The 57,671-nt window shown below is 60.5% G+C and carries 45 protein-coding genes (1 of these 45 running past the window's edge); 15 read left to right on the top strand and 30 right to left on the bottom strand.

Features of this window, described 5'->3' with window-relative positions; all coding sequences use genetic code 11:
* The 6 genes from LQ215_RS15725 to LQ215_RS15700 form a co-directional block, all read right to left on the bottom strand.
* Positions 1-765 carry the 5' portion of an ABC transporter ATP-binding protein gene (locus LQ215_RS15725; RefSeq protein ID WP_230151197.1) on the bottom strand. 291 nt of this gene lie to the left of the window's left edge, so the window shows 765 of its 1,056 coding nt (coding positions 1-765); its start codon is at positions 763-765; its stop codon lies beyond the left edge, outside the window.
* Between the two features lie 15 nt (positions 766-780).
* Positions 781-1,629, bottom strand: a complete 849-nt coding sequence (locus tag LQ215_RS15720; RefSeq protein ID WP_230151195.1) for an ABC transporter permease — start codon at positions 1,627-1,629, stop codon at positions 781-783.
* Positions 1,626-2,534: an ABC transporter permease gene (locus LQ215_RS15715; RefSeq protein ID WP_230151193.1), complete on the bottom strand. Its 909-nt coding sequence runs from the start codon at positions 2,532-2,534 to the stop codon at positions 1,626-1,628. The genes LQ215_RS15720 and LQ215_RS15715 overlap by 4 nt, the downstream gene beginning before the upstream one ends.
* Before the next feature lie 614 nt (positions 2,535-3,148).
* Positions 3,149-4,252 carry an ABC transporter substrate-binding protein gene (locus tag LQ215_RS15710; protein ID WP_230151190.1) on the bottom strand — a complete coding sequence of 368 codons (1,104 nt, stop codon included), beginning with the start codon at positions 4,250-4,252 and terminating at the stop codon, positions 3,149-3,151.
* Positions 4,253-4,468: 216 nt separating this feature from the next.
* A complete protein-coding gene (locus LQ215_RS15705) occupies positions 4,469-5,917 on the bottom strand; it encodes an aldehyde dehydrogenase family protein (protein WP_230151189.1) in 1,449 nt (482 codons plus the stop codon).
* Positions 5,914-7,551: a 5-guanidino-2-oxopentanoate decarboxylase gene (locus LQ215_RS15700; RefSeq protein WP_230151215.1), complete on the bottom strand. Its 1,638-nt coding sequence runs from the start codon at positions 7,549-7,551 to the stop codon at positions 5,914-5,916. The genes LQ215_RS15705 and LQ215_RS15700 overlap by 4 nt, the downstream gene beginning before the upstream one ends.
* A gap of 160 nt (positions 7,552-7,711) precedes the next feature.
* On the opposite strand from LQ215_RS15700, the gene LQ215_RS15695 reads away from it, so the two are divergent.
* Positions 7,712-8,593, top strand: a complete 882-nt coding sequence (locus LQ215_RS15695; protein WP_230151187.1) for a LysR substrate-binding domain-containing protein — start codon at positions 7,712-7,714, stop codon at positions 8,591-8,593.
* 167 nt (positions 8,594-8,760) lie between these two features.
* On the opposite strand, the gene LQ215_RS15690 is transcribed toward LQ215_RS15695, so the two are convergent.
* Complete coding sequence (locus LQ215_RS15690) at positions 8,761-9,780, bottom strand: alpha/beta fold hydrolase (RefSeq protein ID WP_223471468.1); 1,020 nt, start codon at positions 9,778-9,780, stop codon at positions 8,761-8,763.
* A gap of 311 nt (positions 9,781-10,091) precedes the next feature.
* Positions 10,092-12,404, bottom strand: coding sequence for a 5-methyltetrahydropteroyltriglutamate--homocysteine S-methyltransferase (gene metE, locus LQ215_RS15685; protein WP_230151185.1), 2,313 nt, complete (start codon positions 12,402-12,404; stop codon positions 10,092-10,094).
* A gap of 109 nt (positions 12,405-12,513) precedes the next feature.
* Here metE and metR point away from each other — a divergent pair, with 109 nt between their 5' ends.
* Entirely contained in the window at positions 12,514-13,431 is a 918-nt protein-coding gene (gene metR / locus LQ215_RS15680) for a transcriptional regulator MetR (protein ID WP_058546066.1), read from the top strand.
* A gap of 129 nt (positions 13,432-13,560) precedes the next feature.
* Here metR and LQ215_RS15675 read toward each other — a convergent pair whose 3' ends face one another.
* From LQ215_RS15675 to LQ215_RS15650, 6 genes are all read right to left on the bottom strand, one after another.
* Positions 13,561-14,058, bottom strand: coding sequence for a GNAT family N-acetyltransferase (locus tag LQ215_RS15675; protein WP_230151184.1), 498 nt, complete (start codon positions 14,056-14,058; stop codon positions 13,561-13,563).
* The gene (locus LQ215_RS15670; RefSeq protein ID WP_013694135.1) at positions 14,055-14,693 is read right to left on the bottom strand and encodes a LysE family translocator; all 639 of its coding nucleotides are present in this window, start codon (positions 14,691-14,693) and stop codon (positions 14,055-14,057) included. Before LQ215_RS15670 ends, LQ215_RS15675 begins: the two co-directional genes overlap by 4 nt.
* 24 nt (positions 14,694-14,717) lie before the next feature.
* Complete coding sequence (locus tag LQ215_RS15665) at positions 14,718-15,134, bottom strand: NUDIX hydrolase (protein WP_230151182.1); 417 nt, start codon at positions 15,132-15,134, stop codon at positions 14,718-14,720.
* A gap of 469 nt (positions 15,135-15,603) precedes the next feature.
* A complete protein-coding gene (locus LQ215_RS15660) occupies positions 15,604-15,930 on the bottom strand; it encodes a DUF6124 family protein (protein WP_230151180.1) in 327 nt (108 codons plus the stop codon).
* Positions 15,931-16,481: 551 nt separating this feature from the next.
* Positions 16,482-16,670, bottom strand: a complete 189-nt coding sequence (locus tag LQ215_RS15655; protein ID WP_230151218.1) for a nucleoid-structuring protein H-NS — start codon at positions 16,668-16,670, stop codon at positions 16,482-16,484.
* A 132-nt stretch (positions 16,671-16,802) separates the two neighbouring features.
* Entirely contained in the window at positions 16,803-18,170 is a 1,368-nt protein-coding gene (locus LQ215_RS15650) for an HD domain-containing phosphohydrolase (protein WP_230151178.1), read from the bottom strand.
* 227 nt (positions 18,171-18,397) lie between these two features.
* On the opposite strand from LQ215_RS15650, the gene LQ215_RS15645 reads away from it, so the two are divergent.
* The 6 genes from LQ215_RS15645 (at position 18,398) to LQ215_RS15620 (ending at position 28,681) form a co-directional block, all read left to right on the top strand.
* Positions 18,398-20,689 carry a GGDEF/EAL domain-containing response regulator gene (locus LQ215_RS15645; protein ID WP_230151176.1) on the top strand — a complete coding sequence of 764 codons (2,292 nt, stop codon included), beginning with the start codon at positions 18,398-18,400 and terminating at the stop codon, positions 20,687-20,689.
* Positions 20,686-22,560, top strand: coding sequence for an EAL domain-containing response regulator (locus LQ215_RS15640; protein WP_230151174.1), 1,875 nt, complete (start codon positions 20,686-20,688; stop codon positions 22,558-22,560). Before LQ215_RS15645 ends, LQ215_RS15640 begins: the two co-directional genes overlap by 4 nt.
* Before the next feature lie 42 nt (positions 22,561-22,602).
* A complete protein-coding gene (locus LQ215_RS15635; RefSeq protein ID WP_230151172.1) occupies positions 22,603-23,562 on the top strand; it encodes a cytochrome-c peroxidase in 960 nt (319 codons plus the stop codon).
* Positions 23,559-25,361, top strand: coding sequence for a DAHL domain-containing protein (locus tag LQ215_RS15630; RefSeq protein WP_230151170.1), 1,803 nt, complete (start codon positions 23,559-23,561; stop codon positions 25,359-25,361). Before LQ215_RS15635 ends, LQ215_RS15630 begins: the two co-directional genes overlap by 4 nt.
* Complete coding sequence (locus LQ215_RS15625) at positions 25,358-26,755, top strand: ATP-binding protein (protein WP_230151168.1); 1,398 nt, start codon at positions 25,358-25,360, stop codon at positions 26,753-26,755. The genes LQ215_RS15630 and LQ215_RS15625 overlap by 4 nt, the downstream gene beginning before the upstream one ends.
* 306 nt (positions 26,756-27,061) lie before the next feature.
* Positions 27,062-28,681 carry an FMN-binding glutamate synthase family protein gene (locus LQ215_RS15620; protein ID WP_230151166.1) on the top strand — a complete coding sequence of 540 codons (1,620 nt, stop codon included), beginning with the start codon at positions 27,062-27,064 and terminating at the stop codon, positions 28,679-28,681.
* Positions 28,682-28,815: 134 nt separating this feature from the next.
* On the opposite strand, the gene LQ215_RS15615 is transcribed toward LQ215_RS15620, so the two are convergent.
* The 6 genes from LQ215_RS15615 to LQ215_RS15590 all read right to left on the bottom strand — a co-directional run bounded on the left by LQ215_RS15615 (position 28,816) and on the right by LQ215_RS15590 (position 35,930).
* The gene (locus tag LQ215_RS15615; protein WP_230151164.1) at positions 28,816-30,411 is read right to left on the bottom strand and encodes a glucosyltransferase domain-containing protein; all 1,596 of its coding nucleotides are present in this window, start codon (positions 30,409-30,411) and stop codon (positions 28,816-28,818) included.
* Entirely contained in the window at positions 30,401-31,327 is a 927-nt protein-coding gene (locus tag LQ215_RS15610; RefSeq protein WP_230151162.1) for a glycosyltransferase family 2 protein, read from the bottom strand. The genes LQ215_RS15615 and LQ215_RS15610 overlap by 11 nt, the downstream gene beginning before the upstream one ends.
* Positions 31,324-31,698, bottom strand: coding sequence for a GtrA family protein (locus LQ215_RS15605; protein WP_230151160.1), 375 nt, complete (start codon positions 31,696-31,698; stop codon positions 31,324-31,326). Before LQ215_RS15605 ends, LQ215_RS15610 begins: the two co-directional genes overlap by 4 nt.
* 89 nt (positions 31,699-31,787) lie before the next feature.
* On the bottom strand, positions 31,788-33,311 hold the full coding sequence (locus LQ215_RS15600; RefSeq protein WP_230151159.1) for a glucosyltransferase domain-containing protein: 1,524 nt from the start codon (positions 33,309-33,311) through the stop codon (positions 31,788-31,790).
* Between the two features lie 265 nt (positions 33,312-33,576).
* Complete coding sequence (locus tag LQ215_RS15595) at positions 33,577-34,998, bottom strand: amino acid permease (protein WP_230151158.1); 1,422 nt, start codon at positions 34,996-34,998, stop codon at positions 33,577-33,579.
* A gap of 470 nt (positions 34,999-35,468) precedes the next feature.
* Positions 35,469-35,930: an REP-associated tyrosine transposase gene (locus LQ215_RS15590; protein WP_230151156.1), complete on the bottom strand. Its 462-nt coding sequence runs from the start codon at positions 35,928-35,930 to the stop codon at positions 35,469-35,471.
* A 358-nt stretch (positions 35,931-36,288) separates the two neighbouring features.
* Here LQ215_RS15590 and LQ215_RS15585 point away from each other — a divergent pair, with 358 nt between their 5' ends.
* On the top strand, positions 36,289-39,396 hold the full coding sequence (locus tag LQ215_RS15585; protein ID WP_230151155.1) for a transglycosylase domain-containing protein: 3,108 nt from the start codon (positions 36,289-36,291) through the stop codon (positions 39,394-39,396).
* A 21-nt stretch (positions 39,397-39,417) separates the two neighbouring features.
* Here the strand turns inward: LQ215_RS15585 and LQ215_RS15580 are convergent, their stop codons facing one another.
* The 9 genes from LQ215_RS15580 to LQ215_RS15540 form a co-directional block, all read right to left on the bottom strand.
* Positions 39,418-39,903 carry a CS1 type fimbrial major subunit gene (locus tag LQ215_RS15580; RefSeq protein WP_230151154.1) on the bottom strand — a complete coding sequence of 162 codons (486 nt, stop codon included), beginning with the start codon at positions 39,901-39,903 and terminating at the stop codon, positions 39,418-39,420.
* A 253-nt stretch (positions 39,904-40,156) separates the two neighbouring features.
* Positions 40,157-40,540: a CS1 type fimbrial major subunit gene (locus tag LQ215_RS15575; RefSeq protein WP_230151153.1), complete on the bottom strand. Its 384-nt coding sequence runs from the start codon at positions 40,538-40,540 to the stop codon at positions 40,157-40,159.
* A gap of 143 nt (positions 40,541-40,683) precedes the next feature.
* Complete coding sequence (locus tag LQ215_RS15570) at positions 40,684-41,427, bottom strand: molecular chaperone (protein WP_230151152.1); 744 nt, start codon at positions 41,425-41,427, stop codon at positions 40,684-40,686.
* A 60-nt stretch (positions 41,428-41,487) separates the two neighbouring features.
* Positions 41,488-42,735 (bottom strand): hypothetical protein, encoded by a 1,248-nt coding sequence (locus LQ215_RS15565; protein WP_436839582.1) that lies wholly within the window; start codon positions 42,733-42,735, stop codon positions 41,488-41,490.
* A 45-nt stretch (positions 42,736-42,780) separates the two neighbouring features.
* Positions 42,781-44,031: a hypothetical protein gene (locus LQ215_RS15560; RefSeq protein ID WP_230151151.1), complete on the bottom strand. Its 1,251-nt coding sequence runs from the start codon at positions 44,029-44,031 to the stop codon at positions 42,781-42,783.
* A gap of 46 nt (positions 44,032-44,077) precedes the next feature.
* The gene (locus LQ215_RS15555; RefSeq protein ID WP_230151149.1) at positions 44,078-45,313 is read right to left on the bottom strand and encodes a cellulose biosynthesis cyclic di-GMP-binding regulatory protein BcsB; all 1,236 of its coding nucleotides are present in this window, start codon (positions 45,311-45,313) and stop codon (positions 44,078-44,080) included.
* Between the two features lie 60 nt (positions 45,314-45,373).
* The gene (locus tag LQ215_RS15550; protein ID WP_230151147.1) at positions 45,374-46,636 is read right to left on the bottom strand and encodes a hypothetical protein; all 1,263 of its coding nucleotides are present in this window, start codon (positions 46,634-46,636) and stop codon (positions 45,374-45,376) included.
* Positions 46,637-46,785: 149 nt separating this feature from the next.
* Positions 46,786-49,320, bottom strand: coding sequence for a CS1-pili formation C-terminal domain-containing protein (locus tag LQ215_RS15545; protein WP_230151145.1), 2,535 nt, complete (start codon positions 49,318-49,320; stop codon positions 46,786-46,788).
* Between the two features lie 124 nt (positions 49,321-49,444).
* Positions 49,445-49,930: a CS1 type fimbrial major subunit gene (locus LQ215_RS15540; RefSeq protein ID WP_230151143.1), complete on the bottom strand. Its 486-nt coding sequence runs from the start codon at positions 49,928-49,930 to the stop codon at positions 49,445-49,447.
* Between the two features lie 414 nt (positions 49,931-50,344).
* Between LQ215_RS15540 and LQ215_RS15535 the strand changes: the two genes are divergently transcribed.
* The 4 genes from LQ215_RS15535 (at position 50,345) to purT (ending at position 53,652) form a co-directional block, all read left to right on the top strand.
* On the top strand, positions 50,345-50,914 hold the full coding sequence (locus LQ215_RS15535) for a PadR family transcriptional regulator (RefSeq protein ID WP_230151140.1): 570 nt from the start codon (positions 50,345-50,347) through the stop codon (positions 50,912-50,914).
* Complete coding sequence (locus tag LQ215_RS15530; protein WP_230151138.1) at positions 50,911-51,696, top strand: siderophore-interacting protein; 786 nt, start codon at positions 50,911-50,913, stop codon at positions 51,694-51,696. The genes LQ215_RS15535 and LQ215_RS15530 overlap by 4 nt, the downstream gene beginning before the upstream one ends.
* Positions 51,697-51,911: 215 nt before the next feature.
* On the top strand, positions 51,912-52,379 hold the full coding sequence (locus tag LQ215_RS15525) for a preQ0 transporter (protein ID WP_230151136.1): 468 nt from the start codon (positions 51,912-51,914) through the stop codon (positions 52,377-52,379).
* Positions 52,380-52,470: 91 nt separating this feature from the next.
* The gene (gene purT, locus LQ215_RS15520; protein ID WP_230151134.1) at positions 52,471-53,652 is read left to right on the top strand and encodes a formate-dependent phosphoribosylglycinamide formyltransferase; all 1,182 of its coding nucleotides are present in this window, start codon (positions 52,471-52,473) and stop codon (positions 53,650-53,652) included.
* A gap of 239 nt (positions 53,653-53,891) precedes the next feature.
* Here the strand turns inward: purT and LQ215_RS15515 are convergent, their stop codons facing one another.
* Positions 53,892-56,306: a glucose/quinate/shikimate family membrane-bound PQQ-dependent dehydrogenase gene (locus tag LQ215_RS15515; protein WP_230151131.1), complete on the bottom strand. Its 2,415-nt coding sequence runs from the start codon at positions 56,304-56,306 to the stop codon at positions 53,892-53,894.
* Between the two features lie 512 nt (positions 56,307-56,818).
* Here LQ215_RS15515 and LQ215_RS15510 point away from each other — a divergent pair.
* Both LQ215_RS15510 and LQ215_RS15505 read left to right on the top strand, forming a co-directional pair.
* Positions 56,819-57,049 (top strand): VF530 family DNA-binding protein, encoded by a 231-nt coding sequence (locus LQ215_RS15510; RefSeq protein WP_003205228.1) that lies wholly within the window; start codon positions 56,819-56,821, stop codon positions 57,047-57,049.
* A gap of 3 nt (positions 57,050-57,052) precedes the next feature.
* Positions 57,053-57,671: Pr6Pr family membrane protein (locus tag LQ215_RS15505; RefSeq protein ID WP_230151130.1), on the top strand; the 619-nt coding region annotated here is incomplete at its 3' end.

Raw genomic sequence — 57,671 nt, 5'->3', positions numbered from 1 at the left:
CCCGCCCGGCAGCCCGACCCGTCCGTTGCCCAGGGTGGTCGCCGGGAAGATGTTGCCTGAGCCGATGAAGTCGGCGACGAATTCATTGGCCGGGTGCCGGTAGATCTCGATCGGCGTACCGACCTGTTGCACCCGATGTTCCCCCAGCACCACGACGATGTCGGCCATGGTCATGGCTTCGCGTTGATCGTGGGTCACCAAAATAGTGGTGATGTTCAACCGCTGTTGCAGTTGGCGGATTTCCACTTGCATCGACTCACGCAACTTCGCGTCCAGGGCCGACAGCGGTTCGTCCAGCAGGAGGATTTTCGGTCGGGCGGCAATGGCCCGGGCAATCGCCACGCGCTGGCGCTGGCCACCGGACAGTTTCGCCACGGGCCGGTCGATCATCGCCTGGAGCTGGATCAGTTCCAGCAACTCCACCACCCGCGCCTGTTGCTCGGCCTTGCCGACGCCCCGCAGCTTCAGCGGATAGGCGATGTTCTCGCCGACGGTCATGTGGGGGAACAACGCCAGCGATTGAAACACCATGCCGAAGTTGCGCAGGTGCGCCGGGGTGTGGCCGATGTCTTGGCCATCCAGGCGGATTTCGCCGCCACTGAGGCTTTCCAGGCCGGCGATCATGCGCAGCAAGGTGGTCTTGCCGCAGCCCGAAGGCCCGAGGAAACACACCAGTTTGCCCTCGGGCAAATGCAGGTTCACGTCCGTCACCGCGCAGGCCGAGCCGTAATGTTTCTCGACGTTTTCCAGTATCAGTCCAGTCATGTCTTCACCTCGAAATCAAAAGGAAACGCCGCCCTCGCCCACCAGTTTCTCCAACGCCCAGATCAACACGAAGTCGATCAGCACGATGAGCACGGCAAACGAAAAAACGGTGGGGTCCAGCGACGACACGGTGCGGCTGTACATCCAGATCGGCACGGTCATGACATCGATGGTGTAGAGGAAATAGGTCACGGTGAATTCGTTGAACGAGACAATGAACGCCAGCAGCATCCCGGCGAGAATCCCCGACTTCATCAACGGCACCACCACATCGACGATGGCCCGCCGTGGTGTCGCCCCAAGCATGCGCGCGGCTTCTTCGACTTCACTGCCGATGCCGAGCATGGCGGCGGTGCAGTTTTTCACCACAAACGGCAAGGCGAGGATCACGTGGGCAATGACCAGCCGCGAGGTGGTCATCTGGAATGGCAGGCTGTCGAACACCAGCAGCAGCGCCAACCCCAGCACCACCATGGGAAACACCAGCGGCAGCGACATCAGTTGCAACGCCACGGCCTTGCCACGGAACTCGCAACGGGTCAGCGCGTAGGCCGCCGGCACCGCGATCAACGTGGCGAAAATCATCGTCAGGCAGGCCACCCACAAACTGGTGCCCAGGGCCTGGCCCAGGCTCAGCACATCGCTGGCATCCGGCGACACGAAGGTGTGCCAGGCGGCCCGATACCATTGCAGGCTGTAGCTGCTCGGCGGAAAGTCCAGGTTCGCCGCGCCACTGAAGGACATGACGATCATGGTCAGGATCGGCAGCACCGCCAGCAACAGGATGAAACCCGACAGCAGCCCCACTGCGCGCCCGGTTTCACCGGGCAACAGCGCCTGGCGCTTTTTGCTCAACACGCTCATTGGGAAGCCTCCAGCATCCGCCGACGACGGCCGGTGAAATATTCGGACAGGGTCATGATCATCAGCGTGGTGACAATCAGCACCACCCCGGCGGCGGACGCGGCGGGCCAGTTCATCAATGGGGCAATCTGGTCGTGGACCATCACCGCCAACATCGGCACCCGCCGCCCGCCCAACAGCAGCGGCACGACAAAACTGCTGGCGTTGTAGGCAAACACCAGCGTCGCGCCGGTGATGATCCCTGGCAGGCTCATGGGCAGCACCACTTGGCGAAACACCTGCAAGCGACTGGCGCCGAGGGTGGCAGCGGCCTCTTCATAACTGCGTGCCACGCCACGCATGGCGCTGGCGATGGGCAGCACGGCCAATGGAAAGGCCGTCTGGACCAGGCCCATCAACACACCGTTTTGGTTGTAAAGCAGCATGATCGGCCGCTTGATCAGGCCCAGGCCCATGAGCGCCTGGTTGAGCATGCCGGCAGGACCGAGGATCACCAGCCAGCCGTAGCTTTGCAGCAGCAGGTTGACCAACAGCGGCAACAGCACCGCCGCCAGGAACACCCGCCGCAACAACGGCGAGGCCAGGCGCGACATGGTGTAGGCCACAGGGATCGCCAGCAGCACGGCGATCACTGCGCTGATCAACGCAAGGCGCAAGGTCAGCAGCAGGGACTTGAGGTAATAAGGCTCCAGCAACTGCCCGTAGCTGGCGAGGCTGAACCCACTCCACTCCGCGCCCTTGGTGCCGACGCTCATGCGCAGCACCAACAGGCTGGCAGCGATCAGCACACCGAGAAACAGCATCGACGGCGACAGGAACAGCCAGGCTCGGCGGGTGGGTGACATACCCCGGGTGGCGCGCATGGGCGCAACACCCTGGGGCTGGGTTAACGGTAGGTGTTCCATGGCAAGATCTCGTCAGTGGAAAACGACAGAACAAACACAATCTCAAAACAACCACTTCCCTGTGGGAGCGAGCCTGCTCGCGAAGACGGCGGCACAGTCAGCATCTCCATCAACTGAACCACCGCTATCGCGAGCAAGCTCGCTCCCACACTGGGCCCTTGGTGCATGCAAAAACTCATGAACACCCCAGATCCTTGTGGGAGCTAGCTTGCTCGCGAAGGCGACAGCACAGTCAGCATCTCCATCAACTGAACCACCGCTATCGCGAGCAAGCTCGCTCCCACACTGGGCCCTTGGTGCATGCAAAAACTCATGAACACCCCAGATCCTTGTGGGAGCGAGCTTGCTCGCGAAGGCGGCGGCACAGCCAACATCTCCATCTACTGAACCACCGCTATCGCGAGCAGGCTCGCTCCCACACTGGGCCCTTGGTGCATGCAAAAACTCATGAACACCCCAGATCCTTGTGGGAGCGAGCCTGCTCGCGAAGGCGACAGCACAGTCAGCATCTCCATCAACTGAACCACCGCTATCGCGAGCAAGCTCGCTCCCACACTGGTTCTCGGGTGGTCACAGAGGCCGCATTGCTAGGCAGCCGGTGTCTGGCATGCGTTTCAGGAAGAGAAGATTTCCGTGTACCGGCGAATCCATTGGTCATGCACCGTCGCCAGGAAGGCGTTGTCGTGCATGATCGCTTTGTCGGCGATTTGCTCCGGGGTGAGGATGTAGGGACTCTTGCGTGCTTCGCTGGAGATGATGGCCTTGGCGTTGACCGGGCCGTTGTAGATGTCTTCGGCCATCTTGCCCTGCACCAGCGGGTCGAGGGAGTGGTCGATGAAGGCGTAGGCCAGGTCGGTGTCGCCCGGGCGGTTTTTCGGCATGACCGAGAGCATCAGGTCGGTGTAGAAACCTTCCTTCATGCCGAATGTTGCCCCCAGGCCGTAGGCCGGGTCGCGGATCTGCTTGGGGAAAAACGCCGGCGCGTACAAGCCACCCATGTCCAGGGAGCCGGTGCGAAACAACTCGGCGATCTGGTTCGGGTTTTCCCCCAGGGTCACCACCCGGTCCTTGAGCTCGGCGAGCTTCTTGAAGCCGGGTTCGATGTTGTGTTCGTCACCACCGGCCAGCTTGGCGGCGATGATGATCAGGTCCATGGCCTCGGTCCAGTTCGGCGGCGGCAGGAAAATGTTCGGCGCCAGGTCCGCATCCCAAAGCGCGGCGTAACTGTCCGGCGCCTGACTCAAAGTCCGGGTGCTGTAGACCAGGCTGTTGCACCACAGCAAATAACCGATGCCATGGCCGCCGGCACCCGTGCGGTATTGCGCCGGCACGTCGGCCAGGTTGGGAATGCGGTTGAGGTCGGGCTTTTCCAGCAGTCCGGCGGCGGCCAGGCCCTCGGCGCCGACGCCGGCCAGGGTGATGATGTCGTACTGCGGCCGGTCGCCACCGGCCTTGAGCTTGGCGACCATTTCCGAGGTACTGCCGGTGCGGTCGGCAATGACCTTGGCCCCGGTCTTGGCCTCGAAGGTGGCCGCGATGTTGCGCAACGCCGCCAGCCCGGTGTCATCGGACCAGGTGAGCAGGCGCAGGGTCTTGCCGACGAACCGCGTATCGCTGGCCCGGGCGCTGATGAAGGGCACGCTCATGGCGGCCGCCGCTACCGAAACCACACTTGCAGTCTTGATGAATTGACGTCTGTTCAGATCATGCTCGCCCATGGAGGACTCCCTTTATTCTTTTAAGTATGAGGTGGGTAAAAACCGTTGCGCCCGCACCGTTCGACGTCGAGCAAAGCCCCGTACAACAAGGGCTTCACCGCCACCTGCGGCCATCCTGAGGTTGTGCAAAATCCCTGACTATCGAAAAAAACTCATTGGAGCCATGTTCCTGGCGCATGCCTTTTTTCGAGGCATGCGTGACCTGATAACGTGCTATCAGACGGCCCGGATCACATGCTTGATTTCCTGAAACGCGGCCAATCCCCAAGGCCCCAATTCGCGACCGAGGCTGCTCTGCTTGTAGCCACCCCACGCCGCCTGGGGAAAAATCACCTGGGGTGCGTTGATCCACACCAGCCCCGCCTGCAAAGCGTTGGCAACCTCTTCGGCAGCCGTCGTATCACGGCTGACCACGCTGGCCACCAGGCCGAAACGACTGTCGTTGGTCAAGGCGACGGCCTGCGCCGGGGTGCTGAAACGGCGTACACACAACACCGGCCCGAAGATCTCTTCGCACCACAACGCACTGTCCAAGGGCACGTCGGTGAAGATTGTCGGCTGTAAAAAAAAGCCCCGTGGCAGATGCGCGGGCCGCTGCCCACCGCATACCAGCGTCGCTCCGGCGCTCAAGCCACGGTCGATGTGTCCCAGCACTCGTTGGTACTGCGCCTGGTTGACCAGCGCGCCCATCTCCACATCCGGGTCGAACGGGTCGGCCACGCGGATCGCCTCGGCGCGGGTCTTGAGCCGTTGCAGGAATTCATCGGCCAGTTCATCGGCGACCAGCACACAACTGGTGGCCGAACACATCTGTCCGGCATTGAAGAAACCACCGCCACAGGCCAGCTCCACCGCCAGGTCCAGGTCGGCATCGGCCAGCACCAGCAAGGACGATTTACCGCCCAGTTCCAGGCTCACGCCCTTCACTGTTTCCGCCGCCCGCTGCATCACTTGCACCCCCACCGCATTGCTGCCGGTGAAGGAAATCTTTGCCACACGCGGGTCCGCCGCCAAGGGCGCCCCCACTGCCAGGCCCGTGCCGCAGACCAGGTTGAACACGCCGTCGGGCAACCCGCAGCCGGCGATGATCAAGGCCAGTTCCAGCTCCGGCAACGGCGTGACCTCCGAGGGCTTGAGCACCACGCAGCAGCCGGCCGCCAACGCCGGGGCAAGTTTCCAGGCGGTGGTGACCATCGGGAAATTCCACGGCACGATCAGGCCGACCACGCCGCAGGGTTCGCGGCGCAGGCGTGCGCTGAAATCAGCACTGGGCAACGCCAGCGGACTGTCTTGCCGGGCGTCCAGGCCTTCGGCCAACTCGGCGTAATACTCGAAGGTGGCGACCACATCGTCGACATCGATGGCCGCTTCGAACAGCGGTTTGCCATTGTTGCTCGATTGCAGGTGCATCAACCGTTCACGAGCATCCCGCACGCCAGCGGCAATCCGGCGCAGGATCGCGCCACGCTCGGCGCCGCTGGTGCTCGACCAGCGCATGAAGGCCTGGGTCGCGGCGTTCAACGCCTGGTCGACGGCGCGTTCATCGCCGCCATAAACGGTGGTCAGTAGCGCTTCGGTCGCCGGGTTGATCACCCGCAGCGGTTGATCGCCGGCCAACCACTCACCGTTGATGTACAGCCCGTCCTGTGTCGTAGGGAAATTCATTTCGACACCTGCGCCATCCAGGTTGCCTGGTCGATTTCGATCAGCGTCGGGCCCTGCCGGTCGCAAGCGGCGAGCAACGCGGCGTGCAGTTGCGCCACGCCGTCGATGGCTTGCGCAGCGCAGCCCAAGGCCTTGGCGACGCCGATGAAATCCGGGGTGTAGATGTCCACGCCCACCGGTTCGATGGCGCGGTCGACCATGTATTTCTTGATCTCTTCGTAGCCCTGGTTATTCCACAGCAGCACGATCACCGGCGTGCGCGCCTCCACGGCGCTGGCCAGTTCCGGCAGGGTGAACTGCAACCCGCCATCGCCAATCAAACACACCACCGGCGGGCGACCGTGGCCCCGGTCCTTGCCACCGAGCCAGGCACCAATGGCCGCCGGCAAGGCGTAGCCGAGGGTGCCGTAGCCGGTGGATGAATTGAACCAGCGGCGTGGCTGCTCCGGGTTGAAGGTCTGGTTGCCGGTGTACACCGGTTGGGTCGAATCGCCGACGAACACCGCCTCAGGTAGCGCTTGCAAGACGGTGTCGAGAAACAAGGTCTGGGCGCGGGTCGCCGCGTCCCAACTGCCTTGAAGATCCGCGCGCAACCGGGCCACACGTGTCGCGCCCCAATCGTCACGGCGCTCGGCCAAGGGGGGCTGGCTCAAGGCGTCGAGCACGGCCCGGGCAGCGACACGGGCGTCGGCCACCAGCGCCAGGTGCGGCGGGTAGTTGCGCACGGTCTGGTCCGGGTCGATGTCGATGCGCAGCAGTGCACCGGGAATCTCGAAGCCGCCGGCGAAGGTAATGTCGTAGTCGGTCTCGGCCAGTTCGGTGCCGATGGCCAGCACCACATCCGCCTCGGCCACCAACGCGCGAGTGGCGACCAGGCTCTGGGTGGAGCCAATCAACAACGGATGGCGGGACGGCAACAGGCCCTTGGCATTGATGGTCAACGCCACTGGCGCGCCGAGACGTTCGGCCAATTCAGTCATTTCGGCCGCCGCGTCGAGGGCACCGCCACCGGCCAGGATCAACGGCCGCTTGGCCGATGCCAGCGTTGCCGCCATTTGCGCCACGGCACTCGGCGCAGCACCGGCGCGGTTGATGTTCACCGGCACGCTGGCGAGCAAGGCATCGGCGTCTTCGACCAGCACGTCCAATGGAATTTCGATGTGCACCGGCCGCGGACGCCCAGCCTGGAACACGGCGAACGCCCGGGCCAGCACGCCGGGCAATTCAGCGGCGGACATCAGCGTGTGGGAAAACGCCGCCACCCCGCCCACCAGCGCGCTCTGGTTCGGCAGTTCATGCAACTTGCCGCGCCCGCCGCCCAACTGGTTGCGCGACTGCACGCTGGAGATCACCAGCATCGGGATCGAATCGGCGTAGGCCTGGCCCATGGCGGTGCTGATGTTGGTCATGCCCGGGCCGGTGATGATGAAACACACGCCGGGCTTGCCGCTGACCCGGGCGTAACCATCGGCCATGAAACCTGCGCCCTGTTCATGGCGCGGGGTCACATGGCGGATGCTGGAACGGGCCAGCCCGCGGTACAACTCGACGGTGTGCACACCAGGAATGCCGAACACCTGCTCCACGCCATAGGCCTGGAGTAACTTGACCAATACTTCGCCGCACGTTGCCATTGCCATTGCCTTTTTCTTATCGTGAAAAGGGTCGCGCACAGCCTGCGGCGGGACCCTTTTTTGTCTTGGGAATGGCGTTATTGGAACGGTCCGAGCCTAGCGACAACAATGGATAAAAAGTCATACTAGCCATGTCCTCAGGTCATGGCTTGGATCCGAAATGAAACGACTTCCCCCGCTGCCGGCGCTGCACACGTTTCTGATCACGGCCCAATGCTGCAACTTCACCCGGGCCGCCGAGCAACTGCACATCACCCAAGGCGCGGTGAGCCGGCAGATCGCCGGGCTGGAAGATCATTTGGGTTATGCGCTGTTCCAGCGCCAGGCACGTGGCCTGAGCCTGACTGCCGAAGGCCAGGCGTGGCTGCCCCGGGTGCAGCAGGTGTTCAGGCTGATCGGCGAGGCGGTCGAGCAGGTCGGCGAAAAACGCCAGACCCTGCAACTCAAGGCCCCGACCTGCGTGATGCGCTGGCTGCTGCCGCGCCTGTTGCAATGGCAGAAGGAGCGGCCGGACGTGCCGGTGGAGTTGACCACCACGGTCAGGCACGGCGTGGATTTCCAGCGCGAAGCCTTCGACGCCGCGGTGGTCTATGGCCCACCACCCGACGCCTCGCTGGCGTGCGTGCACCTGTTCGATGAACAGCTGACGCCCGTCTGCTCCCGCCCGCTCCTGGAAGGCCCGGTGCCGCTGCGTGAACCCGCCGATCTGCAACAACACCTGCTGCTGCACCCTACCCGTGACGAGCGCGACTGGAACGCCTGGCTGGCGGCGGCCGATGTGCACTTGAGCAATGTCAGCAAGGGCCAGCATTTCGAAACCCTGGACCTGGCGATGTCCATGGCTTCCCAAGGCACGGGCGTGGCGATTGGCGACTGGTCGCTGATCGGCGACGACCTGAGCGCCGGCCGGCTGGTGATGCCGTTCGAACTGAAGGTCAAGACCGGCCTGGGTTATCACCTGGTGCATCCGCACAAACCCCAGGTGTCGGGGCCGTTGCAGGAATTGATGGGGTGGTTGGTGGAGCAGGCACGGGCGCGTTGAATGCCTCGCAAGGCGCTTTTGTGGCGAGGGAGCTTGCTCCCGCTGGAGCGCGAAGCGGTCCCAAAATGTTTCAACCTGAAAATAGGATCAAGGCATGAAATGTTGGGCTGCTGCGCAGCCCAGCGGGAGCAAGCTCCCTCGCCACAAAAGCCAGGCAGGTCGGTGTATCAGAGCAGATTAGGCGCCTGCACCGGTTCGATCTGCGCCCAGTGCGACGTGTCTTCGCGGTGCTGCTGCAGATACGGCAACACGGCTCCGAGCAACGGCGCCTTGAAGGCCTCCTGGAAACGATGGGCCAGGCCCGGGATCAGCTTCAACTGGCTGCCTTGGATGTGCGCCGCCAGATGCACGCCATGCATCACCGGCAGCAACGGGTCGGCGGTGCCATGGACCACCAGGGTCGGCACCCGCAGTTGATTGAGCAGTGCCACCCGGCTCGGCTCGGCCATGATCGCCATGATCTGGCGCTTCACCCCTTCGGGGTTGAAGGCCCGGTCATAGGCCACGGCGGCCTGATGCAGCAAGGCCTGGCGATCATCCACCACCATCGGGCTGCCCAATGCGGCCAGCAGATCGGCCTGCTGCTGCAGGGCCGCTTCGCGATTCGGCGCACTGCGCCGCGACAGCAACTGCACCAGCGCGGCGCTGGGTGCGGGCAAGCCTTCGGCACCGGAACTGGTCATGATCAGGGTCAGGCTTTCGACCCGCTGCGGCGCCATGGCGGCCATATGCTGGGCGATCATCCCGCCCATGCTCACGCCCAACACATGGAAGCTTTGCACCTGCAAGGCGTCCATCAGCCCCAGCCCATCATCGGCCATGTCGGTCAAGGTATAAGGCGCGGCCACGGGCAAGCCGAGTTTGTAGCGCAGGGCTTCGAAGGTCAGGTTGGCGCTGCCGGGGGCCTGGCGCCAGGTGGACAGGCCGACGTCGCGGTTGTCGTAGCGAATCACCCGGAAACCCTGCTCGCACAGGGCGACCACCACTTCGTCCGGCCAATGGATCAACTGCCCACCCAGGCCCATCACCAGCAACAGCGCCGGATCCGAGGCACGGCCAACGCTCTGGTAGGCCAGGCTCACCTGATCCAGATCGACCCGTTGGGTCGCGACATTGATGTCACACCGAGAAGCCGCCATCGACGGCAGGCCGAAAAACAACGCGGCCAGGAAAATGAATACACGCATGAACAAACACCGAAACGCAGAACCCCAGTAGAGCGCGAGTCTGATGAAGTTTGTTCAAGCGCGCTGCCACAGTTGCGTGACAGTTTGATGAAGATTGCCGAATGGTTAGTTGAAGCCATGTAGACAACCCTGTGGCGAGGGAGCTTGCTCCCGCTGGACCGCGAAGCGGTCCCAAAACGCTTCAACCTCGAAATGTGATCAAGGCATGGAATTTTGGGGCTGCTTCGCAACCCAGCGGGAGCAAGCTCCCTCGCCACAAAAAGCTCCCCTGGCCGCAGGTTGAGGGCATGCCTATAGGAGTGTCCGGAGCTTCAGGCCAGCTGGCTACGCAACTGCCGCGCCGCCGCCACCATGTTCACCAGTGCCGCTTCCGCTTCCGGCCAGCCCCGGGTTTTCAGCCCGCAGTCGGGGTTGATCCACAGCCGCTCCGCGGCGATCCGTTTTACCGCCTTGCTCATCAGCGCAACCATCTCGGCCGTGTCCGGCACCCGTGGGGAGTGGATGTCATAGACGCCCGGGCCGATGTCGTTCGGGTAGTCGAAGGCCTCGAAAGCCTCCAGCAATTCCATGTCCGAACGCGAGGTCTCGATGGTGATGACATCGGCGTCCATGTCGGCGATGGCCTTGATCACGTCATTGAATTCGCTGTAGCACATGTGGGTATGGATCTGGGTTTCATCAGCCACCCCCGAGGCGCACAAACGGAACGCGTCCACCGCCCAATCCAGGTACTCCTGCCATTGCCCGCGACGCAGCGGCAACCCTTCGCGGAACGCCGCCTCGTCGATCTGCACAATCCTGATCCCGGCCTTTTCCAGGTCCAGCACTTCATCGCGCAGGACCAGGGCCAGTTGTCGGGCCTGGACCTGGCGCGACACGTCTTCGCGGGGGAACGACCACATCAGCATGGTCACGGGACCGGTGAGCATGCCTTTCATGGCTTTGTCCGTCAGGCTTTGCGCGTAGCGGATCCAGTCGACGGTCATGGCGCTCGGCCGGCTGATGTCGCCATAGATGATCGCCGGTTTCACGCAGCGCGAACCGTAGCTCTGCACCCAACCGAAACGGGTAAAGACGTAGCCGTCCAGTTGCTCGGCGAAGTATTCCACCATGTCGTTGCGCTCGGCTTCACCGTGCACCAGCACGTCCAGGCCCAGGCGTTCCTGGATCTGCACAGCGTGGCGGATCTCGGTGTGCATGGCGTCCTGATAGTCAGTGGCCGACAGCTTGCCTTGCTTGTAGGCCTGGCGTGCCAGGCGAATCGCCGGGGTCTGCGGGAAGGAGCCGATGGTGGTGGTGGGAAAAGCCGGCAGTTTCAGACGGGCGCGCTGGCGCTCGATGCGTTTGGCAAATGGCGAACGCCGCTGGCTGTCCTGTGGCCCGATTGCCGCCAGGCGCGCCTGGACCGCGGGTTTGTGAATGCGTGCCGAGCTGGCGCGACTGGCCTGCACCTCGCGGCTGTCGGCCAAGGCCTGTTGCACAGCGGGCGCCTGTGGATCGTTCAGGGCATCGCGCAGCACCGCCACTTCACCGCACTTCTGCACGGCAAAGGCGAGCCAGCTCTTGAGTTCCGGATCGAGGCGGTCTTCGCGCTCCAGGTCCACCGGGCTGTGCAGCAGCGAGCATGAGGTGCTGACCCAGAGGTTGTCGCCAAAGCGCTCCTGGGCCGGTTGCAACTGCGCCAGCGCCTGTTCCAGTTCGCAGCGCCAGACGTTGCGGCCATTGACCAGGCCCACCGAAAGAATCTTGTAGGTCGGCAGCCGGTCCAGCACTTGGCCCAGTTGTTCCGGGTCACGTACCGCGTCGATGTGCAAGCCATCCACCGGCAGGCTCACCGCCAGGCCGAGGTTGTCTTGCAGGCCACTGAAATAGGTGGCCACGAGCTTTTTCAACGGCGAGTACTGGAGGATGTGATAAGCCCGCTCGAACGCGCTCTTCCAGGCTTGAGGCAGGTCGAGGGTAAGGATCGGTTCGTCGATCTGTACCCACTCCACACCTTGGGCCTTGAGGCGGTTGAGGATTTCACCGTAGACCGGCAGCAAGCGCTCCAGCAGGTCGAGCTTGTCGAACGCCGCGCCCTTGGCCTTGCCCAGCCACAAGTAGGTCAACGGGCCGATGATCACCGGTTTGACCTGATGCCCCAAGGCATGGGCCTCGTCCACTTCATCGAACAACTGTTCCCAGCTCAGGGCGAAGGTCTGGTCGACGGAAAACTCCGGGACCAGGTAGTGGTAGTTGGTGTCGAACCACTTGGTCAGCTCCTGGGCGTATTGCGCCTGGCCGTGGTTGGCAACGCAGCAACTGGCCGTGGCGCCACGGGCCATGGCGAACAGGGTGTCGAGGGTCGGCCGGCCCTGGGCATTCAAGGTACTGTGGAAACGCTGTGGCACGGCGCCCAGGGTCAAGGAGTGGCTGAGCACTTGGTCGTACCAGGCAAAGTCCCCGACGGGCAGCAGGTCGATGCCGGCGTCTTTCTGCAATTGCCAATGCCGGGCCCGCAGTTCGCGACCCACCGCCTGCAACGCGGCCGGAGCGAGGTCGCCCTTCCAGTAGGCTTCGAGGGCTTTTTTCAGTTCGCGGTCGGCGCCGATGCGCGGAAAACCGAGGGTGTGGGCCAGGGCCATGGTATGCGTCCTCCTGTAAAAGATGGCGCCATTGTCGACAGCTGACCCTGCATGAGACAAACTCAACCTTTTCGTGTTGATCACAAGTTTTACTCATGGAGCAACTCCGGTGCTTGAACTCCGTCACCTCAAGACCCTGCACGCCCTGCGCGAAGCCGACAGCCTGGTCGAAGCCGCCGAACGCCTGCACCTGACCCAGTCCGCCCTCTCCCACCAGTTCAAGGAACTTGAAGAGCGCCTGGGCATGCAGCTGTTCGTGCGCAAGACCAAGCCGGTACGGTTTACCAGCGCCGGCCTGCGCCTGTTGCAACTGGCCGATGCCGCCCTGCCCTTGCTGCGCGGCGCCGAGCGGGACATCGCCCGCTTGGCGGGCGGCACCGCCGGACGGCTGCACATGGCCATCGAGTGCCATAGCTGCTTCCAGTGGTTGATGCCGACCATCGACCAGTTCCGCGATGCCTGGCCGGAAGTCGAACTGGACCTGGCCTCGGGCTTCGCCTTCGCGCCATTGCCAGCCCTGGCCCGGGGCGACCTCGACCTGGTGGTGACCTCCGACCCACTGGAACTGGCCGGCATCACCTACGTGCCGCTGTTCACCTACGAAGCGATGCTCGCCGTGGCCAACCAGCATCGACTGGCGGGCAAGCCCTACATCGTGCCCGAGGACCTGATCAGCGAAACCCTGATCACCTACCCGGTGGAGCGCGATCGGCTGGACATCTTCACTCGCTTCCTGGAGCCGGCCGACATCGAACCGGCCCAGGTGCGCACCTCTGAACTGACGGTGATGATGATGCAACTGGTGGCCAGCGGCCGCGGCGTCTGCGGCATGCCGCACTGGGCGCTGCATGAATACAGCTCGCGGGGTTACGTGAAGGCCAAGCGGCTGGGAGAGAAAGGCTTGTTTGCCACGCTGTACGCGGCGGTGCGCACCGACATGCTCGACGCGCCGTACATGCGCGACTTTTTGCTGACGGCCAAGGACACGTCGTTTTCCACACTCGACGGCGTCAGTGCCGTGCGCTGACTGCTTTTTGTGGCGAGGGAGCTTGCTCGCGCTGGGCTGCGCAGCAGACCCGTTTTGTGGCCGCTTCGCGCCCAAGCGGGAGCAAGCTCCCTCGCCACAAAAGCTTCATCACTCAAATCAGTGATCAGCTCAAAGTTCAAGCCACATATGGATTTTGTCGTGGTATTCGTCGCCCACGCAGATCGCCATCGGCTCAAGGCCATACAGGACGAAGCCGCAACGCTGATAGAGCTTGAGCGCCGGGTCGTTGCCGGCGGTGACGGTCAGTTGCACCAGGCGCAGGAAGGGATGACGCCGGGCTTCGGCGAGGGCAGCTTGGACCAGTTGGTAGCCGAGCCCCCGATGGCGCTGTTCATCGGCGACGTACATGCCGAACAGCAGCGCCTTGTGCCGGGCTTTTTCCCGGGGCTCCAGGGCCAGGCCGACGATGCCGACCAACTCCTGCTCGACAAACGCCCCCAGCAGTACATCGAGCCGGCTGCCCAGGCGTGACTCCCACCAGTTGATAGGCAGCTTCGCCCGTTCGCTGACGCTGGAGGTGAAGGCTTGCGGATGCAGTGCATACGCCTGGAGCATCAGTTGGCGATACGCCTGAGCATCGCCGGTCCTCAACCGTCGGATGTTCATGCCGAACGCCGTTGCTCAAACATCAGGCGCAATGCCAGCGCACCGAGGACAAACCCCATGAAGTAGCGCTGCGCCGCCAACCAGGTCGGGTTGTGGACGAACCACGAGGCAATGCCGGCAGCGAACAGGGCGATCAACAGGTTGACGCTGAAACTGACGCTGATCTGGGTCAGCCCGAGGATGATGCTTTGGGTGAACAGCGAACCGTGTTCCGGGCTGATGAACTGCGGGAACACCGACAGGTAGAACACCGCGATCTTGGGGTTCAGCGCGCTGGTGAGAAAGCCCATGGTGATCAACTTGCGCGTCGAGTCCGCCGGCAACTGCTGGGCCTCGAAGGGCGAACGCGCGCCCGGCTTCACGGCCTGCCAGGCGAGCCACAACAGGTACAACGCACCGGCCCACTTCAACACCTCATAGGCCACCGGCACCGCCAGGAATACCGCCGTCAACCCGGCGGCCGCGGCGAACATGTGCACGAAAAACCCCGCCACCACCCCCAGCAGGGAGGTGACGCCGGCCTTGCGGCCCTGGCAGATCGAACGAGAGATCAGGTAGATCATGTTCGGGCCGGGCGTCAGCACCATCAGCAACGCGGCGGCGGCGAAAATCAACAGGTCCGGCAATGGAATCATGGGCATCGGTCCTTGAGGCGTGGATCAGCAGGTAGCGAGAAATGTCGTTCGATAAAACGGCAGGATCACCTCGCCTGTCAACGGTGCCAGCAAAAGATTGCTGTCGCCGGCCGGGTCGATCCAGCACACCTCTTCAATTTCGGCAGCCGGCGAAACCGCAGCGTCGATGCTCAGCAAAAACACCTCGGCCTGCACGACAAACCCCGGCTCGTTGGCCGCCGGCGCGCTGAACACGCCCAGGTGGCGGGCCTGGGTCGGGTCGATCCGCAAGCCAAGCTCTTCTTCCAGCTCGCGGGCCAGCGCCTGCACCGGTTGTTCATGGGCCTCGATTTTGCCGCCCGGCTGCATGAAGGCCCGGGTGCCGCGCTTGCGCACCAGCAGGGTTCGCCCGTCCGGCCCGAGCAACAGGGCGGCGGCGATGCGGATGAGGGAAGTGGTCATGGGTGATCGAAGCCTTGGCCGGGGAAATGCCGGGGAGATTACAGCGCGTAGGGGTGGGAGCAAAGCCTGGTGGTGGACTAAAAATCAACACAGTGTCCTGTGGGAGGCTGATGCTGTTCACTTAAGGTGTGTATATCCGTTTCTTCGGTCACGGCGACTTAGGGTTCCGCCCTTACGGCGGGTCACTTTCGAAAAGCGCGAAAGTAACCAAAGCGCTTCAGCCCCACCACTTGGTGCCTCGCTTAGGCTCGGCATGCCCTCACTCCGGCATTGCTCCGTGGGCCCGCCGCGAAGGGCCATCCATGGCCCAGCGCGGCTAACCCGGCATCCATGCCGGGTTGCCCACTGCGCAATGCCTGCGTTCGGCCATCGTGGTTAACGGGGCCCCGAGATCAACGTCCACCGCGAGGCGGCCTAGTAGCCGACCTGGCTCTTGCGGTCGTACACCTCATCAGATCTGTGGGAACTATCAGATCTGTGGGAGCAAAGCTTGCTCGCGAGGCGGCCTTACAGCCGTCCTGGCTCTCCCGGTCGTACTCCGGTCCAATTGTGGAAGCGAGCCTTTAATGTCTAAGGCAAGGTCGCTGACCATGGCATCGGCTGAGGCCAAAGTTTCGCTGAGGTTGGCCAGCAGGCTTTCGGTGTCGACACCGTCCACGACGGTGAACAGTTGACCTGAGGGCTTTTTCTTTTTGGCTTGAGGCTTGGGGTCGAGATAATGGTCGATGGCGCGCTTGGCGGCTTCATCGAGTTCTTGGGGATCGGTTTCGGGGGGATTGGGTGTGGCTTTGAACATGATGCGTATCCTTCGTTTGCGTAGTGGAACCGCCATCTCCCGTTTCCAGGCGAGAGGGTGGCAGCTATGCGCGGGCTGGAAACCAAGGTCGAAGGAAACCCGGCAGACTTGAAAGTCTCCCGCGCACAGCCGCCGGCCCGGCCGCTGAATTTGCAGCGACGGGAAAAGACTAGCGACAGCCCTTCCCACCCGGCAACCGCCAGAGTTCGTCGGAAAAATCTGCTGCAACCCGGAGGATTGTCCGACCATTCCCACAATCCTGGTCGGCTGTCAGGCCGCCATCGCGAGCAAGCTCGCTCCCACACAGGTTTTTGGTCGTTTATAAGATCCGTGTCCACCGCCGATCCCTGTGGGAGCCGAGCTTGCTCGCGATAGCGATGGGTCTGCTTGCATCCATGTTGAATGTGCCGCCGTCTTCGCGAGCAAGCTCGCTCCCACAGTTGGATCGAAGTACAGCCGCCTGAGACAGGTCGGCTGTCAGGCCGCCTTCGCGAGCAAGCTTTGCTCCCACAGATCTGACAGGTGTACGACCAGGCGAACCAGGTCGGCTATCAGGCCGCCTCGCTTTTGCTTTTGATCTGGGGTGCCCCGTTAACCACGCTGGCCGAACGCAGGCATTGCGCAGTGGGCATCCCGGCATGGATGCCGGGATAGCCGCGCTGGGCCATGGATGGCCCTTCGCGGCGGGCCCACGGAGCAATGCCGGAGTGAGGGCACACCGAGCCTAGGCGAGGTGCCAAGTGGTGGGGCAAGAGCGTTTTGCTTACTTTTGCGCTTTTCAAAAGTGAGCCGCCGTCAGGGCGGAACCCTAAGCCGCCGTTACCGCAGAAACGGATATGTACCCAATCCATCCAATCCAATCCAGAACCCAGTCACCCCAAGATCGGCTTCGGCACCGAAGGGTCGGCCTCTTCTTCGGGAATCTTGACGAACACGCTGTACCGGGCCCCTTCCATTGACTCGAAGGCGATGAGTTTTTCCACCAACGGACCGCTCATCACCTTGCCGGCATTGAGCAGCAGCATGCCGTTGTCGGCGTTGAGGTTGCGCGCCAGGATCATGCCCGCGACCAATTCCCGGGTAGTCACGACCTTCACCGTCGGGTCCGACAAAGTCACGTCTTCCAGGTATTCGGCACACGCCTTGATGAAATCCTCGACCATTTCCGGGTCGTAGAGCTTGCCAGCGTACTTGCGGATGTAGACCAGCGCCTCGTCGCTGTTCATCTGCCGCTCCAGAATCAACCCGCGCTGCAGCTCGATAAAGTCCACCGCCAGCTTCAACAGCCGCGAACCGAACGGAATGGCCTCGCCCCTGAGGTGATCGGGGAAGCCGCTGCCGTCCCAACGCTCCTGGTGATGAAGAATGATGCGCGCCGCGTCCTTCATCGGGTCCAGGGTCATCAGCAGCGATTCGCTCTGCTTCGGATAGGCGCGGTACAGCTCCAGCTCGGTGTGGTGCAGCATGTCCGCCGGCGTGACCATCATATTATCGGTCCAGCTCAGCTTGCCGATGTTGTAGAGCGCCGCGGCCATGGTCAGGTCGCGGTCGGTGGACTCATCGAGGAAATTCAGCCGGCTGTAGACCCTGATCAACTCGATGATCTGCCGGTTGGTCTGCTTGGCCTTGGGCAGGCGCAGGTTGGCAATCAGCGAAAACACTTCGGTGCTGGTCACATAACTGCGCTTGAGCTCGTCATAGGCCAAATCGAGCATATCGGCGGTCTGCTGCAGCTCGGAGGTGCGCGACGCCACGCGTTTTTCCAGGGTGGCGTTAAGGGTCTTGAGTTGCTGGTTCTGCTCGCGGTTCAGCGCTTCGAGGCGCTGGCGTTCGCTTTCGGAATGCTGGTGCGCCAAGGCCTGGCGCAAGGCCTGCACCAATTCCTCATCGTTCCAGGGCTTGCTGAGGTAGCGATAGAGCTGACCCTCGTTGATGGCCTTGGTCATCATGTCCACATCGGCATAACCGGTGAGCAGAATGCGCAAGGTCGATGGGTACAGCTTGCGGATCTCGGCCAGCAGCGTGGCGCCATCCATGTTTGGCATGCGCGCGTCGGTCATCACCAGGTCGACCGGCCGCTCCTTGAGAATTTCCAGGGCCTTGGCGCCACTGTCGGCCAGCAGGATCTCATACGGCTGGCTGCGCAATAGCCGACGCAGGCTATTGAGGATCGACTCTTCGTCATCGACCAACAGCACTGTTGGCTTTCTTACCGAAACATCCGGCGATTGATCTTCCATTTGAAACCCCCTCCTATTCACCACGACCGTTCTACCTTACCCCCGAAATACAGGCTAGTAGATTGAGAACATTTAGACACATTCGCCATCAAGGGCCGAGCGCATCCCGATCAGACGACTATGCTGTATCCCATGAAGGGCCAAGTAACGGCCGAAGACTCATGCCAGCGACAGGGATATCAGATGTTTCCAGGGTTCTATAGTCAGCATCAAAACGGTGCACGGCCATGAGCCTGCCGTTGGATAAAACCAATCGGCGGATCCTGATCGTCGACGACACGCCAACCATCCATGAGGATTTTCGCAAGATCCTCAGCCCCCAGGCGACCACCAATGACAGCCTGAGCAGCGCCGAAGAAGCCCTGTTCGGCTCGCCTGTGGCGGTATCCAGCACGAGTTTCGTGCTCGATTCGGCGTTCCAGGGCATGGAAGCCTTGAACAAGGTCGAAACGGCACTGGCCCAGGGCCAACCCTTCGCCATGGCGTTCATCGACATGCGCATGCCACCGGGCTGGGACGGCCTGGAAACCATCGAACGGCTATGGCGCGCCGACCCCAAGCTGCAAGTGGCCCTGTGCACAGCCTACTCGGACTATTCCTGGGAAGACATCGCCGAGCGCCTGGACCTGGGCGACCGGCTGTTGATCCTGAAAAAACCCTTCGACGCCATCGAGATCCGCCAGATGGCCAGCACCCTGACCGTCAAATGGCAGATGACCGAGGACGCGGCACTGAAAATGGACATGCTCGAGCGCGCGGTCGAGGAGCGCACCCGGGAACTGGCCGACGCCAACATCATCGTGCAGAACAGCCCGACCATTCTCTATCGCCTGCGGGGCGAGCCGCCGTTCGCATTGATGTACATCTCCCACAACATCACCAAGTTCGGCCATTGCGCAGCGCACCTGACCAACTCGCCGGACTGGGCGCAAACCCTGATCCACCCCGACGACCAGGACAAGGTCCATGAGGCCATGGTCCGCGTCCTCGGCCGCGACACCGCAGGGGCGTCCATCGAGTTCCGCATGCGCACCGGCGACGACACCTACCGCTGGGTAGAGAACCGCTACATCCCGGTGCGCAACGAGCAAGGCCTGTTGCTGGAAATAGAAGGCATCATCCTCGACATCACCGAGCGCAGGCTGGCCGAAGAGAAAATCGCCCTGCTGGCCCGCACCGACGGCCTGACCGGGCTGGCCAACCGCGCCACCATGATCGAGCGCCTGCACCAGGCCTTCGCCGCCGCTCGTCGGGGCGCGGCACCGTTTGCGATGTTCTACCTGGACCTGGACCACTTCAAGCGGATCAACGACACCTTGGGCCACCCCATCGGCGACCTGCTGTTGCAGGAAGTCGCGCAGCGGATCAAGGGCTGCACCCGGGAAAACGACGTGGTCGCACGCCTGGGCGGTGACGAGTTCGCGATCCTGCAACTGGACGTCCATGAAGCGACCCATTGCGCCGCACTGGCGGGCAAGATCCGCGATGCCCTCGTGGCGCCGTATGCCCTGGACGGCAACGACGTGCGGATCTCGGTGAGCATCGGCATCGCCCTGTACAGCCCGCAGAGCCTGAGTGCCGACAGCCTGATGGCGCAGTCCGACATGGCCCTGTACCGCTCCAAGGAAAAGGGCCGCAACCAGTACCATTTCCACAATGAAGAAATTAACCAGGAAGTCACCGACCGGGTCGCCCTCGCCAACGACTTGCGCCAGGCCATCGAGAACAACGAGCTGCATCTGCACTACCTGCCGGAAGTCGACCTCGGCAGCGGCAAGATCCTTGGCATGGGCGTGCAAGTGCGCTGGAACCACCCCCAACGTGGCTGGCTGGAACCGTCGGCCTTCATGCCCGCCGCCGAGAAAACCGGGATCATCATTGGCCTCGGGCATTGGGTGCTGGACCAGGCCTGCCAACAAATGCGCCAGTGGCGCGACCAGGGCATGGCGCCGCCGGTGATCGCCATCGACCTGTCCCTGACCCAGCTCAAGACCGGCCCGGAACTGATCTACGACGTGCTGCGCACCACCGCGCGCTGGGAACTGGCGCCCTGGGACCTGCGTTTCGACGTCACCGAAGCCACCCTGGCCCAGACCAAGTGGACCCACAACGACGTGCTGCCGCGCCTCTGCGAATTGGGCGTGCAGATTGCCATCGATGACTTCGGCACCGAGTATTCCTCGTTCGATTACCTCAAGACCTACCGGGTCAATCACCTCAAGCTCGCCCAGCGTTTCCTCGACAGCGCCAACGCCGACCCCGAGAACGCCACGACGTTGCGGGCGATCATCAACTTCGCCCGGGACGTGGGCATCGGGATCATTGCCGAGGGCGTCGAGACCCAGGAGCAGCGCACCACATTGATGTCCAGCGGCGGGGAGATGCAGGCCCAGGGGCATTACTTCAGCACCGTGGTCGACAGTGGCCAGGCCGCCGAACTGCTCAAGGTCGGCACCATCGTCCCCGTGACAGACCATTGGACCCGACCGGCCAGCCAGCTATCGGAGAGCAATCGATGAACCCCATGTCGGTACCTGCCAACCGGCGAATCCTGGTGGTGGACGACACGCCGGCGATCCACCAGGACTTTCGCAAGATCCTCAGCCCCAGCGCCGGCAGCGATGACTCGCTGGACGACACCGAGAGCCTGCTGTTCGGTACCCCACAGGTCAATCGGCTGCAATTCCAGATCGACTCGGCCTACCAGGGCGAGGAAGCGCTGGAACTGGTCAAGCGCGCCCAGGCCGAAGGCCAGCCCTATGCGCTGGTGTTTGCTGACATGCGCATGCCACCGGGTTGGGACGGCCTGCAAACCATCGAGCGGCTGTGGGAGGCCGACCCGCGCCTGCAAATCGCCCTGTGCACGGCGTTTTCGGATTACTCCTGGGAAACCATGTCCGAACGGATCGAGTTCGACGATCAGTTGCTGATCCTCAAGAAACCCTTCGACACCCTGGAAATCCGCCAGATGGCCAGCGCCATGACCTGGAAATGGCAACTGGCCCAGGATGCGGCGAGGAAGATGCGCAGCCTGGAACGCACGATCGAGGAACGCGTCCAGGAATTGCTCAAGGTGTCCCACCTGCTGCAATACGACGTGCTCACCGAGCTGCCCAACAGCATGTTGCTCGGCGATCGGCTGACCCAGGCCATGGCCCAGTGCCGCCGGCACGACCGGCAACTGGCGGTGATGTTCATCGGCTTGGACCGCTTCAAGCGCATCAATAACGCACTGGGCCATCCGGTGGGCGATGAAATGCTCAAGCGAGTGGCCCGGGCACTGGCGACCGAGGTGCGGGAATCCGACTCGGTGTTTCGCTACGGTTCCGATGAATTCGTGGTGGTACTGGGAGATATCGTCGACCCGCAACAGACCAAAGGCGTGGCCGACAAACTGCTGGTGGCCATCAGTTCCCCGCAACCCATCGACGGCCATGACCTGAGCGTCACCGCGAGCCTGGGCATCAGCGTGTACCCCACCGACGGTTTCGACGCCGTGGCGCTGATCAAGAAAGCCGAGACAGCGATGCGCAACGTCAAGGAAACCGGCCCCAACGACTACCGGTTTTTCACCGAAGACATGAACCGCCGGGCCCGGCAGCAGCAGACCATCGAATCCGGCCTGCGCCTGGGCCTGCAACGCAAGGAATTCGTGCTGCATTACCAACCCAAGCTCGACCTCAAGAGCGGCAAGGTGGTCGGGGTCGAGGCGCTGGTGCGCTGGGACAGGCCGGATCATGGCCTGGTCTATCCCTCGGATTTCATTCCGGTGGCCGAGGACAGCGGCCTGATCGTTCCGCTGAGCCAATGGGTGCTTCAGGAAGCCTGCCAGCAGGCCTGCCGTTGGCAAGCCCAGGGCATGCGCCCGCTGTACCTGTCGGTGAACGTCTCGGCCATCGATTTTCGCCAGCGCGGCTTTGTCGAAGGCATCGCCCGCACCCTCAAGGAAACCGGCCTGGCTCCGACACAGTTAGAACTGGAGATCACCGAAAGCGTCCTGATGCAGAACGTCGATACCACGGTCGCCGTCCTCAAGGCCATCAAGCAACTGGGGATACGCCTGGCAATCGACGACTTCGGCACCGGTTATTCGAGCCTGAGCTACCTGCAGAAATTTCCGGTGGATGTGTTGAAGATCGACCAGTCGTTCGTCGGCGACCTGAGCATCGACAGCAACGACGCCAAGCTGGTGAGCACCATCATCAGCCTGGGCAAGAGCCTGAACCTGCACATCATTGCCGAAGGTGTGGAAACCCTCGAGCAGTTGGAATTTCTCAAGCAGCACCAATGCGAGGAGGTCCAGGGTTATTACTTCAGCAAGGCCGTCGAACCGCAGGCCTTCGCCGACTGGATGACCGAGTGGGAAAAACGCCAGAACCCGTTTTCATGAACACCTGAGTGTTATCAACCAAAGTTTCAAGGAAAGCATCCCATGGCGTTACATGGACTGATTCTGGCTCTCGGCCTGCTCGTGGGATCAAGCGTGACCGCTCACGCCGAGCCACTGGACGAACCCCTCAAACCCCTGCCCCCGGTTCCGGCCCTGGACCCCAAGCGCATCCAACTGGGGCTGCGGCTGTTCAATGACCCGCGACTGTCGGTCAACAACACCCTGTCCTGCGCCAGTTGCCATCGCCTGGACAAGGGCGGCGCCGATGACAAGCCGTTTTCCTCAGGCTTCGACGGCAAGCCGGTGGAGCTCAATACGCCCACCGTGTTCAATGCTGGCCTGAACTTCCACCAGTTCTGGGATGGCCGCGCCGATACGCTGGAAGAGCAGGTGCATATCGTGGTGACCAGTCCCACGGAGATGGGCAATACCTGGGAAGTTGTGGTCAAGCGCATCGCCGATGACCCCGGCTATACCAAGGCCTTCGAGGAGGCTTACCCCGACGGCGTGACCAAGCCCAACATCCAGGGCGCACTGGCCGATTACGAGCGCACCTTGCAGACGCCCAATTCGCGCTTCGACCAATACCTGCTGGGCGATACTGACATCCTCACGCCCCGGGAGAAGTTCGGTTACCAGCGCTTCAAGGAATACGGCTGCATCGCTTGCCATCAAGGCGTGAACATCGGCGGCAACATGTTCCAGAAATTCGGGGTCATGGGTGACTACATCGGCGACCGGGGCACCCCCACCCGCGCCGATGAAGGGCGCTTCAACATCACCGGCGATGAAGACGACCGCCAGGTCTTCAAGGTGCCCAGCCTGCGCAACGTAGCCGTCACCGCCCCGTATTTCCATGATGGGTCGGCGCCAACCCTGGAACGTGCGGTGGAGGTCATGTTCAAGTACCAACTGGGTCGCGAGCCGCTCAAGAACGATACGGCCCTGATCGTCGAGTTCCTCAAGACCCTGACCGGCGAATCGGAGGGCAAGCCCCTATGACCATTCTCCGGCGCCTCGGCCTTGCGTTCATCGGCCTGTTGCTGACTTCCATCCTGCTGTTCATGTACATCAATTCAGGAGCCCAGCAGGCCGCCTCGTACATTGAGTCCCGGGACCTGATCCGCCTGCTCAAGCAGCAAGACGCCATCTGGGACAACGAAGTGCTCAAGTCGCGGATCGCCCTGACCCACAACTACGACCCCCTGGTCACGCCCCTGCAGGAAATGACGGGCCTGTGGCAGCGTCTCGACGCCATCGAATCGGAGCCTGGGCGCCATCAGCCGTCACTCTGGCAAGCCCAGCGCGAGGAGTACCTCAAGGCGATCAAGGAAAAAACCCGCCTGGTGGAACAGTTCAAATCCCACAATGCGGTACTGCGCAACTCCATGGCCTTCCTGCCCGCCGCCGAAGACGACATCCAGGCCCAGTTCGCCCGGCTGTCCGACACTGACCGGCTGCAACTGCAAAACGTCGCCATCGACACCTACGACCTGTTGCTCAGCAGCATGGAGTTCGCCCAGCTCAGCACCCCCGAGGTAGCCGCCGAAGTGCTGCTGGGGCTGAACCGGCTGGATGTCAACAAGGAGCGCATGCCCCAGGGGCTTCAAGGCCCCGTTGAAATCCTGAGCCGGCACATCGCGCTGATCCTGCGCGAACAACCGCGGGTCAATGAGCTGTTGCAGGGCATCGAAGCGATCCCCGTTGCCAGTCGCCTGGACACCATTACCGGCTTGTTGGAGAAAGACCAGAGCCAAGCCGCGGCCAAGTACGAGCGTAACCACATCTACCTGCTGGTATTCGCCACGTTCCTGGTATTGATCCTGATCTGGCTGGCGATCCGGCTGGTGCGCAGCTTCGCCGAGATCAAAAGGGTCAACAACGCCCTGCAAAGCGCCAACGATGAGCTGGAACAGCGGGTCGAAGAACGGACCCGCCAGCTCAAGGACACCCAGAGCGAGTTGATGGACACCGCTCGCCAGGCCGGCATGGCGGAAATCGCGACCAACGTGCTGCACAACGTCGGCAACGTCCTCAACAGCGTGAACATCTCCGCCGACCTGGTCAGCCGCAAACTGCGCAGCAGCAAGGCCCTGGGGCTGGGCAAGGCGATGCAACTGATCAACGAACACGCCGATGACCTCGGACACTTCTTCACCGAAGACGCCAAAGGCAAACTGCTGCCTGGCTACCTCAACCAACTGGTCGAAGCCATCGCCGTCGAGCAGCAAAGTCTTACCGACGAACTGGCCCAGTTGAGCAAAAGCGTGGACCACATCAAGGACATCGTGTCCACGCAGCAATCCTATGCCGGGGCCAACAGCCTGCTGGAACCCTTGGTGGTCAGCGAACTGCTCGAAGACGCCCTGCGCATGAACTCGGGCGCCCTGACCCGTCACCATGTTACGGTGATCAGGGAGTACGGCGATGTGCCGCGGATCATGGGCGACAAGCACCGCTTGCTGTTGATCCTGATCAACCTGATCAGTAATGCCAAATACGCCATGGCGGGGGTTTCCAATCATGCGCGAAACATGACCCTGAAGGCCGCCGTCATCGATGGCCAGACCCTGCAAATCAGCGTCAAGGACGAAGGCGAAGGTATCCCGGAGGAAAACATGACGCGCATCTTCGCCCACGGTTTTACCACGCGTAAGGAAGGCCATGGCTTTGGCCTGCACAGCTGCGCATTGGCGGCCATTGAAATGGAAGGCCGCCTCACCGCCCACAGTGAGGGGCCAGGCAGGGGAGCGACATTCCAACTGCAGTTGCCCCTGAAACTTGCAGAAGGTGAGCCATGAACAGCATGAGTAACCGCCGCATCCTGTTGATCGACGATACACCCGCCATTCATGAAGATTTCCGCAAGATCCTCACCCCGGAGGATGACAGCAGCACAGACTTGCAGGACATGGAAAGCGCGCTGTTCGGCGATGCGCCAAAACCTGCCGCCACCGTGTTCGAACTCGACTCGGCCTATGGCGGGCAGGAAGGCCTGGACAAATTGCTGGAGGCATCGGCAAAAGGGCGTCCTTATGCCCTGGCCTTCGTCGACATGCGCATGCCCGAAGGTTGGGATGGTGCCAAGACCATCGAAGAGCTCTGGAAGCGCGACCCATTGCTGCAAGTGGTGGTATGCACCGCCTATTCGGATTATTCCTGGGATGAACTGCTGGACCGCCTGAACGGACATGACCGCTTGCTGATCCTGAAAAAGCCGTTCGACAACATCGAAGTCCAGCAGATGGCCAACACCCTGACCACGAAATGGGAAATGACCTCCCGTGCGCAACTGAAAATGAGCAAGCTCGAAGACCTGGTGGAACAACGCACCCAGGCGTTCAAGCAGGCCAGCGAACTGCTGCAAATGGAGATCGACGAACGCAAGATGCTGGAAACCCAACTGGTGCAATCGGAAAAGCTCGCCTCGCTGGGCCAGTTGGCGGCCGGCGTGGCCCACGAAATCAACAACCCGATCGGCTTCATTTCTTCCAACCTGGGGGCCTTGGACGGCTATTTCGGCAAACTCCAGGAAATGCTCAGCGCCTACGGCAGTGCCGAAGGGGCCATCGCCTCGCCGGAGCTGGTGGTGCAATTGCGCAAGCTGCGCGAACAGGTGGAGCTGGACTTTCTCGTCGAAGACATCCCGTTGCTGATCAAGGAGTCCAAGGATGGCATCGGCCGGGTCGGGCAGATCGTCAAGGACCTGAAAGACTTCTCCCGCGTTGACTCGAGCCAGGAATGGCAGATGGCCAATTTGCAGCAGGGCATGGATTCGACGTTGAACATCGTCGCCAATGAAATCAAGTACAAGGCCGACGTGGTCAAGGAGTACACGCCGTTGCCGGAGGTGGAATGCCTGCCCTCGCAGATCAACCAGGTGATCATGAACCTGATCGTCAACGCCGCCCAGGCCATCGGCCCCGAGCGCGGCACCATCACCCTGCGCAACGGCGTCGGTGATGAAACCGTCTGGATCGAAGTCGCCGACAACGGCTCGGGCATCCCCCCTGAAACCCTGCAGAAAATCTTCGACCCGTTCTTCACCACCAAACCCGTCGGCCAGGGCACGGGGCTCGGGCTGTCGTTGTCCTACGGCATCGTAAAAAAACACCACGGCGAGATCACGGTTAGCAGTGAAGTCGGCGTCGGCACCACCTTCCGCGTGGAATTGCCGGTGCGGCAGATGAAGTAGGCGGGCTGAGCCACTCCCACAGGTTTTTCTGACGGTCATAGACTGATTACTCCAGCCAATACACAACCCCTGTGGCGAGGGAGCTTGCTCCCGCTCGGCGGCGCAGCCGTCGTAAAACCGGCGGATGCGGTCTGCCTGGCCCATCGCAGTGATCCAACTGGGGCCGCTTCGCAGCCCAGCGGGAGCAAGCTCCCTCGCCACAACTGCCCGCGCTTCGCCGCTAATTCAATTGTGGAAGCTTGCGCCCTCGCCACACGCAGCATTCCAAGCTAATGTCTCGCCAATCGCTCCCCCCAAGGAAACCGTATGAGCCTGTCTCTGCTGAGTCGTTACGCCTTCTTTGCCGGCTGTGTCATCTTCACCCTCGCCAGCCTGCCGTTCCTGCAACACGACTGGCTTTGGCCGATCACACTGGTGACCGGGCTGTTGAGCCTGCTGGGGCTGTTCGATTTGCTGCAAAGCCGCCACGCCGTACGGCGCAACTATCCGATCCTGGGCAATATCCGCTACCTGGTCGAAGGCATCCGCCCGGAGATCCGCCAGTACCTGCTTGAATCCGACAGCGATGCCCTGCCCTTTTCCCGGGCCCAACGCTCGCTGGTGTATTCCCGGGCCAAGAACGAAAGCGCCGACAAGCCGTTCGGCACCCTGATCGACGTCTACCAGACCGGCTTCGAATTCATCGGCCATTCCATGCGCCCGGCCCCGTTGAGCGATCCCAGCGGTTTTCGCGTGACGGTCGGCGGCCCGCAGTGCACCCAGCCGTACTCGGCGTCAGTGTTCAACATCTCGGCCATGAGCTTCGGTTCCCTGAGCGCCAACGCCATCCGGGCGTTGAACCAAGGGGCCAAGTTGGGCAACTTCGCCCACGACACCGGTGAAGGCAGCATCAGCCCCTACCACCGCGAACACGGTGGCGACCTGACCTGGGAACTGGGCAGCGGCTATTTCGGCTGTCGCACCCCCGATGGGCGCTTCGACCCGGAGCGCTTCGCCGCCCAGGCGCAGAACCCGCAAGTGCGGATGATTGAAATCAAGATGAGCCAGGGCGCCAAACCCGGCCATGGCGGGATCCTGCCCAAGCACAAGGTCACCCGGGAAATCGCCGAAACCCGTGGCATCCTCATGGGCGAGGATTGTATTTCGCCGTCATGCCACAGCGCGTTTTCCACGCCGATCGAACTGATGCAGTTCGTCCAGCAACTGCGTGAGCTGTCCGGCGGCAAACCGGTGGGCTTCAAGTTCTGCCTGGGGCATCCGTGGGAATTCATGGGCATCGCCAAGGCCATGCTGGAAACCGGGATCCTGCCCGACTTCATCGTGGTCGACGGCAAGGAAGGCGGCACGGGCGCGGCGCCAGTGGAGTTCACCGACCACATCGGCGTGCCGCTGCGCGAGGGCCTGCTGTTCGTGCACAACACCCTGGTGGGCCTGAACCTGCGGGACAAGATCAAGCTCGGCGCCAGCGGCAAGATCGTCAGCGCCTTCGACATCGCCAGTGTCCTGGCCATCGGCGCCGACTGGGCCAACGCCGCGCGCGGCTTCATGTTCGCCATCGGCTGCATCCAATCGCAAAGCTGCCACACCAACAAATGCCCCACCGGCGTCGCCACCCAGGACACCCTGCGCCAGCGCGCCCTGGTCGTCCCGGATAAAGCCCAGCGGGTCTACAACTTCCACCGCAACACCCTCAAGGCCCTGGCCGAAATGCTCGCCGCCGCGGGGCTTGAGCATCCTGCGCAATTGCAGCCTAAGCATTTGGTGCGGCGGATGTCGGCCACTGAGGTGAAGTTGTTCTCCCAACTACACGTCTTCTTGAAGCCGGGGGAGTTGCTGACGGGTGAGGTCAATGGCGCATTCTATTCGCGGATGTGGCAGATGGCGCGGGCGGACAGTTTTGAAGCGCAGGAAATAGCAGCGGCTTAACTTGCGAACACGCACCTGCTCTTGTGGCGAGGAAGGATGCTCCCTCGCCACAGAGTTCTACTGTGCGTCTGCTAACGCGGATCAATGCGGTCCAGCGCTCGGTTTTCGAGCAACCACCCTGTTTGATGAAGTTATCACCGTGGTTTTTCTACGTAGCTTTCAGGATCCGTTATATCTTTCATGACAATAAAATTACCTGCCTCAGTGACATAAAAAGAATAGAATTTTCTATCCACTACCCGCACATATATTTTACCATCGGACGTAGCGGCATCAAACGCTGCTCTCTTCCCATCAACTACATTATTGATACCCTGCCGAGTTAAAAAATGAGGATGCAACAATGCATTATCGTCACTTAAAATAAATCGCAATGTCGGCATATAACTCATCGCGTGATAGCCCTTTGGCAGCCAATTACCAGTAGAAGGAGCCCCAATATAGTAAAGCACCTCGCCCCCCCAGAAACCTTTTGTCCTGTTGATGTCGTAAGCAACAAAAGTAGCCATCGCAGTTTCAAGTTCTTTTTTTGCGATAATGACTTGCCCATACGCATAACAAAAAGAAAACATACACAATACAGGAATGATAAGAAGCAACCTTAACACTTTCCAAGTGCGCCCCAAAAATTCCCAACTCAAGATAAATAAAAAAACCAATACCGTCGAAAAACCCATATAGTTCCGGGCATTTTGGGGCTGCTCCACTAGAAACAGCATAGTACCAGGGACACAAACAATCATCGCTGGGACCACACAAACAAGCAGCATCAGAATCGGGACAATTTTTTTCCACCCTCCTTCCAACGAAAAAACTGTCTTAATAACCACCCCCAATCCAGCGCCTGCCGACAACACCAAAAATAACACTAAGTAAAGATTCCCCGCCGTTACAAGCTGAGAAATATTTTCCAACGAATACTCCATCCTGGCGATCACAATTTCCGGCCATGCATGATCAGACAAAATGAGACCACCTCGAGGATTAGAAATCATCTGAAAGGTAGTCAAATAATACAAGCCCCCACCCAGCATGAGTTGTAATCCGCGTTGTGCAAGTACATGTAAAGTTTCGTTCGCAGCTCTTCCGCTTCGTACATTCCATACGAATTCAATCAAACATAGGCCTACGAACACACTTATGGACAGTTGGTAGAGACTTAAGGTAGCGGTCACAAGCAATACCGCTAGTAGCCGTCGAAATGTACCTCGTTCGAAAGTACAAGTCATTGCATAGATCGCAGCTACTACGGCAAGCATCATTCCCGGACCATCGTACTGATAAGTTATATTTCCAATAAAAAATGGGCTACATAAAATTGGGAGCACAACCAAGCAGGCTGTGAAATCGGGTTTGGGAAAGTATAGAAATGTCAAACGACTCATGGCCAAAGCCAGTGCTAACGTGGCAACCAACAGAGGGAACGGAAATATGTTCAATGTTGCATTATTGAACGTTAGAAATTTCACAAAAATCTCAATAAAAATCCTGCCAGCATTCCGCCAGTCATCACCTGCCAACAAGAGCAACCGCCAATTATCATCTACGTAAGCGTAATCTGCACTAATGAATGGCAAAATATAAATAAAAGATGCGATCGTAAAAAAAGCCAGCACCTCTTTTCCTGTCATTACCTTTTCGGCCCACAGTACTCTGTACCGAAATACCGAAAACAAAATACTCAGCACAGGCTCTCTAATGTTATTCCTGTATTTCCATCTATTTGCCACGGATCACCTCCCTAATGACATACCTTGGCCGATGCTTCGTCTCCAGATAGATCCGTCCGATGTACTCACCCAACACCCCAATACCAATCAGCTGCACGCCTCCAAGGAATAGGATCGCGGTCATAAGTGATGGATAACCAGGCAAATCGGTTCCATTGAGCAACTTGTCCAGAATCAGGCAGGTGGCATACAACAGCGAAATCAACGAGATGCAACCGCCGACATAAGTCCACAACCGCAACGGCACGGTGCTGAACGAAGTGATGCCTTCGAGCGCCAGATTCCACAGTTTCCAGCCGTTGAATTTGCTGCAGCCAGCGGCACGACCTGCGCGATCGTATTCAATAATGACGGTATTGAAACCGGCCCACGACAGCACGCCTTTCATGAAGAGCTGGTACTCGGGAAGGGTCTTGATAACCTCCACGACCTTGCGATCCATCAGTCGAAAATCGCCCACGTTCCGCTCGATATGAGGCGAGGCTATCCGATCGAGAAGGCGATAGAACAGCGCAGCGCATCCACGCTTGAGATAACTATCGGATGAGCGATCACGACGCTTCGCCAGCACAACCTCGGCGCCCTTCTCCCACTCGGCAATCAGCCTCGGAATAACGTCGACGGGGTCTTGCAGGTCCACATCCATCGGGATCACTACATTGCCACTGGCATGCTCAATCCCGGCAAACAATGCCGACTCCTTGCCAAAATTTCGAGAAAGGTCGATCAACACAACCAAGTTGTCGGCCAGCGCAATGTCGCGAGCCAAAAAACCAGTCTGGTCAGCGCTGCCATCGTTGATAAACACGATCTCTACGCTGTAGCCGACCAGCACCGGATGCTGGCGAACGCTTTTGTAGAACAGTTCGAGGGTTTGCTCTTCATTGAAAACCGGCACAACCAGCGAGATTTTCATGTGCGGTGCCCGCGAAACACCACAAACCGTGAAAATAGAAAACCAATCACCAAACTCACCAACGAAAAAGCCGTTACGGTCAGCAAACCGTGGAGTTGCCAGCGATCCCCCAAATACCCCACGATGAAACTGAGCGCACCCATGACACAGAGAAAAAGGACATAGCGCGGCACCGAGCGTTTGGCCTCGAAGGTATAGAGCGCATTGACATAAAAAGAAAATGAAGCCGCCACGCAAAACGCAACAAAATTACTCGTCGACTGATCGAGGCCGGCCCCCACGCGCAGGACGAAAAAGATCTGCCAATGGATCAGCGTATTGGCCACACCCACCAGTGCGTAGGTAACAAAACCTTTCCATATCGCGTTCATTCCATTCCCTACCGGGTTGGTGCTTCAGGCGATACTTAATCTAGGGGCCCATCGATACGCGGTCTACTGTAAGAACTAACAGGTGCTTATCACTCCAAGCGGTGCTCATTGCAGCGCGGCGATCCAAATCTAGACGGTTCCTTCATGACGATGAAGCCATAATCGCCGAGCAGATAAATCCGGTAATGCTGGTTGTCCACGATGGGCGTATATCCCAAGTAACCGACATGGGTCGCGTTGCGCCGCTCGCGTTCGATCACCACGTGAGTGATGCTCATGAAGCGTGGGCTTTCCGGAAGGATGAAGTAGTCGATGTTAAGCAGATAATGCAGAACCGGCAGCTGTTCGAACGAGCCGCAGGCACTGGCCAGCCAGTGGGAGGAATAGGTCCGCGACATATAGATCCGCTTGGCTTCGTACAGCTCTCGGCGCGAAGTAATGTCGTAGCTCAAACTGTAGAGCGCACCGTTGGCGAAGGTTTTTTCCAAGGTCAGGACTCGACCGTAGGCGAAAGACAACGAAAGCGTCGCCAGAAGCGGAATGACCAGCAACACCGGCAGTCGGCGATGGATCGGAACAAGGGCTTGGTACGCAAAATAAGACAGCGACATCACTAGCACCCCGAAGCCCATCAAGGTGCGGGCGCCTTCATTGAAGTCGCGAAAAAACACGGTGATGCCAGGCACCAGAAAAACCAACAAACAAAGCGCCAGTAAACAGATCAAACCCAAGACGATTGTTTTCCACCGTGGCTCTTCACGGGTCCCTATCCGGCACCCCAAGCGTAAGGCACCGATCAGCGAACACAATGCCAGGACGGCAAATACCCAGGCGTACCCACCGTGGAACAACAGCGCAATCTTTTCCAAGACCGTGCCGATATTGAAACCAATCTGGCGGAGTGGATCAGCTTTCCAGTTCAGCAATGCAGTCCGCGTCGTCTCTATGGACGAGAGCGTGATGACGCAGTAGATCAGAATGGCCAAGCCAAGCTGAGCAAGCCTGCCACCCAACATTGCCCACCACTGTCGCCATGGCAGCGGTTTGCATGCAGCCCTGAACAGGTCCAAGCAAATCAACCCCAGGAATACATTGAAACTGATCTGGTAAAGCCCGAACGCCAACACCAACAAGGCCACCGGCACCCACCACTGGCGCATGGGCGAGGCGCTGCGAAAAGTCGTTGCACCAATAACCGCCACCAGACTCAGCGCCATACCGGGCCCATCGTATTGATACGACAGGTTCTGCAACAGGAAGGGGTTGTACCAGAGAGGCAAGGACACGAAGCAGCAGGCTAGCGTCGGCTCGGGAAAATAGTGGTAGGTCAGGCGGGTCAGGGCCAGGGACATCGCCAATACAGCAAGCAACAAAGGCGCCGGGAAAATGTCCGGCGCGGCGCTGGTGAAAGAAAGCGCTTGGTACAACAGATCAGTAAACCAGCGCCCTTGGCTAGCCCAGCCATTGCCAGCTACCAGTGTCCGCCAGCTATCGTCGGTATACCGAAAATCAACGAGAATCAGCGGCAGAACATACAGTAGGGTCGCCACCAGAAAAAAGAACATGATCTGGCGGCGATTGAGTTCGCGGTAAAAAATCAGCGAAACGTTCATACGCAACGCCCTCGAAACGCTACCAACCGGAGCGATATCAAGCTGGATATCTGCCAATGAATATTCTATTGACCCGCCCAATCATCGATTAGCTGAGAAAATCACCCTTATCGTTTTCACGGGCGCTGCTGGCCCGGTCGGCGTTTGGCTGGTGCCACTCAATTTAGGTTCCTCGCAGCACGACGTCTACTGTAAGAACTAACAGGCCACTCTAAAAAAAAGCCCCGATCATCCGACCGGGGCTTTCCTATACATCGCCATCCACTTACGAAACCGAACGCACCGAACCCTCTACATCACCCGTCGGCTGCAACTTGAAGGTATAAAACAACCCCGTCAGCAACACCAGGAACGCCGGGCCCACGTACAAGGCCACGCGGGTATCCGGGAAGTACGCCATCAGCCCCACCACCAATACCAAAAAGGCCAACGCCAGGTACGAGCTGACCGGGTACAGCCACATGCGGTATTTCAACGCCGCACGCTCGGAAGCGCTGAGGCTTTTGCGGAACTTGAGCTGGGCCAGCAGGATCATCACCCAGGTCCAGATCGCGCCGAACGTGGCAATCGACGTCACCCAGACGAAGACTTTCTCCGGCACCAGGTAATTGAGCAGCACGCCTAGCAGCAACGCGGCGATGGACAACAGCAATGCGCGACGCGGTACGCCATTGGCCGAGGTCTTGGCGAAACCGGCCGGGGCCTGGCCATTCTGCGCCAGGCTGTAGAGCATCCGCCCGGTGCTGAAGATCCCGCCGTTGCAGGACGACAGCGCGGCGGTGATCACCACGAAGTTGATGATGCCGGCGGCGGTCTTGATGCCCAGGCGCTCGAAGGTCATCACGAACGGGCTGCCCTGGGTGCCGATCTCGTTCCACGGGTAGATCGACAGGATCACGAACAGCGCGCCCACGTAGAACAGCAGGATCCGCCAGAACACCGAGCCGATGGCGTTGGGGATAGTTTTCTGTGGATTCTTCGCCTCACCGGCCGTCAGGCCGATCATCTCCACACCCAGGTAGGCGAACATCACCATTTGCAGGGACATCAACACGCCCTGCACGCCGTTGGGCATGAAGCCGCCGTGGGTCCAGAGGTTGGAAATACCCAGGGCCACGCCGTCGTTGCCGAAGCCAAAGGCGATGATGCCGACGCCGCCGATGACCATGGCGATGATGGTGACGATCTTGATCAGGGCGAACCAGAATTCGAACTCACCGAAGGCCTTGACCGCGATCAGATTGATCGAGCCCATGCTGACCAGCGCCGCCAGGGCCCAGATCCAACGAGGCACGTCAGGGAACCAGACGCCCATGTACACCGCCACCGCGGTGATTTCCGCCACGCAGGTCACCAGCCACAGGAACCAGTAGTTCCAACCGGTCAGGAAGCCTGCAAGCGGGCCGAGGTAATCCTGGGCATAGCGGCTGAACGAACCGGCCACCGGGTTATGCACGGCCATCTCGCCGAGGGCGCGCATGATCACCAGGATCGCCAGGCCGCCAAGGATGTAGGACAGCATGATCGCCGGACCGGCCATTTCAATGGCCTTGGCCGAACCGAGGAACAGCCCGACACCGATGCAGGCGCCGAGCGCCATCAGGCGGATATGCCGCTCACCGAGTTCACGTTTGAGCGGACCACCCTGGGTGGTCTCGCCATGGGGCAGATGATTGCCGACAGGCATAGGGATACAACCTCGTCTTGTTATTGGATTAGCCCACCGAGTGTCCAAGGCCACAGGTCGATAGGCCTGTCGCCTTGCCGAAACCGGGTCTGTCTTGTGGGCAGACCGTCCTGTGGAACGACAACCTCAGGATCAGCGGGCCATGCAGTATAAAAAGCCAGGGATAGAGAGTTTCACTGTAAAACCTGGAAAATTCAGGGATAAGCCTGCGCCGAAAGTGGATTTTGGAGAGACGTTGTCTGGGATTGCAGGTCATACAGAAACGGCGCCGAGTATTGCACAGCAATGGTGCAGCGTCATGTTTTGGCATGGGCCGATGGCTCTAGCGCAAGGCTTTCAGCTACCACCTCCCCTTGTGGCGAGGGAGCTTGCTCCCGCTGGGTGGCGAAGCCGCCCTCGCTTTTCGGCTTTTAAAGCGGGCGACTGCTGCGCAGCCGAGCGGGAGCAAGCTCCCTCGCCACAAAAAGCAGCTAGAGCCATACCGTGTCCCAGAGCGGGTAATCGCCAATGCGCTCCACCAACCCTGCACGAAGCGGATTGGCAATGATGTAGCGGGCGGAAGGCTGAAGGTCCTCGTTGTCGCGGATCGCGCGGTCATGGAAGCCGCTTTGCCAGAAGGCGCCTTTTCTGTTCATTGCTCGATTGATTGTGAGGGTGCTGCGGGACTTGACTGCCTGCATCACATGCGTGAGCTGAGCTTGCTCTAGCTGCACCAGCCAATGCAGGTGGTCCGGCATCACAACCCAGGCTAGCGAATTGATTTGGCCTCGCTCATGAGCCAGGCGCATTTCTGCCACCAATAAGCGGCCCAGTTGCAAGTCATTGAAGATCGGTGTGCGTTGGTGAACGACCGCAGTGACGAGGTAACCTCGCCCCGACTCCGAAGAGCGTCCATGACGCAAGCGATGAGAATTTGGGCGTGAAGGATGCATTCCTTGGCTTCCTATGGTTGGGGATCTACTTACGGTAGCTTCGCCCGCGACGATCCGACGCGATAATGGTCGAGCGACTTTTCCGAAAACAATGTAGTACCCGTGGCGAGGGAGCTTGCTCCCGCTGGGTGGCGCAGCCGCCCTCGCTTTTCACCTTGGAAAACGCTACAGCCATGCAACCGTTGCGTCTGCTGCGCAGCCGAGCGGGAGCAAGCTCCCTCGCCACAAAAGCTCCTTGGCCAATGGCATCTCACAAGTGCTCATGTATGGGCTTGCCGACAATTTCCCCTCCCCCACGCCAACCACCGTCTAAGCTTCAAGCAAGTCCGATCAATCTGCGTGAATGGATCAGTCGACTATGGGCGCTTTGTGGCAAACCGATTCGAATGAACCTGTGGTCCCGGCTGAACGTATGGAAGAAGCGCCTTTACCTCAAAAAAAACGCCGCGCACGGCATGGCTGGCGGGCATTCTGGTTGTTGCTGCTGATTATCGTCGTGGTGGTCGGCCTGGCGGTGGCCAAGGAAATGCGCACCTCGCGGTTTCAAGCCCGGGAGCTCAGCAAGTACGCCGCGTCCCTGAGCTATGCGGTGCAGCCGGGGCCCAGCGATGCCATCGTCTACCCGGGCGCGGGCCCGTTCGACCGGCGCTTGGGCTACAGCGCGCTGGGGGAATTCCTGCCGCGCCTGCTCAAGCGCGACTACGTGATCCAGGCCCAGGCACGGTTCTCGCCGGCCTTGATGGGCTATGTCGAGAAAGGCCTGTTCGTGCCCTATAAGGAAAAGATCCAGGCCGGCCTGACCATCACCGACTGCCGCGCCGCGCCGGTCTATCAGTTCAAGTACCCGCAGCAACTGTATGCGAACTTCGAAGCGATCCCGCCCGTGGTGGTGCAGAGCCTGTTGTTTATCGAAAACCGCTTTCTGCTCGACCCCAAGCAACCTTTGGCCAACCCGGCAGTGGACTGGCCGCGTTTCGGCATGGCAGCCTGGTCGCAAGTCGCCAAGCTGTTGAGCCTGCCGGGGCAGTCCGCCGGGGGCAGCACGCTGGCGACTCAACTGGAAAAATACCGGCACTCGCCCGAGGGCCTCACCGTGTCGGGCGCGGAGAAAATCCGCCAGATGATCTCCGCCAGCGTGCGGGCTTATCAGGCCGGTCCGCAAACCCTCGAGGCGCGGCAGCGGATCATCCGCGACTACCTCAACAGCGTGCCGCTCTCCGCCGTGCCCGGGCATGGTGAAGTCCATGGCATGGCTGAAGGCTTGCGGGTCTGGTACGGCGCCGATTTCAAGCGGGCCAATGAACAGCTGTTCAGTACCGCCACCGCCCCCAAGAGCCTGGCGGAAAAAGGCCTGGCCCTGCGGGAAATGCTGTCGTTGATGATCGCCCAGCGGCGCCCCTCCCATTACCTGTCCAAAGGCCACGATGAACTGGCGCGCCTGACCGACAGCCACATCCGGCTATTGGCACAGAACGGCGTGATCGATGCGGGACTGTCCGAGGCGGCCCTGGCGAGCAAGGTCAGTTATCGCGACTGGGTCCAGGACCCGACCGTCCAGCCCAACGAAACCAACAAAGGCATCAGCGCCGCCCGCAGTCGCCTCGCCGCCCTGCTCAATCGTCCGCTGTACGACCTCGATCGCCTCGACCTGTCCGCCACCAGCACCTTGCAAAGCGACTTGCAGGCCCAGGCCACCGACTACCTCAAGCGCTTGGCCGACCCGGCCTTCGCGACCGAGATCGGCCTGATGGGCGAACGCCTGCTGACCCCCACCAGCACCACCCAGGTGCGCTACAGCTTCACCCTGCTGGAACTGACCCCCGATGGCTCGCGCGTGCGGGTGCAGACCGACAGCACCGACCAGCCCTTCGACATCAACGAAGGCAGCAAACTGGAACTAGGCTCCACCGCCAAGTTGCGAGTGCTCACCACGTATCTGCAGATCATCGCCGAGCTGCACGAGCGCTATGCCCAGCAAACCCCGGCGGCGTTGAAGAAAGTCGACATCGCCGAACAAGATCGCCTTTCCAGCTGGGCGGTGGACTACCTGATCCAGAACACCGACCGCAGCCTGCCGAAAATGCTCGAGGCCGCGCTGGACCGCACCTATTCAGCCAGCCCCGGCGAGGCATTTTTTACGGGCGGCGGGCTGCACACTTTCCACAACTTCCGTAACGAGGACAACGGTCGCATCCCCACGCTGCGCGACGCCCTGCGTGAATCGATCAACCTGCCGTTCATCCGCCTGATGCGCGACCTGGTGCGCTACGCCACCTATGCCGGCCCCAATAACAGTTCCGAACTGCTCAAGGACGACAAGGACCCGCGCCGCCAGGAATACCTGGCCCAGTTCGCAGACCGCGAAGGCACGTCGTTCCTGCTCAGGTTCTGGAAGAAGTATCAGAAAAAGGACACCGGCCAGCGCCTCGAAACCTTCCTCGACGGCATGCGCCCTACCGCGATCCGCCTGGCCGCCGTGCACCGTTATTTTTTTCCCAACGACAGCCAGGCGAACTTCAACCGCTTCGTGCGTGCGCACTTGAAGTCGACCAAGAGCGCCGAAAAACTCACCGACGAACGCCTGGAACGGCTCTACCAGAGCTACGGCCCTGGCGCCTATGACCTGCCGGACCAAGGCTTCATCGCCAAGGTCCACCCGCTGGACCTGTGGTTGATGGGTTACCTGCTGAACAACCCCGACGCCAAGTTCAGCCAGATCGTCAAGGCCAGTGAGTTCGAGCGCCAGGAAGTCTACAGCTGGCTGTTCAAGAGCCGGCACAAGAGCGCCCGCGACAGTCGCATCCGCACCATGCTGGAGATCGAAGCTTTCCTGGATATCCACCAGCGCTGGCAACAAGTCGGCTACCCCTTCGACCACCTGGTGCCGTCGCTGGCCACCGCCATCGGCAGCTCCGGCGACCGCCCTGCTGCGCTGGCGGAACTGGTGGGCACCATCCTCAACGATGGCATTCGCCAACCCGCGCTGCGCGTCGACAGCCTGGACTTTGCCGTCGGTACCCCCTACGAGACACGGCTGGTGAGCGATCCGGATAACGGCAAGCGCGTGATGCCGGTGGAAGTGGCCCGGGCCTTGCGCGGTGCGCTGTCCCAGGTGGTGGATGCCGGCACCGCGAAACGCGTTGCCGGCAGTTTCAAACTGGCCGATGGCACACCGTTGGCCATGGGTGGCAAAACCGGCACCGGTGACAACCGCATCGAAGCCATCGGCTCCGGCGGGCGGGTGATCAGTTCCAAGTCGATCAACCGCACCGCCACCTTCGTCTTCTACATCGGCGACAGCCATTTCGGCACCCTGACCGCCTACGTGCCAGGTGCGTCGGCGCAGAACTTCAAATTCACCTCGGCCTTGCCGGTGCAGGTGCTCAAGGGCATGGCACCGTTCCTTTCGCCCTACCTGCAACCGGGCACCCAGACCCAGTGCAAGCCGTTGGTGGCGAGCCAGTGAATCATGGCCTGGGGCTGCTTGTTACATGGCCCGGGGCACAGCGTCGAACATGACGATGAAATCACCGGTGTAAACACCTGGGATACGTTCGACGGCCATGGAGTCAGGCCTGATGAGCATCTCCACCTGAGTGCCTGGAGTGGACGTGACGTCATCCACTACTTCCTGAGGCGTGCCGTTTAGACGTACGTTGTTGAACATGACACGCAGCGGAATGTTATCCCTGCCGTTGCTCAGCCAAGCCTGGTTGCCGTCGATGTAGGCATGGACCGAGCCTTCGGTATTCTTCACATCGAACGTCTGGCGCACCGAACTCAACCGATTGGTCGCGGGATCGTAATGCATGACCTCGTCCCGACCGAAGTCCGGATTGCGCGGCTGGACATGGAACTGCTGGGTCGGAATGTCCGCCCGGATATGGATGGATGAACGTGCGTCATCGGCCGCGAATGCCCAGGAAGGGCTCAAGACCGCAAGGCCAGTAACGCATAGCATTTTTCTAAACATGCTTGGTACCTTTTCTGATTGATGAAACGAAGTGAATACCGCCTTTTGGCGATGGGGCATGCTCCCGCAGGGCTGCGCCTGGAGGAGCGTGTAGGGGCGTGTAGGAGCTGTCGAGTGCAACGAGGCTGCGATCTTGTCCCAGCCACTTGAGTCTCAAGCGAAAGATCAAGATCAAAAGATCGCAGGCTTCGCCAGCTCCTACAGGACCGTGCGGGGGCAATCTCTGGCCACGGGACGCTCGTACCATTGGTCCTCACGGCGCTACCGCATCGAACACCATGTGCACGGTGCCGTAGTAATCCCCGGGTTGGTATTCATCACCGGGCCTGATGGCGGCGATTTCCAGGGGTACCTGACGTCCGGGCCTGGCCTCGACGGCCGAAACCACTTGTGTCGAGTCAAGGGTCAATTCAACGTCGTTGAACTTCACCCGCAAGTCGATACGATCACGTCCATTGAATAGATAGGCCTCTTGTGCCAGGCGCGCGCCGATGGAGCCGTTGCTGTTCTTCACCTCGTAGGTCGCCCGGAGCGGCCTGAGGTCGTTTGTAATGCTGTTGTACGGCAAGCGTTGTTCACGTTGGACCAATTGCGGATCAAGGGGCAGCACATAGAACTCGGCTGTCGGAATGGTCACGTGGAGTTCGAAGGTCTCGCGTTCAATCGCCCCCCAAGCCGGGCTCCAGAGCCATGCAAGAACAGTCAATACGAGAGGGCGTAACAGTGTCTGGGACATTTTGATTACCTGTAGCGTCAATGACGGTTCGGCGACGGCAACCGTCAACCCTTGATCTCGACGGCTTTGCTCTGGCCGCCCTCGATCAGCGTGAAGCGATATTCACGCCCCGATTCCTTGTCGAAGGAAAATGTGCGACCGGCCATGATGTGGTGCTTGGTGGTTGGCCGGCAGTCGTGTTCCGCCTTCGCTGAACAGTCCTTGAACTCATCGATGATCACCACGCTGTTGCCGTTGTTACGCATCGAGTAACGCCCGGCGCTGTCATCGATTACCGTCTCGAAACGGCTGTCCTTGGGGCGCACGAAAAACACCGTGCCGTAACCCGCCAAGACCTTGACCCCCGCCGCCACGCGTTCCTTCTTGTACTCTTCGCGCTCCTGTGCGCTGATGGCAAAATCGTCCTCAGCTTCAGGCACCACCGGCACGAAACGCACCCGGAAGTAACGCTCCTTGTCGCGGTTGCCCATGAACAGCAAGCGCGTGCCCTGCATGCCGTTGGCCGGCACGATCAGCCGCGCAGGACTGGCCATCAGACCGTCCTTGGCCATGGCACTGGCCTGGTTCTGCAGCGGCACTTCCTGATAGGTGCCATCCTCGTTGTAGACAATTTCCAAGATGTTGACCTTGACGAATGCCGTGGAGGTGCCGCCGTTGAACACCCGCTTCATGTAGGTGCTTTTGTCGCCGTCCAGGTAGTCGTAGACCACCCCGACACCGATTTGCGGTCCGGCCTGGGCCATGCCGCAAAACAGATAGAACCCAATCCATGCCCATAGATGTTTCATCGCTTCTTTAACCTCATGCATTAAACGTAAATCACTGAATATGTCTGGCCTCGAGGGCCCTCAGACTTCCGAATCCCAGATCACCGTGACGCTGCCGGCATAGGCCCTGGCGCCGCTGCCCAACATTTCTTCGACGCTGTCGCGGGCCACCTCAAAATGCAGGGTGCCCAACCGGCGGTCGACGTAAAAACCCGGCAGGAACAGCTCGGTGCCGCTGCCATCACGCAATAAGCGGCGGCGGTTGACCGCTTGCCCGGCGGCGTCGGCCAGCCCGTTGGGCAGGGTCACGCTGACATCCACCGGCACGGCATGACCGCTACCGGTTTCGGCAATCGCACAGGTATTGCCGCTGACGGTCTGGCATTCGAGCGCCATCTTGAAACGTGTCGAGGCCGAGATATGGAAGCGTTGGTCACGAAACAGCCGCGTCGGTTTTGTCCCGCTGTTCAGCCAGGCTCGCCAGCCTTCCGGGGGCACCAGTTCGACGCGGTTGCCGCCGGGGGGCACTTCGACCTTGAGGTTGTGCTCGACATCGAGTTTCAGATTGAGGGTGATCACCGAGTCACTGGGGAGCATGACGTCGCCCATGTCGAAGTCCTGGCCCGGTCCAACCCCATAGCTCACTGAACCTGTGTATCGGCCGGACGACATCCTCAAGGGGTTGGGTGTGCGCAGTTCGTAGGCAAATTCCATGGGGCGGTAGGACATGCTGGGGATCAAGAATCTGGACTGTTTGGCGCACACCGCCTCGCTCGGCGTCTTCCAGAAAAAGTTATAGATATGCTCGTTCATGGTCCCGAAAGTGGTGGACCGACAGGGCGACGGCGCATGTATCCAGGCGGAGCCGCCCCATAACTTGCTATGGGCGGTCGCGAGACCGACCTCCCCACCCACCAGGTCGATTACGCTGACAGGAAGTTGGTAGCCAGAACCTATGCCGGATATGCGTACTTGAACGATTTCAGTTTCACCCGTGCCGGTATGGGTCACCTGTGCCGGACGCCAAGTGGTAGGCACATCGAACATTGCCCCTTGCCGGACACTCCCATGATCGGCCTGGATGGGACCGGTCGACTCGAAGGTAATGGGCAGTTGGATGCTGGACATTTTTTCCGCGTCGCATACCGCCGGATACATTGCGCAAAAACCCGAAACCGGAGTGATGTTGCGAAAGGTATTTTCGTTAGGCCTCGAGGGATCGGGTCTGAAGATAGCGCTGATATCATTGCTCACGGCATTGGCCGTCGATGCACAGGTCAACACCACCACCGATACCATGCCTTGCACTGCCACTGGTAACCGCTTCATTTTTACCTCTCCCTTATCGACTCGGACTGCCCAAGCCACTCCTTTTTAAACTTGCGAATCCCAGATCACCGTGACATTGCCGGTATAGGCCTTGGCGCCGCTGTCGAGCATTTCCTCGACGCTGGCGCGGGCCACTTCAAAGTGCAGGGTTCCCGACCGGCGATCGACATAAAGACCCGGCTGGAACAGTTCGGTACCACTGCCGTCACGCAGTAACCGGCGACGGTTGACCGGTTGCCCGGCGGCGTCGGTCAAGCCATCGGGCAGGGTCACGCTGACGTCCACCGGCACGGCATGGCCGGTGCCGGTTTCAGAAATCGCGCAGGTATTGCCGCTGATGATTTGGCATTCGAGCGCCATCTTGAAACGGGAAGAAGCGGATATATGGAAGCGCTGGTCGCGAAACAGTCGTGTGGGTTTGCGGCCGCTGTTCAGCCAGGATTGCCAGCCCTCTTCGGGGACCAGTTCGACACGGTTGCCACCGGGCGGGACTTCAACTTTTAGGGTGTGCTCGACGTCGAGTTTGAAGTTGAGCGTGAGCGCCGAATCGTTGGGGAACATGACGTCCCCCATATCAATGTCCTGTCCCGGCCCAACGCTATAAGTCAGCGACCCGGTGTATTGGCCGGACGACATATTCAACGGATTGGGAGTGCGCAGTTCATAGGCGAAATCCAAGTGGGTATAGGCCATACGAGGAATCAGGTAACGAGCTGTCTTGGCACACACACCTTCAACCGGAGTCTTCCAGAAAAACTCGTAATCCGAAGACGTGAAGTATGCAGCACCGCTGTATCGACAGGGCGCAGGGGCATATACCCAAGTATGCGCAGCGCCGCCCCATAACCTCTCATGAGCAACGCGGACAGTCACGCCGCCACCGACCACATCGACCACGCCACCAGGAATTCGGTATCTCGAACCGAGACCGGAGAAGCGCACTTCAACGACTTCAGTTTCACCCGTACTAGCATTGGTCATCTGTACCGTGCGCCAGTTGGCAGGCACTTTAAACATCGCACCTTGCCGAACATCTCCATGATTGGCTTGAATAGGACTGGTCGAATTGAAGGTAAAGGGCAACCGAATGCTGAACATTTTTGTCGCCCTGCATTCCGACGGATATGTTGCGCAATAGCCACTGCTCGGGGTGGTATTGAGAAACATATTCTCTTGAGGTTTCGAAGGATCAGGCCTGAATACTGCGGTAATTTCCCGAGTCATGGCATTGGCAGCAGGCGCGCAGGCCAGTAACAACACGGCAGCGCAATGCCCGATCATTAATAGGTGTTTCATTTATTCTGCCTCATACATCAAATGGGCGCCGATAGACCGACAGCCTTCAAACTTCCGAATCCCAGATCACCGTGATGCCGCCGGAGTAGGTGTCAGCCGCGCGATCAAGCATCGAGTAGAAACTGCCCCTGCGAATCTGGAAATGCAGCGTTGCGAGCTTGCGATCGATGTAGCTGACCGGGAAAAATCGAACTGGGTTGGTAAAGCCTGCAACAGGCACCGAGCGGTGGTTGACAGGTTGCCCGGTCTCGCTGGTCAACCCATCGGGCAGCGTCACATAGACATCCACCGGGAAGTAAATGCCGGAGCCAGGGGCCGTTACACCGCAAAAGATGCCGGCTATGTGCTGGCATTCAAGCCGCATGGAGAAAGGTGACGACGTCGAGATATGGAACGAGTGGTCGCGAAACAGCCCGGTCGGTTTGCTTCCGTTGTTCACCCAGGCTTGCCAGCCCTCTCGGGGCTCCAATTCAACCCGGTTTCCTCCCGGTGGAATTTCAACCTTGAGAACATGTTCGACATCCAATGTGAAATTCAACGTGAGCGCCGAATCATCCGGCAGCATGACGTCGCCGAAGTCGAAATCCTGGCCCGGACCGACGCCGAATGTCAGCGACCCCCGGTACTGGCCGCCCGCCATTTTCAAAGGATTGGGCGTACGCAGCTCATAGGCAAAGCTCAAGTCCTGATATCGAATCTGAGGGATCAGATATCGGGCCGGTTTGGCACAGGCGTCTTCTACTGGCGTCCGCCAGAAAAACCACGCGTGCGATATGCTGGCCCCCAGACGTATACAGGGCGAAGGGGCATTCCACCAAGTCGAGCCGAATATCATGTTATGAGCGGTTTCGTCACTTACACCGCCACCGACAATCTCAACGGCGTTGGGAGTGAGTCCGACGGCCCCCCCTATTCCAACTACACGCATTTCAAGCGTTTCAGTATGGCCCGTGCCTGAATGTGTAACCTGTACCGTACGCCAGTTGGCGGGTGCTTTAAGCATCGCACCCTGCCGGGCGTCCTCATGATTGGCCTGGATAGGCCCCCCTGTAACGCGAAGGCCCATACCTAGGCTGGATATGCCCGCTGACCGACATAGCGCAACGAACTGCGCGCAATAACCGCTATTTGGAGTGGTATTGACGAACGTATTCTGCTGCGGCTTCGAGCTATCAGCTCTGAATTCGGCGGTGACATCCAGCGTCGCGGCATCGACAGCCGGCAGGCCGACAAGCCAAACCGCTAAAGCCGAACCGCTTGCCAGTTTCTTCAAAAACTCCATCTCAATCTCCTGTGCCCAAGCCAATCGCGCCCGAAACATGCGCCTTGAAAACCAGACGCATCAAATTTCCGAATCCCAGATCACCGTGACATTGCCGGTGTACGCCTTGGCGTCGTTGTCCAGCATCTCTTCGACACTGGCGCGGGGCACTTCAAAGTGCAGGGTTCCCGACCGGCGATCGATATAAACGCCCGGCTGGAACAGTTCGGTACCGCTGCCGTCACGCAGTAACCGGCGACGGTTGACCGGTTGCCCGGCGGCGTCGGTCAAGCCATTGGGCAGGGTCACGCTGACGTCCACCGGCACCACATGGCCGGTGCTGGTTTCAGAAATCGCGCAGGTATTGCCGCTGATGATTTGGCATTCGAGCGCCATCTTGAAACGGGAAGAGGCGGAGATATGGAAGCGCTGGTCGCGAAATAATCGTGTGGGTTTGCGTCCGCTGTTCAACCAGGATTGCCAGCCCTCCTGGGGGACCAGTTCGACGCGGTTGCCGCCGGGGGGTATTTCGACCTTGAGGGTGTGTTGGACTTCAAGATTGAAATTGAGCGTCAACTGTGAATCATTCGCCACCATGACATCGCCCATGTCGAAGTCCTGCCCCGGGCCGATACCGTAGGTCAAAGAGCCCTTGTAATGCCCCGTCGACATCTTCAAAGGATTGGGGGTGCGCACGTCGAAGGCGAAGTTCACGTGGGTGTATCCGAATGCCGGAATAAGATATTTTGCTTGTTTCGCGCAAAGGACATCTTGTTGCGGCAGTAACCAGAAAAACTCATAACCGTAGTCGCTAAAGAGACTAACGGGCGTGTTTGTGCAGGGTTGAGGCGCTTTACCCCAAATTCCACCCGTCCATAGCTTTTCATGAGCCTGGAAGAGGCTCACGCCTCCCCCGACCAGGTCGACGGCTTTATCGCTGAGTCGAAATTTAGCACCTACGCCGGCAATCCGGACTGAAACATCTTCACTTTCGCCAGTGACCATATGAACAACCTGAATCGTTCGCCAACTGCCAGGCACCTTGAACATGGCGCCTTGTCGCGTGTCAGGGTGATTGGCCTGAATGGCGCTGGATGAGTCGAACGTCACGGGAATCATAAAACTGGACAAGCCATCGACGGCACACAGCTCAGGCCAGTTAAAACAAAACCCGGAAATCGGCGTGGTCACCACGAATTGATTGTCCGTGGGCTTCGCGGGATCGGCTCGGAACACCGCGTCGATGTCCCTGGAAGCTGCACTGGCCGTGGACACGCCAACGAAAAACCAGGCAAACAATCCTGCCGAAGCCACACTGCGTCCTACCGCCGATAAACGTTTCATCAGTAAAGCCTCATGAATCAAAGCGGACCACCGCAACCAAGTGCTGGGAAATCCATCTGTGGGAGCAAGGCTTGCCCGCGATGCAGACAAACGGGTCTTCAGATGAACGGCGTTATCGTTCATCGCGAGCAAGCTTTGCGCCCACGGCATCACGAGCGCTGTTTCGCACGACCCGCCTCGACAATGGTCGTGTCGGCCAGGGTGTCCGGCGTGCAGCGCAAATCACCGATCATCAACACATCGCCTTCGCGGTCGGCGCTGTCCGGGTCGAGGCGGAACCGGCAAAACAATTCGCTGCCATAGCGCACTTCCAGGGTTGGTGAGCCGGCGTTCATTTCCATCGAGAAAAATCCGTCCGCCTCGCTGACGCCGCGACTGGCGTGGTTGATCACGTGATGGCCCCTGAGCGGCTCGCCCTGCTCATCCAGCAAGCGACCAAGCACGGTCACGGTTCTCATCACACGCACCTGGCGATAGTCCACCCCGCCTTTGTTCAAGTGATAACGGCTGCGCGAAGGCTCGATGTTTGCCGCCGGCGGGTGCACGCCGTCGAAGTCGAACGTCACCATGCTGTTTTTATAGGCGGTGATCGGCACGAAGTTGCGGCCCGGATGCAACAGGGTGCTGCCGCCGGTCAAGTCGTCGGCACGCAGGGCGACCATGTCCAGGTCGGTTTCCACGTCGACGATCATGCCCGCGCCGCGCCCATGGGGCAGGCCGGTAAAGGCGGCTTTCTGGCCGCCCACGGCCACGGTGCTGCTCAAGTTCAGGCCGCCGGTGAGGTTGTCGTTGTAGGAAGAGCGCTGGACGAAACCGTCGCCATACAGTGAGTCGGTCTGGAAACTGGCAAGACCCGACAGGCCCACGCCATAGGTGTCGGCCAGCGCCGTGGCGGAGACGCTTTGCAGCACATGATCTTCCAGGGTCCGGCGATAGGTCAGCGAGCCATTGTGGTCCCGGTCGCCATCTCGCGAGGTGCGGGTGCCGATGCTGCCCGACCAGTATTCGCCGGGCCCACCCAGGGCGACATTGAGGGTCAGGTCAATACCGCGATTGCGCCGGTCGGCGGTACTGGACGTGCCGGGGCGGTCGAATACCGACAACCGCCAGTTGGCATCGCTGCCTCGCAGCTTGCCGCGCTGGGTCCAGCCCAGGTCCAGGCCGGTACCCTGGACATTGCCTTCGCTGTAGGCCAACCGTGCGTTGACGGACGTCTTGTTGCTCAAGCGATGGTTGACCGACAGCGACGAGTTGCTGGTGCGGCCGATAAATACGTTGCGCTGGCGAACACGGGTGCCGTCCGGCAGGGTTTCATAGGTTTTGCGGGTGTCCAGCCAACTGCGATTGTGGCTGGCCACCACGCTGCCTTGCCCGTAGCTATACAGGCCTTGCAAGTCCATGCCGGTGCCGTACTGCTGGGTCTGATAGACATTGGCGTATAGGCTGGTGCTGGTCCCCAGCGTCCAGTCCACCGAAGTGCCCACTTGCAGCTTGTCTTGCACCTGGCGCGCTGAGCCGCCCAGGATCACCCGTGGATGCAGCAGGTAGTTGAGGCCAAGCCCCGCCGTCGTGAAACCCGAAGGCTGGTCTTCCCAATTGCTCCACAGCCGGGTTTCGCGTCCGGCGAACACGTTGTAGCGCCAGCGGTCTTCGGGACTGTTCCAATTGTTGGGCTTGTAGACCAGCTCCTGGCTGGTGGCGGTGGTTTGTCCGTCTTCGACCAGCCGGACTTCCACTTCATAGATCCCCCCCGGTAAGGGCCGGGTATCCAGACTCTGCAAGCCGGCGCTGACTGCCTGGGTGTTGATCAGCAGACCGTTGCGATAAATCTCCACCGAAGCCTGGCGGCTCGCGGTGACATAAATGGGGTAGACACTGGGTTTGGGGTTGTCGATCGCCAGGCTGTCGGAACTGCCGTACATCACCCCGAGCGCGGTGTCCGGATTGGCACCGAACGAACGGATCTGGCGGTTCAAGCCATCGGAGCTGGGTGTGAAGTAGCCCAGGCGAAAGAAGTTACCTTCCATCTCACGCTGGGTATATAGCTCATGGACAGCGTGGTACAGCTTGTCATCCGGCCCGCCAAGACGCGAAAGCTGAAGGTCCAGCGACTGGCTCCAGTTGCCCACGCTGGAAATGGCGTTGAGCCCATAACGGCCACCGGTGTCCTGTTCCTGGCCACCGTTGATATTCAATTGGTTGTTGAAAATCAGGCCGAAGCTGCCAACTTCCGGTTGATCGTAATAACGCTTGGTTTCGGTCGATCGTTCCACATCTCGGGTCAGGATCGATACCAATGAATTTTCGAGACTGTAGTGCACGGCCAGCAGCCCTGACGGACAGCTGCCTTCACAGGCGCCCAGCACTTGTCCCTGTTTGAGATGCTGCGCCCATTGCTCGCGATCGCCAGTTGCTATCGGGCTATCCTGCGTGTCGGTGAATTCGAGCAGGGTTATACGATCATCCCGCGACAAGACCACCATGGCTTCGCCGAGGTACTGTTGGTTGAGTTCAATACGAACCGCCAGCGGCACATCGAAGAAGTGCGATTCAAACTCCGCTGGCAGGCCCTTGGCCTGGGACAGCAGGCTTCTCGGTGTGGTACCGGGGGCGGTCGGCGCGGCCAATGCGTTCGCGCATAACAACAGCGCGAGCGCACCCGCGATGGGTGTCATCGGGAACATCAACGGACTCTCATATTCAACGAGCTAACGGGTCGTCTCAGGTGCAGGCCGACCGGCTGGGGAGAACCGGCCGGCCTGCAAGAATGCCCGGGGTATGGTGAAGCTCACCGGGCATCAAACGGGATCACGGGCGCGGCACGGCGTCGAAGATCACGGTCATGTCGGCGGTGTATTGGCCATTCTGGGTATCCAGAGGACGGGCCGCGATGATGCTCATGTCGGCCTGGGTACCTGGAGTCGACGCTGCATCGTCTACCACTTCCTGAGGCGTGGCGGTCAGGGTGACGCCATTGAACGCGGTGGTCAGGGCAATGGAGTCACGGCCGTTGTACAGCGCCGCCGGGCCACCCTCGATGTAGGCGTGGACCGAACCCTCGGTGTTCTTCACGTCGAAGGTCTGGCGCAACGAAGTCAAGGTGCCGCTGACCGTGTTGTAGCTCATGACTTCATCCTTACCGAAGTTCGGGTCGCGTGGCTGCACGTGGAACTGCTGGGTCGGGATGTTCGCGGTGATGTGGATAGCGGAGCGTGCATCATCGAGCGCGAATGCTTGCGAAGTACCCAGGGCAGCTGCAGTCAGGGAAGCTGCGGTTACGAATTGTTTGAGCATGTTTTTACACCTGTTCGTATCAATAAAGAGAGAAAGATTGAGGCAGCAAGTCACTAATAACCGGCCTGTCCCTCAACGCCGAGCATGATCGGCTCTCTTTAATAAAAAAAAAGCAGGCGTTTTCCCATAACCGTGTAGTAAATCCAGCATACGAAACTGAGAAAAAGACTCAACTTTTTGAAAAACGAAAGTTCAGCTGTAAGAAACAGCCCACATTGCAACTATTCAGCAATTAAACAGGTCGACGTCCGGGCCAGACGCTCCGTCTATATAGGGCTTCAGGTAAGGTTTCATTGCGAAAACTTAGCCGCCGACAATAAAGATATATCTTAAAAAGATAGATGTGCAAGAAAAGATATATCTCAGAACAAAGATATATCTCGGCGCTTTCTCATGCAGAACGGAGAACAACATATGGCAGGTCCTTATTCCCATTCCAAACGCGAACATGATGACTTCAAACGACAGCCAGCAGGCCGTGAACGTAACAGCCGAGGCCCACGGGTTTTCGCCGCCGGTGACCTGAAACTGCTGTTGTTGGCCCTGATCGCCGAACAACCCTGCCACGGCTATGACCTGATTCGACGGATCGAGGGCATGTTCGACGGCGCCTACAGCCCCAGCCCCGGCGTGATCTACCCGACCTTGTCCTTCCTGGAAATGAGCGCAATGGTCAGCTGCGGCGTCGAAGACGGAAAAAAATGCTACAGCGTGACCGATGCCGGACGTCTATCACTTGAGGACCAGGCCCAGGCCCTGGATGAGGTGCGCACGCGCATTGAAACCAGCAAGCGCACGTTGCGCGGCCATGATCGGCCCCCGGAAATCCATGAAGCGGTGTATAACCTGCGCCATGCGCTGCAAAAGCACCCTGGCCACTGGAGCCCGGAAGAAATCCGGCGAGTGCGCAACCTGCTCAACGACACCGCCAAAGCCATCAGCGACGGCCCCGACCGTCCCCCTGCCTCGGAGTCAAGCCAATGACCGAAGTCGATCCAAACGCCATTCACCGCGTCACCCACGAGATCAAACGCCGTCGCCTGCAAGTGTTGCGGGTAGAGGACCTGACCCCACGCATGCGCCGCATCACCGTCGGCGGGCCGGAACTGGCCGGGTTCGTCAGCCTGGGCAGCGACGATCACGTGAAGCTGCTGTTCCCGCAGAACGCCGAGGAACACGCGGCCCTGGCAAACTTCAACCCCGGTGCCGGCAAGGCCCAGGGCCCGATGCCCGAGATGCGCGACTACACCCCGCGCCGCTACGACCTGGACACCCTGGAGCTGGACATCGATTTCGTGCTCCACGGCGACGGCCCTGCCGCGACCTGGGCGGCCCAGGCAACGCCCGGGCAATACCTCCACATCGCCGGGCCACGGGGCTCGATGATCGTGCCGGACATCTTCGACAGTTACCTGCTGATCGGCGACGAAACCGCCCTGCCCGCCATCGCCCGCCGCCTTGAAGGCCTGGCGCCCAACCGACGTGCCCTGGTGGTGGTGGAAGTGGAAAACGGCGCCGAGCAGCAGATTCTCCAGAGCCCGGCGCAGGTGCACGTGATCTGGGTGCTGCGCGAAGGCCGCCAGGACAACCTGCTGCGCACCGTGCGACAGCTGGAAATGCCCGGCGGCAAGCTGTACGCCTGGGTCGCCACCGAAAGCAAGGTGTCGCGACAGATTCGCAAGGTGTTGCTGGAGGACAAAGGGTTGGACCAGGACTTTGTGAAGGCGGTGGGGTATTGGAAAGCGGATGCCAGCGACGAAGAATGAGGGACTGGCGGCTGTAGGAGCTGTCGAGTGCAACGAGGCTGCGATCTTGTCCCAGACAGTTGAGTCGCAAGCAAAAGCTCAGGATCAAAAGATCGTCCGAACGCGGCCCGAGCCTTCGCCAGCTCCTACAGGGCCCAGAGGGAGTAAGCTCCCTCGCCACAGGCGATTATCGCTGTCCTTTAATACCTTATCCGTCATCACCAGGTACCCGCCCCATGCTTTTCCTGCTCGCCTACATCAGCAGCGTCGTGCTGATCAACTTCGCGTTTTCCGCCGCACCGCACCTGGACATCATCTGGTCGGCCTGGGGCGGGCTGGTGTTTGTGCTGCGGGACATGGTGCAGACCCGTTTCGGTCACGGTGCCATCGTGGCGATGCTGGTGGCGCTGGTGTTGTCCTACGTCACCTCCGACCCGACCATTGCATTGGCGAGCGCCACGGCATTCGCCGTGTCCGAATGCATCGACTGGCTGGTGTTCACGGTCACCAAGCGCCCACTGCATGATCGGTTGTGGATCAGTTCGGCCCTGAGCATTCCCTTGGACACGTTCATTTTCTTCGGCCTGATCGACGCCCTGACGCCCGCCGTGGTGATCACCGCCCTGCTCTCGAAATTCGCCGGGGTCACCGCCGTCTGGCTGATCATGGCCTGGCGTCTGCGCAAACAGGCCGTCACTGGCTGACGCTGTTCATGTAAAATGCCGCGCTTTCTCCCATGGGAAGCTCGCCCGGCGCGCAACCCGCGATGATCCGCTCCTGTTTGAGGACCTTCAGATGACCCGTATCGGAACCCCATTGTCGCCCACCGCGACCCGCGTTTTGTTGTGTGGCAGCGGTGAGCTGGGCAAGGAAGTGGTAATCGAACTGCAGCGCCTGGGCGTCGAGGTGATTGCCGTGGATCGCTACGCCAACGCGCCGGCCATGCAAGTGGCCCACCGCAGCCATGTGATCAACATGCTCGACGGCGCGGCCCTGCGCGCGGTGATCGAGGCCGAGAAACCGCACTATATCGTGCCGGAAATCGAAGCCATCGCCACCGCCACCCTGGTGGAGCTGGAAGCCGAAGGCTTCACCGTGATCCCCACCGCCCGCGCCGCGCAACTGACCATGAACCGTGAAGGCATTCGGCGCCTGGCCGCCGAAGAACTGGGCCTGCCCACATCACCGTATTTCTTCGCCGACACCGTCGAAGATTACCGCAAGGCCGTCGAGACCTTGGGTTTCCCCTGCGTGGTCAAGCCGGTGATGAGTTCTTCGGGCAAGGGCCAGAGCCTGCTGCGCAGTGCCGACGACGTGCAGAAAGCCTGGGACTATGCCCAGGAAGGCGGCCGTGCCGGCAAGGGCCGAGTGATCATCGAAGGGTTCATCGATTTCGACTACGAAATCACCCTGCTCACCGTGCGTCACGTCGGTGGCACTACCTTCTGTGCGCCGGTCGGGCACCGTCAGGAAAAGGGCGACTACCAGGAATCCTGGCAGCCACAAGCCATGAGCCCGGTGGCCCTGGCTGAATCCGAGCGCGTCGCCAAGGCAGTGACCGAGGCCCTGGGTGGTCGCGGCCTGTTTGGCGTCGAACTGTTCATCAAGGGTGACCAGGTGTGGTTCAGCGAAGTCTCGCCGCGCCCACACGACACCGGCCTGGTAACGCTGATCTCCCAGGACCTGTCGCAGTTCGCCCTGCATGCCCGCGCCATTCTCGGCTTGCCGATCCCGCTGATCCGCCAGTTCGGCCCTTCGGCCTCGGCGGTGATCCTGGTGGAAGGCCAATCGACCCAGACCGCTTTCGCCAACCTGGGCGCAGCCCTGAGCGAACCGGACACCGCCCTGCGCCTGTTCGGCAAGCCGGAAGTCAACGGCCAGCGCCGCCTGGGCGTGGCCCTGGCCCGCGACGAATCCATCGAAGCCGCCCGCGCCAAGGCGACCCGGGCTTCGCAGGCGGTCAAGATCGAGTTGTAAAAATCCAAGGCTGAGCACAAGCCCCTGTGGCGAGGGAGCTTGCTCCCGCTGGATGCGTCAGCATCCGCTGCGGTGTGATGGCTGGCAAAGCAGGGGGCCGCTTCGCAGCCCAGCGGGAGCAAGCTCCCTCGCCACAAAAGCTCAGAAGCTCAAAGACCTGCGTTCACATAGACTCAGCGCTGCTACAAAAAAGGCGACACCCGCAAGGGTGTCGCCTTTTTCATGGGCGCAGCTCGGGCTTACTCCGGCAGCTTGTAGGCAATTACATAATCGCCCTGCTTGGTGCCCAGGGAACCGTGGCCACCGGCAACAACCAGCACATATTGCTTGCCGTCCTTGCCGGTATAGGTCATCGGCGTGGTCTGGGCGCCGGCTGGCAGGCGGCCTTCCCACAGTTGCTTGCCGTTCTTCACGTCATAGGCACGCAGGTACTGGTCGAGGGTGCCGCTCAGGAACGCCAGGCCGCTGGCGGTGGTGAACGTGCCGCCCAGGCTCGGAACGCCCATGCTCAGCGGGATCGGTACCGGCGAGCTGTCACGCACGGTGCCGTTCTTATGCATCCACAGGGTTTTGTTGTTGGTCAGGTCCACGGCCGCCACATAACCCCACGCAGGCGCCTGGCAAGGCAGGCCCATTGGCGAGAGCAGCGCTTCGAGGATCACACCATAGGGCGCGCCTTTGTTCGGCTGCACGCCTTCGGTTTCGCTCTTGCGCCCAGGGCCGCCGGCCACTTCGGCCGCCGGCACCAGTTTCGACTTGAACGCCATGTAGCTCGGGTTGACGAAGGCGATCTGGCGCACCGGGTCCACCGAAATACCGCCCCAGTCGAACACGCCGAAGTTGCCCGGGTACACGATCGAACCTTGCAGCGATGGCGGCGTGTACATGCCGTCATAGCGCAGCGACTTGAAGTCGATCCGGCAGAGCATCTGGTCGAACGGAGTCACGCCCCACATGTCGCGTTCCTTGAGGACCGGCGGCACGAAGTTCAGGTCGGACATCGGTTGGGTCGGCGAGGTGTGGTCGCCTTCCACCGCGCCTTGGGGCACCGGGATTTCCTTGATCGGGATGATCGGCTGGCCATTGCTGCGGTCCAGCACGTAGATGCTGCCCTGCTTGGTCGACGCCAATACAGCCGGTTTCACGCCATCGGCGGTCTTCATGTCCATCAGGGTCGGTTGACCGCCGACGTCCATGTCCCACAGGTCGTGGTGAGTGAACTGGAAGTACCAGCGCACTTTGCCGGTGGCGATGTCCAGGGCGGTCAGGCCGGCGGAATACTTTTCCGATTCCGGTGTGCGCAAACCGCCGAACTGGTCGGGGGTCTGGTTGCCCATCGGCAGGTAGAGCATGCCGAGTTTTTCATCGACGCTGAACATGGACCACATGTTCGGCGAGTTGCGGGTGTAGGTCTTGCCCTCGGCAATCGGCGTGGTGTCGTCCGGGTTGCCGCTGTCCCAGTTCCACACCAGCTTGCCGGTGTGCACGTCGTAGGCACGGATGACGCCGCTGGGCTCGTCGGTGGAGACGTTATCGGTGACGTGGCCGCCGATCACCACCAGGTTCTGGGTGACCGCCGGTGGCGAGGTGGAGTAGTAGCCGCCAGCGGTGAAGCCGCCGATGTTGGCGGTCAGGTCGACCTGGCCCTTGTCGCCGAAGTCTTCGCACATCTTGCCGGTGTCGGCGTTGAGGGCGATCAGGCGGGTGTCGGCGGTCGGCAGGAAAATCCGCCGTGGGCAGACGGTGCTGGCCGGCGTGGTGCTGGCGGTACCCGTGGGGCTTTGCTCGGCGGAGGCGTACACCGCGTCGTCGTGATAGGTCACGCCACGGCAAGTCATGTGGGCCCAACCCTTGAAGTTTTCCGCTTTTTGCGTGGAAAGCTTCGGATCGAAACGCCAGATTTCCTTGCCGGTTTCAGGCTCCAGGGCAATCACTTGGCTGTGAGGCGTGCACACGTAGAGCATGCCGTTGACCTTGAGCGGGGTGTTCTCGGCGGTGGTTTCACCCGGGTCGTTCGGCCCTGGCAGGTCGCCGGTGCGATAGGTCCAGGCCGGCACCAATTTGCTGACGTTCTCGGGGGTGATCTGTGCCAGCGGCGAATAGCGGTCGCCATGGGCACTGCGCCCATAGGAGTTCCAGTCGCCGTCCGGCATGGCCGGTGCAGTGTTGGCCATGCCCGGCACGCTGTCGCGGTCCAGTTGGCCCTTGATCTCACCCGGGTTGGTGAACTGGCTGGCAAGCGCGGCGATACCGGCGATGACCACGGCGGCGCCCAATGCGCGGGTACCCATGGCCGAGGCATCGGCGGTCAACAGCGGGCGGCGGAACCACGGCAGCAACATGACGATGCCCAGGGCAAACAGCATCGCCAGGCGCGGCACCAGTTGCCACCAGTCCAGGCCCACTTCCCACAGCGCCCACACGGTGCTGGCGAACAGCACCAGCGCGTACAGGCCCAGGGCCGCGCGACGGGCCATGATCAGCAGCACGCCGGTCAGCGCCAGGCCGATACCGGCCAGCAGGTAATACAACGAGCCGCCAAGCGTGCTCAGCTTGACTCCCCCGGCCAACAGGGCGAGGCCCATCAATAGAAGCAGAATGCCGAGCAAACTCGATAGCAGACGGCTTCGACTCAAAGCACCCTCAGTGCTCATAGTGTGATTCTCCGTGACGTTTTAAAGAGTCCCGCGCAAGTAGTCACTGTAGATGACGATCTTGCGAGGGCTTGGTTCAGTTGAAAAAAGGCAAATTCGGTTGCCGGGATCCCTTGTGGGAGCGAGCTTGCTCGCGATGGCGGCGTGTCAGTCGGCTTCAATGTTGAATGTGCAATCGTTATCGCGAGCAAGCTCGCTCCCACAGGAATTCACCGAGACAGCGCTGTCTTTCAGCATCTGGGCACTGGGCGTTTTTTAATCTTTCAGCAGGATCGAGCTGGACGCAGAGGCTTCGGCACAACATTCGCAACAACAGAAGAAGCGTTTCAGCAGGCGGCGCAAGGATAATGTCCTGTTCTCAATAGAGAAAGGGCTTTTGTTGACATGAATCATCTCGGATTCGGTAACAGTGCGTCTGGCGCTGACGACCATGATGAAGGCTATGCTTCCACCGCAAGGGCACCTCGGCTAAGGTGCGCGGCTTTACATCTTTTTTCGTGCGAAGGCCTCCCATGACCGAACCCAACAACAACCCGCTGCACGGTGTGACGCTGGAGCAGATCCTCAACGCCCTCGTGCAGCATTACGAATGGTCAGGCCTGGCCGAGCGCATCGACATCCGTTGCTTCAAGAGCGACCCGAGCATCAAGTCGAGCCTGACCTTCCTGCGCAAGACGCCGTGGGCACGAGAGAAAGTCGAGCGCCTGTACATCAAGTTGATGCGCACCAAGCGGCCGGTCTGAGCCGTGGGGAGTGACCAGGGTCGCCACCTCACGCTGCGACAGCGTTTTGTCTGCGTGACGGCACTGCTGGGCTGGGTGGGATTGAGCATCCAGCTGTATCTGATCCTGCTGGGTCGCTGGAAACTGGATGCGAGCCTGCTGGGAGGGCTGGTGAGTTTCTTCAGTTTCTTCACGGTCCTGACCAACACCCTGGTGGCCGTAGTGCTGACCTGGGAACTGACTCCTCGCGAATCGGCGGCCCGGCGCTGGTTCCTGCTGCCCAGCGTGCGCAGCGGCATCGCCGTGAGCATCGCCCTGGTCGGCCTGGCCTACAACCTGCTGCTGCGCCACCTCTGGCAACCCGAAGGCTGGCAGTTCGTGGCCGACGAATTGCTGCACGACGTGGTGCCCTTGCTGTACATCGCCTATTGGTGGCTGTACGTGCCCAAAGGCACCTTGCGCCTGGGCCATATCGGGCTGTGGGTGATCTACCCCTTGGTGTATTTCGCCTATGTCCTGCTGCGCGGGGATCTATTGGCGGCCTACCCCTACCCTTTTATCGATGTGGCGAACCTGGGTTATCCACAGGTGTTCATCAATGCCGGGGGGATACTGGCGGGGTTTGTTGGGATTGCGTTGGGGG

The organism is Pseudomonas brassicacearum (assembly GCF_918698105.1).
Lineage (GTDB): Bacteria > Pseudomonadota > Gammaproteobacteria > Pseudomonadales > Pseudomonadaceae > Aquipseudomonas > Aquipseudomonas brassicacearum_F.
This window is presented reverse-complemented; position numbering and strand designations above follow the sequence as displayed.

Bases quoted from the DNA above. Each gene is read 5' to 3' on its own strand.
- LQ215_RS15705 (WP_230151189.1), bottom strand. From the start codon at position 5,917: ATGAATTTCCCTACGACACAGGACGGGCTGTACATCAACGGTGAGTGG.
- LQ215_RS15635 (WP_230151172.1), top strand. From the start codon at position 22,603: ATGGCGTTACATGGACTGATTCTGGCTCTCGGCCTGCTCGTGGGATCA.
- LQ215_RS15660 (WP_230151180.1), bottom strand. From the start codon at position 15,930: ATGTTCAAAGCCACACCCAATCCCCCCGAAACCGATCCCCAAGAACTC.
- LQ215_RS15710 (WP_230151190.1), bottom strand. From the start codon at position 4,252: ATGGGCGAGCATGATCTGAACAGACGTCAATTCATCAAGACTGCAAGT.
- LQ215_RS15545 (WP_230151145.1), bottom strand. From the start codon at position 49,320: ATGTTCCCGATGACACCCATCGCGGGTGCGCTCGCGCTGTTGTTATGC.
- LQ215_RS15510 (WP_003205228.1), top strand. From the start codon at position 56,819: ATGACCGAACCCAACAACAACCCGCTGCACGGTGTGACGCTGGAGCAG.
- LQ215_RS15550 (WP_230151147.1), bottom strand. From the start codon at position 46,636: ATGAAACGTTTATCGGCGGTAGGACGCAGTGTGGCTTCGGCAGGATTG.
- LQ215_RS15610 (WP_230151162.1), bottom strand. From the start codon at position 31,327: ATGAAAATCTCGCTGGTTGTGCCGGTTTTCAATGAAGAGCAAACCCTC.
- LQ215_RS15530 (WP_230151138.1), top strand. From the start codon at position 50,911: ATGACCGAAGTCGATCCAAACGCCATTCACCGCGTCACCCACGAGATC.
- LQ215_RS15630 (WP_230151170.1), top strand. From the start codon at position 23,559: ATGACCATTCTCCGGCGCCTCGGCCTTGCGTTCATCGGCCTGTTGCTG.
- LQ215_RS15695 (WP_230151187.1), top strand. From the start codon at position 7,712: ATGAAACGACTTCCCCCGCTGCCGGCGCTGCACACGTTTCTGATCACG.
- LQ215_RS15690 (WP_223471468.1), bottom strand. From the start codon at position 9,780: ATGCGTGTATTCATTTTCCTGGCCGCGTTGTTTTTCGGCCTGCCGTCG.
- LQ215_RS15540 (WP_230151143.1), bottom strand. From the start codon at position 49,930: ATGCTCAAACAATTCGTAACCGCAGCTTCCCTGACTGCAGCTGCCCTG.
- LQ215_RS15665 (WP_230151182.1), bottom strand. From the start codon at position 15,134: ATGACCACTTCCCTCATCCGCATCGCCGCCGCCCTGTTGCTCGGGCCG.
- LQ215_RS15525 (WP_230151136.1), top strand. From the start codon at position 51,912: ATGCTTTTCCTGCTCGCCTACATCAGCAGCGTCGTGCTGATCAACTTC.
- LQ215_RS15675 (WP_230151184.1), bottom strand. From the start codon at position 14,058: ATGAACATCCGACGGTTGAGGACCGGCGATGCTCAGGCGTATCGCCAA.
- LQ215_RS15555 (WP_230151149.1), bottom strand. From the start codon at position 45,313: ATGGAGTTTTTGAAGAAACTGGCAAGCGGTTCGGCTTTAGCGGTTTGG.
- LQ215_RS15535 (WP_230151140.1), top strand. From the start codon at position 50,345: ATGGCAGGTCCTTATTCCCATTCCAAACGCGAACATGATGACTTCAAA.
- metE (WP_230151185.1), bottom strand. From the start codon at position 12,404: ATGGCCCTGGCCCACACCCTCGGTTTTCCGCGCATCGGCGCCGACCGC.
- LQ215_RS15600 (WP_230151159.1), bottom strand. From the start codon at position 33,311: ATGAACGTTTCGCTGATTTTTTACCGCGAACTCAATCGCCGCCAGATC.
- LQ215_RS15590 (WP_230151156.1), bottom strand. From the start codon at position 35,930: ATGCATCCTTCACGCCCAAATTCTCATCGCTTGCGTCATGGACGCTCT.
- LQ215_RS15580 (WP_230151154.1), bottom strand. From the start codon at position 39,903: ATGTTTAGAAAAATGCTATGCGTTACTGGCCTTGCGGTCTTGAGCCCT.
- LQ215_RS15715 (WP_230151193.1), bottom strand. From the start codon at position 2,534: ATGGAACACCTACCGTTAACCCAGCCCCAGGGTGTTGCGCCCATGCGC.
- LQ215_RS15670 (WP_013694135.1), bottom strand. From the start codon at position 14,693: ATGATTCCATTGCCGGACCTGTTGATTTTCGCCGCCGCCGCGTTGCTG.
- LQ215_RS15645 (WP_230151176.1), top strand. From the start codon at position 18,398: ATGAGCCTGCCGTTGGATAAAACCAATCGGCGGATCCTGATCGTCGAC.
- LQ215_RS15700 (WP_230151215.1), bottom strand. From the start codon at position 7,551: ATGGCAACGTGCGGCGAAGTATTGGTCAAGTTACTCCAGGCCTATGGC.
- LQ215_RS15720 (WP_230151195.1), bottom strand. From the start codon at position 1,629: ATGAGCGTGTTGAGCAAAAAGCGCCAGGCGCTGTTGCCCGGTGAAACC.
- LQ215_RS15625 (WP_230151168.1), top strand. From the start codon at position 25,358: ATGAACAGCATGAGTAACCGCCGCATCCTGTTGATCGACGATACACCC.
- LQ215_RS15595 (WP_230151158.1), bottom strand. From the start codon at position 34,998: ATGCCTGTCGGCAATCATCTGCCCCATGGCGAGACCACCCAGGGTGGT.
- LQ215_RS15570 (WP_230151152.1), bottom strand. From the start codon at position 41,427: ATGAAACATCTATGGGCATGGATTGGGTTCTATCTGTTTTGCGGCATG.
- LQ215_RS15565 (WP_436839582.1), bottom strand. From the start codon at position 42,735: ATGAAGCGGTTACCAGTGGCAGTGCAAGGCATGGTATCGGTGGTGGTG.
- LQ215_RS15620 (WP_230151166.1), top strand. From the start codon at position 27,062: ATGAGCCTGTCTCTGCTGAGTCGTTACGCCTTCTTTGCCGGCTGTGTC.
- purT (WP_230151134.1), top strand. From the start codon at position 52,471: ATGACCCGTATCGGAACCCCATTGTCGCCCACCGCGACCCGCGTTTTG.
- LQ215_RS15640 (WP_230151174.1), top strand. From the start codon at position 20,686: ATGAACCCCATGTCGGTACCTGCCAACCGGCGAATCCTGGTGGTGGAC.
- LQ215_RS15650 (WP_230151178.1), bottom strand. From the start codon at position 18,170: ATGGAAGATCAATCGCCGGATGTTTCGGTAAGAAAGCCAACAGTGCTG.
- LQ215_RS15560 (WP_230151151.1), bottom strand. From the start codon at position 44,031: ATGAAACACCTATTAATGATCGGGCATTGCGCTGCCGTGTTGTTACTG.
- LQ215_RS15585 (WP_230151155.1), top strand. From the start codon at position 36,289: ATGGGCGCTTTGTGGCAAACCGATTCGAATGAACCTGTGGTCCCGGCT.
- LQ215_RS15515 (WP_230151131.1), bottom strand. From the start codon at position 56,306: ATGAGCACTGAGGGTGCTTTGAGTCGAAGCCGTCTGCTATCGAGTTTG.
- LQ215_RS15605 (WP_230151160.1), bottom strand. From the start codon at position 31,698: ATGAACGCGATATGGAAAGGTTTTGTTACCTACGCACTGGTGGGTGTG.